The sequence below is a fragment of the Adonisia turfae CCMR0081 genome (assembly GCF_011009555.1).
In the GTDB taxonomy this organism is placed as follows: domain Bacteria; phylum Cyanobacteriota; class Cyanobacteriia; order Phormidesmidales; family Phormidesmidaceae; genus Leptothoe; species Leptothoe turfae.
Map to the genome: position 1 here is coordinate 2187656 of NZ_QXHD01000004.1, position 57671 is coordinate 2245326.

Genomic DNA, 57671 nt, shown 5'->3' on the forward strand with positions numbered 1-57671 from the left:
TGGGAAAGTTTTAACAGCGTTAGCTGGGTACGCAGTTCATCTGTTAATAACGGTATAAGAGAACGTCCGTCAGTTAGGGGCTCGTCAATTAATACAAACCGCTGCTGCACTAAAAGCAGAGCCTCTTCTACATAGCTGATAGCATTGTCAAACTGCCCATCACCTTTAACTTTCAGCCCCTGGGCAGAACTGACAAAGGTCAGACTTTTAGCCGCCTCAGCCCGTTGATAGCTGAGTAGAGCCTGTCTACCATAGGCATTGGCTAAGCTATTCAGCATCGGAATCTCATAGGCATCTGAGAGGGGTCCCTGATGAGCTAAGTGAAGACCAGCGGTGAGAATTACCACCGCACTCCCATAGTCGCCTTGAAGCTGGTAGGCATCCCCCAAACTCCCCAAGGCTGCAACCTGTCCTGCTAGATCTTGAGTGGAGAGCGCAAGCGGGTAAGCTCCATCTTCAACACAGTTTTGGAACAGGGTGACAGGGCTCGGTGGCTCATCTACATCTATAGGGTTGGTAGTTTGAGTATCAACATTTTGAGGTAAACAGATCAGTGCAATTGCTCGCCGGTATTGTCCCAAGCTGGCATAAATCTGGGCTTGTTCAGTTTGTATTCGCCCCATCCTTGCCACCATGCCTAACTGGTCATAGATGTTTCCCGCCTCAATCAGAGCCCCTAGGGCTTTATGGGGTTGTCCTAGCTGCTGATAGGCATTGGCTAGGTTAGTGTGAATCACAGCTTTCTCAGGCACCGGATCTTCAGCAGGGTAACCATTGAGGGCTTCCAGCCAATGCTCAATAGCTACAGAATAGTCGCCTGAATTGTAATCATCGACCCCCGCTTGAACGGCTTGAATAGCCATCTCTTTAGCGAAACTCGCTGCCGATGCCATCCCAGGGATAAAGGGACTATGACCAATCCAGACCGCTAGGGTTAGACCGACAGCAAATAGAGTTTTGAGCCAACGTCGGTTAACGAATAAACACCGGCCAGGAATGTGCATCAAAATATTATCAGGGGAGAAAATTGTTAATTTGCAATAGGACTATTGATATATGGGTGAGCCAGCTGTGACGTCATTACGGCATCAGATGTCTCATGAAAGGACTTAGCAGATTTATACAATGCGTACTCTACTCCCAAAATGTAACAGAATAGATGTCTGAATCGTTATTAATCAAGAGATCGTCCCATGAAATTTACTCAATCTGCTGGTTGGTTTCATGTCTGTACGTTGTTATTAACGAGTAGCTTGGTTGGGCTCTCCCATGGAACTATGATGGCTCAGATTCTACCGGATAATACGTTGCCGGGTGAGTCTTCGGTGGTAACGTCTGGCGCGGCGGTACAGGGTTTGCCTACGGAGCTGATTGAGGGAGGAACACGGCGAAATATTAATCTTTTTCATAGTTTTTGGGACTTTAATGTAGATTTTGATCAGCGGGTTTATTTTGCCAATCCTGCGGCAACTGAGCGAATTTTTAGTCGGGTAACCGGGGGAAATCCATCGTCGATTGATGGAGTCTTAGGAGTCGATGGGACAGCTAGCTTATATTTTTTGAACCCCAATGGAGTGATCTTTGGACCAGCAGCGAGTTTAGATGTGTTGGGCTCGTTCTTTGTGAGTACGGCGCAGGGGATTGGGTTTGAAGATGGTAGTGAGTTTAGTACATTGGGGCCGAGCGATAGTTCACTTTTGACAGTGAGTGTCCCACTGGGGCTACAGAAGGGACCAGCACCAAGAGAACAATCTGTGGTGCTCAACCAAGGTAGTCTTGCGACTGGACAAGACTTAACAGTGTTTGCAGATCAGGTGGATTTACAAGGACCAGTCATATCTGGTGGAAGTCTCAATCTATTCGGTACAGATACGGTTCGTATTCGAGATTCCGTAACCGTTCCTTTCATAGCCGCAGCAGCAGGAAACTTAAGGATTCAAGGAAATGAGACGGTTGATATTGTTGTGTTGAGTCATCCAGATAGTGGTCTTTATTCTGGTGGAGATTTATTGTTACAGAGTGCGAATGAGGTGGGGGGAGATGCTCATTTTTGGAGTCGAGGAGGGTTTAGGGTTGAGACATTAAATGGTGATGCTGGTAACTTATTCAGTCCAATCGATCCTATTATTCGAACGTTTGGAGATGTTGTTATTAATGAATATGAGGGGGCATCGCTCCATATTTTGGCCGGTGGTTCAGTGACCCTAGGAACAGCTACAATTACTGGCTCAGATCCAGGCATTTTGGGCATTGATGCGATCCGGGAAGTAATTGAGTTGTCGGACGGTACGCTGTTGGCAGTTGATGGCTTAGCTCAACCAACGTTGGATATTAGGGCAGGTGTTAGACCCGAGATAATCGGCGATCCTCCTTTAGAAATCTTAACTGGGTTCAATCCGTTTACGGATATTTTTTTTGCACCAGCCTTTGCTACACCTAACCCATCTACTGCTGATATCAGCGTAGGTGACGCACGTATTGAGCAGCCCGATGGATTGATTCTGTTGACAAATCAATATTTTCCACAGCCAACCGTGTTGAATAGCTCAATTTCGATTACGGGTGATGGAAGATTTAATGATGGATTAGTTGTCGGCACCTTTAATGGAGAAAGCAGTAACATAGTTATTGACGCTCGCAACAATGTGTCTGTTACTGACAGTGTTATTAGTACTACTGCTTTAGGAGACGTTGGCGATATTACGATACTGGCCAATGATGAGGTGGATTTCATCAGCACCAATGGCAGGTTAACAGGGGTTTTTAGTGATGTTGCTGCCAATGGTACAGGCAACGGTGGCAATATCGTTATTCGAGCCTCTGAGTTGATGCTTGCAGGCGGAGCTCAACTATCTGCCGCCTTGGTTGGAACGGGTAATGGTGGCAATATTTTTCTTGCGATCGCTAATCAATCTACCATTGATGGATTGAATGAAAATAATGCACTTGTCAGTGGTATTTTTGCCGAGGTGAGTGGCCCTGGGGCAGGAACTGGGGGAGATATCGAGTTAAATACCAGACGTTTAAACGTGACTAACGGTGCACAGATTAGTACGTCAACCAATGGCATTGGTGATGCAGGCCAAATCATAATTGATGTTGCTGAGACGGCCCGCTTTGATGGAGTAAATAATGCAACAGGAATCGTTAGTGGTGCTTTCAGTAACGTCAATCGTACTGGATCAGGCCAGGGTGGAGTGATTCAAATTTTAGCCAATGATCTTGCAGTTACCAATGGGGCACAACTCAGTTCATCCGTCTCCGGTACCGGTGATGCAGGCGATGTGATGATTGAGGTGGCAGAAACGGTCCACTTTGATGGATTTGATCCACAGGGAAACTTTCCGAGTGCGGCCCTTAGCAATATTAATTCTGATGGGGAAGGCACAGGCGGAGTTGTGAGCATTACGGCCAATCAGCTTGATGTCACCAATGGGGCAGCAATAGCTGCTTCCTCAAATGGTCTAGGTGATGCGGGAAGTGTGATCATTGCCATATCTGACTCCATGCAAGTCACTGGTTTTAACGCTGCGAACGGTAGAGCTAGTGACATCTCTAGTAGTATTCGGTTTGGAGGGAGAGGCAATGGCGGCTTGGTTGACATTTCAGCTAACACGCTGGAAGTCAACAATGGCTCCCAGATTGAAGGATCAACCAATGGTACAGGTGACGCTGGCACGGTCGTCATTGATATCGCTGAAACAGCTAGATTTGATGGCTTTAATCCAATTAATTTCTTGGGCAGTGGCGCTTTTAGTAATGTGAATTCAGACGGAGTTGGCAATGGCAGCCTAGTGCAAATCTCAGCTGGTAATCTTGACGTGACAAATGGTGCACAGTTGAGTGCGTTAGTGTTTGGTCAAGGGCAGGCAGGTGATGTGGTGCTCAATGTTAGAGAAACAGCACGTTTCGATGGGTTTAATCCCAATGGGAATTTCCCAAGTGCGGCGTTAACCAACATTGAACCCAATGCCGTCGGGATGGGGGGAGATATCACCATCACGGCTGCTAATCTTGACATAGTCAATGGAGCCAGGGTGGTGGCCAGCTCTGATGGCATTGGCAATGCAGGGGATGTGAGGATCAAAGTCACTGACACCATCTTTATCAGTGACTCTGATCCTGTTTCTTTGAGTGGCATTTTTAGTAATCTTAGAAAAAATGGCATCGGCACTGGTGGAGATATTGTTGTTTCAGCCAACAATTTGGAAATGAGTAATGCTGCAACAATCAGTGCATTCTCCGATGGGAATGGTGATGCAGGCAATATATTTTTAACTGTCAACAATAGTTTTCGAGCAGACGATAGCAGTATTCTCACCAACGCAGAGAATACTGCTGGAGGCAGTATAACTATCAATGCTACAAACGTCTTACTAATAGGTGATAGCGATATTGTTACGTTTGTAAATATCGGCGCATCAGGAGGAGGAGACATTACGTTTAATGGTAATACGGTTATTGCCCTTGATGACAGTGATATTTTAGCGTTTGCTGATGATGGACGCGGTGGGGACATTACCTTCAACACAGCCTTCTTTGGAGAAAATTATGTGCCGGGCAGTCCACCACCGTTTAATGGCAATGATCGAGTGGATGTAAATGCCAGTGGTGCCATCGACGGCAGTATTACTATCTCTGATATCTCTTTTATTGAAAACAGTTTGACCGAACTGCCAGATGCCTTGGTAGATCCCACCACACTTACCACTGGCAGTTGCATTGTCCGCACAGAAGAAAATCCAGATTCTTTTATCACTACGGGCTCTGATGGTCTTCCACTACGTCCTAACGACTCTGCTAGCTCCAGGTTTTCAGCGCTCCCAGTGCAACCCCTGACTAACGAAGACGCTCCGAGCCCATGGCACGTTGATCAACCTATTGTCGAACCCAATGTCCTGCATCGGCTGGCCGATGGTCGTTTGCTGCTAGGGCGAGACTGCCCATAATCAAATGTAGTTTTCTGCAATGCTCGCCTCAGAAAACGGAAAATCTACACTCCATTTATATGGCTATTTTACTCAAGTTTGGATAGTCGATTGGACACAGCGAGAATCTCTTGTGTCATAAAACTCTCCTGACTTCAAGGGGAATAACCCTTAATTTAGGAAGTGTGAATGAGCCAACAAGCAATGCATTTCATCGTTATCTCTCTATCCATTTCCTAGAACAAAGCATTGCTACTGAAAGGCTCAATCCGCTCTTGAAATACCTAACGCATTAATGGAGTTCGACCCATGACATATGGACAAATCACTCAATCTAGTGACAATACATCTACAGGGGATAACAATATCGACGCCCTACTGCTTGAACATCGATGGGCAGATACGACCGTAACGTTCAGTTTCACCAACAACTTTAAAAATGACTATGAGGAAGAAACAGATTATCCAGCCGAGTTTGAAAATGGATTTCAAACTCTAAACGCCACCCAAAGATCTGTGGCTCGCGAATGGATGGATATGTATGAAAGTGTCTCTGGCTTAACATTAACGGAGCTAACGGGGGCTCAGGATCGGAATGCCACTATCCGCATAGCAGAATCTAGTGCTGCCAATCCAGCTCGAGTCGGTGATTTCCCAGGAAGTACAGAGCATAGTGATAGTAGCTTTGCAGCTGGAGATATTTGGTTTGACAACAACCAGTTTAACAATCCTCAAATGGGTGACTATGCCTATCTCACCTTTGGCCATGAAATTGGCCATGCATTAGGTCTTAAACATGGTCACAGCACGGAAGAGGGCGTGCAAGCAGTTGCCATGGATGCCAATCGAGACTCCATAGAATTCTCGGTGATGACTTACCGTTCTTACGTAGGCAGCCCAGTTAGGAGCTATACAATCGCACAAGATAGTTATCCCCAGTCCATGATGATGTATGACATCAGGGCTATACAAGAGATGTATGGTGCCAATTTTAACCATAACTCCAACGATACAGTCTATAGGTTTTCAACAGACACGGGGGAACTGTCGATCAACGGTGTTGGTCAAGGGCAACCGGTTGGGAATAAAGTCTTCCGTACCATTTGGGATGGCAATGGTAATGACACCTACGATTTCTCTAACTATACGACCAATCTCTCCGTTGACTTACGCCCTGGCAAATGGAGCAATTTAGATAGAGATGGTAACTTTCAACAGGCAGAGCTAGGTCCCAATCAGCACGCCCAGGGTCATGTTTATAATGCTCTTCAGTACGATGGGGATAATCGCTCATTAATCGAAAATGCCAATGGTGGTTCCGGTGACGACATCATCCACGGCAATAACGCTGATAACGTGCTCCGAGGTAAGGCAGGCAATGACGTTCTTCGTGGTTATTTAGGGGCCGACGAGATTCAGGCCGGCACCGGTGATGATACCGTCTACGGTGGCTTTGGTAATGACAAGCTCTATGGCTTTTCTGGTAATGATAAACTCAATGGTCAAGCTGATGATGATCTGATTCATGGTGGGGCCGGCCATGACATCATCACCGGTGGTTTTGGCAACGATCGCCTCAATGGCGATAAAGGCAATGACCAACTCGTGGGGGGTGCTGGTAACGATATCCTTACGGGGGGTGCTGGAGCGGATAAATTCCAGTTTAAGTCCTTACAGCATGGTATCGATTCCATTACTGACTTTGTCCGTGCCCAAGGCGACAGAATTACACTGGTGGCCAGTGGCTTAGGTGGTGGCTTAACCCAAGGTTTATTAGGTGCAGAGCAATTTGTCCTGGGGTCTGCAACCGATGCCAATGACCGTGTGCTCTATAATAGTTCAACTGGAGCGTTATCTTTTGATATTGATGGCTCAGGCTCTACGAAGGCTGTCCAGATTGCCACCCTATCAGCAGGTACATCTCTGACGAGAAGTGACTTTGTTGTCGTATAGAATGCCTTATTCCATGGGACGGATGACTTCAGTAAAGATGTCATCTGTCCATTTTTTGTCTTCATTTGTCTGTCTTAATCTAGCGTTTGTTTTAATCTAGCTCTTGATGACGATTAGCCATTTTGAGCCGCTGTTTAAATTTGGTAAGCTGTATGACAATAGTCAGCGTACTGCTATTCTCGCGATTGCTGATTTAGGGTATAACCCATGGCCCACAACACTAACATTACTCTTGCCTGGCAACATTTACCCAATAGCTTAAAAAACTGGCAGCTATCAATATTACCAGGATTGACCTTAACGGGGCTAATTATCATAGTTAGACTTTTAGGTGTATTTCAAGCTATCGAGTGGAGAACGTTAGATCTATTTTTACGACTTCGATCTGCAGAAACAACAGATACAAGAGTGCTGGTTGTTGCCATTGATGAAACTGATATTCAAAACTTGGGCACCTACCCGTTACCTGGTCAAACCTTAGCAACCCTTTTAAGACAGTTGGACCAATATCAGCCCCGGGCTGTGGGCATTGATATTTTTCGTGATTTACCCGAAAAATCAGGTAATCAAGATTTTGTAGAGGCCTTAGCCGATCTACCCTATGTCTTTGGTATCGAATTTTTAGGGCAGACTGGTGAGAGTATTGGTCCACCCCCCACCTTACCTTACGAAAGAGTAGGGTTTTCAGATTATCCGTTAGATGATGATGGCGCTGTGCGGAGAAGTCTTTTAGGGAGACCTAAAGACTCTGGTGTTTATCAATTCTCCCTGGCCATGCGTCTCACGTCTGAATATTTACGGCATGAAGGCATTCCATTAGAAAATGGTTTAAAGAATCCTGATTCTATGCGCTTTGGGGCTGTAGAAATTGAACCGTTTTACCCTAATACGGGCGGTTACGTAAGAGCTGATGCGAATGCCCAACAAACACTGATTAACTTCCGCAGTGGGCCTGCGCCTTTTCGGATGGTACCGCTCAGGGATGTGTTAGCGGATAATGTCTCCCCCAGTTGGATTAAAGACAGTGTTATTCTCATTGGCATTATTTCTCCAGGTCATAAGGATAATGTGACATCCGCTGCCCTTGTCGGTAAAAATCCTGGTGCCGTGTCTGGCGTTGAAATCCATGCCCATGTAGTCAGCCAGATTCTGAGTGCTGTCTTAGATAATCGTCCCCTACTGCGCAGCCTGCCAGACATTGGAGAATACCTATGGATTTTATGGTGGGGGATTGCGGGAATTGTGCTGGTGGGTGTGGTCCCCACACCGTCGCGGCATTTGATTTTGGTGCTGATGACGGGCGTAGGTTTGGTGTTTACCAGCTATGTGGCCTTGTCCGTGGGCTGGTGGCTACCATTAGAGCCGCCATTGATTGCCTTTTTACTGAATGGCCTAGTCTTGCCGGGGATATTATTATATGACCAGATGTTGCGATCGCGCATCGAAGCTGGTCAACGGGTCATCCGCCACACATACAATGCTGTTCACAACGGTCCCCTACAAACCTTAGCTCTCATTCTAAAAGATGTTGATGATCCAGATAAAACGATAGATCGCCCCCAACTATCCGCTAAGCTTGACCAACTCAATCAAGAGATTCGGGCTGTTTACAACACCTTAGAAGAAGAACTTAAACCGCAAAATAACCAACTTCATCTGCAAAGTCAGGGGCCTACTTTAGACCTTGATATGGTTCTGCATGAGTTGCTTTATGAAGTGTTTGAGCAAACAATACAAAGAGATTTTCCACACTTTAAATCCATTAAATTTAACGTAGTTCAGTTTGAATCTATGGAGGATTCACGATTGGGCAGGGAAGAAAAGCGATATCTCTGTCGTTTCCTCGAAGAAGCCCTCTGTAATGTAGGTAGATACGCTCAGGGCGCTACAAAGTTAACAGTCAATTGCCTGGCCACAGAAAACGAAAATCTCATTTTAGTTCAGGATAATGGCAAAACTGTTCTTAAGGACGACTCTAAGTACATCAATCGGCTAGAAGGAGGTAGAGGCACCTGGCAGGCTCAGCAGCTAGCTCACCACTTAAAGGGACAATTCAAACGCTTTTCAGTATCCCCCCATGGCACATGTTGCGAATTAAGATGGCCCATTTCCAAACCTAGGTGAAATTAGCTAAGCTCAAGAAAATGCAAGATTTCAGCATACTAAAATCTCTTAATATGCCATTTCTTCCCTTAGGTAGTAGATTGACTCGGTTAACCTGCTTAGCGCTGATCAGTACCATTTTAGGGATCTCAGTGTCTGCGATCGCAGCCTACATGCCATCGGAAGATACAAAGGCCCCTGAAGGACCGACGCTTTCAGGGGGACGTCGAGGGGGATGTGACGATGCCTCAGCCCTTGATTTACTAGCCCTTGCCCCACAACACTCGGTGGGACAAACGTTGACAACACAACCAACATTGGTTTGGTATGTACCTGATGCCAAGGCCTATAACGTTCAGCTAAATTTATACCAATATACCGGTGAGGGTTGGGCCGATATTGTGGAAGGGTTAGACATTGGCCTGAGCACGCAAGGCTATATGAGTTATACGGTACCCGCCACCCTAGAGTTGGAAATAGGCAGTGTCTATGAGTGGCAAATTGTGCTAACTTGCATCCCTGATCGTCCATCCAGTGCTCAGGTCACAGGCGCACAGTTTGAGGTGGTTAGCCGTCCCATTGACCTGAGTGCGGTAGACGGTAATCGGGTGCAACAGGCTCAAGAATATGCGATCGCAGGGCTATGGTACGACGCCATGGCACTCCTATCAGATCCGTTGCTAACCCCTGAGGAAAATGACTATAGACGTGAGTTACTAACTAGTCTGGCTGAATTTGAAGATGTTGAAATTGGGGCTCAACTTCGACAGATCTCGGCAGTTGATTAAGTTTAAGCATTGACTAAGGAATTAGGGGTTAGGTCTGCTTTCTGGTCACTAGGACGAGGCTAACTGGCCTACTCCCTAACACTGACTACCTATACCTCACACTAAAGACAGATAAGATTACCAACTGGATCAGCTAAGTTAGATATTGCAGTGGCAAATACAGCTCAAATCCTGAATAAAATGCCGCATCTTTTATTGCAAGTCTAAATCATGGCCTCTGACTATCCCTGTAACAAGATACTTATTGTTGATGATCATGAAGCAATCTTAAGTGGCACTATCAGTGCCTTATTACAAGAATATCCTGACGCAGCCATTACCACAGCCAACACAGCTCAATCGGCCCAAGGGGAATTATCAATCGCATTACCCGATCTCTTGATCATGGACTTATCCATTCCTCAGGATGCTCAAACACCCTCTGAAGTGGATACAGGCATTGAGCTTCTACGAAAGGTCATGGAAACCTACCCAGAACTTAATATTGTTGTACAAAGTGCCCATATACGTTCACTGATTCGGCTCAAGCCTCAGATTGCGATTCATCAGGCAGGTTTTACCATTATCGATAAAAAATTGCCGATGAAAGAAATGCTGACTAAAGTCGCTTGGGCTTTGCAAGGCTTGATTTATACACCCCGTGATATGCGGACAAGTTTAGAAGTTAGGTCCGAATGGCTCACGGTTCTGGAATTAGCCTTCAAAGAAGGTCTCAAAGATAAAATAATTGCCGAAAGAATGAACGTTTCAGAACGCACCGTTCGTCATTATTGGTCTAAGGTCCAGGATGCCCTGGACGTTTACCCTGAAGCGAATAAAAATATACGCATTCAAACTGAGATTCGTGCCCGTGAAGAAGGCTTAATTGCCTAAATTTTAATCAACACCCAGAATTAACATCCAAGCATATGCCCTCACCGGGACATGCGACGTCTCCTAGTTGCCGATGATGAGATTCCAGATACATGGCATACGCTCAATCAGCCTGATGAGATGGTGCCATAACATCACTGGTTAATCCTTGGGCAGCTTTATCGGTTTTGGCAGCCATAATGAAATCATTTCGATGCAGCCCATTTAGAGCATGGGTCCACCAGGTGACTGTGACCTTACCCCATTCAGTCAGTAGAGCCGGATGATGTTGCTCCCCTTCAGCCAGATCACCGACTTTGTTGGTGAACCCCAGGGCGGTCTGAAAATCACTAAAATGGTAAACCCGTTGTAATTGAGGGATGCCCTCTACGGAGATAATATCCCAATCCGGAATCTGAGGCTTAAGTTCCGCTACTTCCGCCTCACTGGCGGGTGGAACCTTGCCACTACAAGGAATACAGGTTTGACGGGTTAATGAATCACTCATTTTTCTTCTCCTGAGTTCAACAGGCCAGAGCCCATACAGTTAGCCCTGGCCTAAAGCTTTCTTTAGTTTACTGAGAGTGCTTCTTTTTCAATCTTCTCTTCTTCATCTTTTGAAAGCACACGCCCTTCGTCCTCAAAACCTTTGAGTTGATCAAAGTTTAAATAGCGGTACAGTTCATCTGCAAAGGGATCGAGCTTCTTCGCAACAATCTCCAAATATTCTTCCATGTTGGGAATTCGGCCCAGCAATGCACAGGCAGCTGCCAGTTCTGCAGAACCTAGATATACCTGAGCACCTTTACCCATCCGGTTATTGAAATTGCGGGTGGACGTAGAAAAGACTGTTGCACCATCTTCCACACGGGCCTGATTCCCCATGCAAAGCGAACATCCAGGCATCTCAGTTCGGGCTCCAGCGGCGGCAAAGGTGCCGTAGTAGCCTTCCTTACGCAGCTGCTGTTCATCCATCCGAGTGGGTGGACAAATCCAAAGACGTCCCTTAACAGTACCAGCCCCTTCTAGCACTTTTGCTGATGCTCGATAGTGGCCAATATTAGTCATACAGGAGCCGATGAAGACCTCATCAACTTTGTCGTCAACAACATCTGAAAGAGTTTTGATGTTGTCAGGATCATTCGGTGCAGCCACCAGAGGTTCCTTAATCTCGTTGAGGTCAATCTCGATCACCTCTGCATAGGTTGCATCTGCATCCGCTGACATCAGGCTAGGATTGGCCAGCCAATCTTCCATCGCCGCAATTCGCCGTGCCAAAGTACGAGCATCGGCATACCCACGGGCGATCATGTTCTTCATCAGTGCCACATTGGACCGTAGATACTCAGCCACAGTCTCTTCGCTAAGCTTGATGGTACAGCCTGCTGCAGAACGCTCTGCCGTTGCATCAGTTAACTCAAAGGCTTGCTCCAGCTTCAGATCAGGCATTCCTTCCATCTCAATAATGCGACCGGAAAAAACATTTTTCTTATTCTTCTTCTCGACGGTGAGTAGACCTTTTTGGATAGCTACGTAGGGAATTGCATTAACGATGTCCCGCAGTGTAATGCCAGGCTGTAATTCACCTTTAAATTTGACTAAAACCGATTCGGGCATGTCCAGAGGCATTGCACCGATGGCAGCTGCAAAGGCGACTAAACCAGACCCAGCTGGGAAGGAAATACCTAAGGGGAAACGGGTATGGGAATCTCCGCCTGTGCCCACAGTGTCGGGCATCAGCATGCGGTTTAGCCATGAGTGAATGATGCCATCCCCAGGCTGTAGGGCAACACCACCGCGAGAGGAAAAGAAATCTGGCAATGTGGCATGGGTCTCTACATCCACTGGCTTTGGATAGGCTGCAGTATGGCAGAAGGTTTGTAGCACTAGCCCCGCACTAAAGCCAAGACAGGCCAGCTCCTTCATCTCATCGCGGGTCATCGGACCAGTGGTGTCTTGAGAACCCACCGTCGTCATCAGTGGTTCGCAGGACATACCCGGTCGCACACCGGGCAAACCACAGGCTTTACCCACCATTTTCTGGGCCAATGTGTAACCGTTGCCAGTCTCAGTAGGCGCAGCAGGACGAATAAATACATCGCTAGGTGCTAGGCCTAAAGCTGCACGAGTTTTATCTGTGAGCGCACGGCCAATCATTAGGGGAATGCGTCCACCGGCTCTGACTTCATCTAGCAGGGTGTCAGGTGTGAGGCTAAAGGTGGCAATGACAGCGCCATCCTTGGTAATTTCGCCTTTGCGCACATGGATGGTAACGACATCGCCAGTTTCCATCTGGGAGACGTCGCACTCAATGGGGAGAGCACCCGAATCTTCTGCTGTATTGAAGAAGATAGGCGCGATTTTGCCACCGAGGATGTAGCCGCTTGTCCGCTTGTTAGGAACGTGGGGGATATCTTCACCCAAATGCCAGATAACAGAGTTCATCGCCGATTTGCGAGAGGACCCGGTACCAACAACATCCCCTACGTAAGCCACCGGATTACCCTTGGTTTTTAGCTCGGCAATGGTTTCTAGGGCATTGGGCATTTTAGACTCGAGCATCACCAAACCATGCAGGGGGATGTCTGGACGGCTAGTGGCATGGGGGGCAGGGGAAAGGTCATCTGTATTAGTCTCACCAGGGACCTTGAAAACAGTGATATCGATGGTGTCGGGAACCTCGGGCTTACTGGTGAACCACTCCGCTGTAGCCCAGGCATCTACAACGTGTTGGGCGTAGTCACTGCCTTTATCCTTGCCCTTGGCTAGCGCTAGTACGTCGTTAAAGGCGTCATATACAAGCAGTGTTTTCTTGAGTGCATCGGTGGCAGCTTGGGCCAGTTCTGCATCTGGAGATTTAAGTAGATCTACCAAGGACTGGACGTTATAACCACCTAACATTGTGCCGAGTAGCTGCACGGCTCTTAGGGGCGATATCAATGGACTCGTGGTTTCGCCCTTGGCAATGGCGGTTAGAAAGGATGCTTTTACGTAGGATGCTTGGTCAACTCCGGGGGGAATGCGATCGCACAACAGATGCATCAAAAACTCAGATTCACCCTCAGGCGGCTGCTTAAGTAGATCACAGAGATCAGCTGTTTGCTCAGCAGTTAACGGTAGTGGAGGAATCCCCAATGACGCTCTTTCAGCTACATGTTTGCGATATGATTCCAGCATCACTTACCCCTACGCTATCTTAAAAAATATTAGACCGGAAAAATTGACAAAAGAGTGCCACTCTCTGGATTCTACATCCATCCTAGCGCAATTCCACCTCAGCAGTCGCCCAGGATCCTTGTAGTGTCAGGGATAAAAAGATTGTAGAACGTCTCAATGGACTCCTCTCAAACTCAAAATAGAATAGCTTTTTAGGAATTATTCCCGTTATTTCTCCCTATTAGATGAACCTCTCTCTGAGGGAATGGAATACTAATGCCAACTTCATCAAACCGTGTTTTAAGGGATTCCTGAACGCCGAAATATACATTCCAGTAGTTCTCAGTTTTAGTCCAAGGCCGCACAGCCAGATTAACGCTGCTATCAGCCAGCTCTAGGACCCCTACCGTAGGTTTAGGCTCTGCTAGCACCAAGTCTTGACCTGCCAAAACTTCCAAGGTCAATTGTTTAACCTTGGCCAAATTTTCCTGATAGGCCACACCGATTACCAGATCCACCCGCAATATTCCCTTGGCTGAATAATTAATGATGTTGTTATCGGTCAGCTTGCTGTTCGGCACAATTACGGTGCGATTGTCCAAGGTGCGTAGGATAACTGTAAACACTTGGATCTCTTCCACAATGCCATTGATATCAGCCGCTTCTATCCAGTCTCCTACTCGAAAGGGCTGAAATAAAATGATTAAGATGCCTGCGGCAAAGTTTGACAGCGATCCCTGCAAGGCCAAACCTATCGCCAGGCCTGCAGCACCCAGAACAGCAACCAGCGATGTTGTTTCAATTCCTAGCTGACCCAGGGCTGCCAAAATAAAAAAGGCTAAGGTCCCGTAATAAAGGATATTACTAGCAAAAGAGATTAACGTTGGCTCAATGCGAGCCTTTGCCATTAGCTTTTTAATCAGCTGCTTGACAAACGAGGCCATCCAACGACCCACGATTAGAATGATAATTGCAACAATAATCTGTAAGCCAATATCTACAGAGATATTTCGAACTTGGGTCAATAGCTGATTAGACTGAGCAGATGAGATTTGACCTAGCGCATTCATGGATTTATGTGCTTAGCATGACAATATGAGCTAAGTGCTTGATCATACTGCTTTGCTTACGCGCTTAACTGTCTTTCAGCTAGCTATCGGTCAAAACTTTCCATCAAAAAGAGCGATAGACGTGTCTATCGCTCTTGAGGTTGATTTTAGTCAATCGTTAGGATTAACAAAATGGTGTTGCCGAGCGTTGGTATGGTTTCACCGTTTCATCTACATGTCAGTTTCTTGAGAGACTTCGTTTCTAGGCTGCTCGCTGATGCACAGTAAAGTGCTGAGCAGGTGCTGGGAAACCAGCTTGACCAAAGCCCTCGCGAATCACTTTATTGGTATCGAAATACACCTGCCAGTAGTCGTTATTGTTGCAATAGGGGCGTACTGCCAAAACAGGACCCATGGGATTGAATTCCAGAATCTCGACATCTGGAGCAGGCTCTGTCATGACATTGGGAATGGCAGCTAGTTTTTCTTTAAGTAGTGCGATCGCTTGGCTAGGCTCCACAGCATTATCGAGCTGAGCAACTAAATCAACACGGCGATAGGGATTGGTAGAGAAGTTTTGAATTGTATCCGAGAAAATTGTGTTGTTGCCGACAATCGTCATTACATTGTCCATAGTGTTGATTTTGGTAACAAATAAACCAACTTCTTCAATAGTGCCTGTCACTCCGCCTGCTGCAACAAAATCACCGACTTTGAAGGGACGCAAAATAACTAGAAACGCTCCAGCTGCAAAGTGAGCTAATAGACCACTCCAAGCTGCGCCAATTGCAATGCCAGCAGCAGCTAATAGGGCCGCAAAAGATGTAGTTTCAATGCCAAAGAAACCTAAAATGGCAACCACTAAAACAACATTTAGTACAACACCAACGGTAGATTTAAGGTAGATAATTAGTGTTGGATCAATGGTGGTGTTTTTAAGGCTACGGGTCAACAAACCAATGGCAAACTTGATCAGCCAACGACCTACAATCCAGAAAATGAGCGCCCCAACAATTTTGAGGCCAACTGCGATCAGAATGCTGGTAGCATTGCTAGCTATATTGGTTAAAAATGCTTCGTTCATTACGATCCTTCCAGCCCAAAATGTATCTACAAAGTGAAAGTATAATATTGAATATAGATATACATTTCTTCCGCTAAAACACTTAAGCTTTCAGCGCACATTATCGATTGTTCTGTTCGTTATTCAGCCTTATTTCTCGTTTTTCGGTAGTTAGCAGTCAAGGTTATTTGTGAAACAATCATCACCTAACTATCTATTGCGGCTACGGCTCTATCTAAACCTTGTGCCAGTTTTAGGCATTCCTGCCTCTCTGTTAACTCTTTATGGTACTCCCCATGAACCTGATGCCCAGCTAAAGCAAGTAAGTCGCTTAGCCGTTGTCTTGGGAATGGGATGGTTATTAGCAACTGTGTTGCTGAGTGCGGGTGCCCATAGCGAATTTTCCCAGCTGGCGACCCTACGATTTTGGATTGCGAGTAGCTTTGTGGGGAGCGGCTATTTTCTGACAAATCTATGGCTGATGCTACGGATATTCCAAGGGAAATCGACTAAGCTCCCAGGCGTTAGCCAGCTAAGCCGCCGGCTACCGGATTAATGTTGCGTTTTGAAAAGATCCGTCTTTTCAGAAAAATACTGCTACTATTCTGCTAAAAATTGGACTGCTGTCCCTGATGTATGGCAGTTTTCCATTACCTTGGGCAAGGGTAGCTATATTAATTAGTCAATTGTGGCCAATAGTCGCTAAACTAACGGCTACATTTCCGCTTTCATAGCCCTTCTTCTCAATTATTATTCTCCAGGTTTGAGGTCATTCTGTGTCCATCCCACACCGCAAAAAACAATCAGCTAAACAGCCAATAAAGAAGGCGGTATTGCCCAAGCAGCGTAAACGTCGTGGGTGGTTGGGCATACCTAAGTGGGCATGGATCACTGTGTCATTGGCCAGTGTAGCGACGTTTTCAGCGGCTACGGGGGCATTGCTGGCGGTGTCTATGAATAGTCAGCCACTGTTACAGAGTCAGCTGTCACCTGAAGAAGCGGCTGTTTTCAGCGAGGATGAACCTATCCTTGCGACCAGTAGTTTGCGCCTCCCCCGTTTGACCAGACCGGTGAATATTCTGGTGCTTGGGGTCAAAGTTCTAACCTCTGATCTCGATCGGTCTGTTGCAGGTGCGGAGGACTTGGGATATCACGCCCTGGTTAACTCCTTTGAGGGCCTATCAGATACCATGCTGCTGCTGCGTTTCAATCCGCGCACGGGGCAGCTCGTGGTGATGTCTGTTCCCCGTGATACCAGGGCATTGGTCAATGGTATGTTGACAAAAATCAATGAAGCTAATTTGGATGGGGGGCCTGCATTAACAGCAGAGTCCATCAGCGACTTGCTAGGGGGGGTGGCGATCGACCGCTATGTTCGTATCAATGTGCAGGGTGTGGAAAAACTGCTGGATGCTCTGGGCGGCGTGACGGTTAATGTGCCACAGGATATGAAATATCAGGACGATAGCCAGCATCTGTACATCAATCTGAAAGCGGGTCGACAAACTTTAGACGGCAATCAGGCGCTGCAATTTCTACGGTTTCGCTACGACGAGAATGGCGATATTGGGCGGGTACAGCGCCAGCAGACAATGATGCGGGCTGTCATTGAGCAAACGCTTAATCCAGCAACCATCGCCCGACTCCCGAAGATTTTGTCAGTTATTCAGTCCCATGTTGATACCAACCTCTCAGTAGAAGAATTGGTGGCATTGGTAGGTTACGGGTCTCAAACTAGCCGTTCAGACGTGCAGATGTTGATGCTGCCAGGTAACTTTAGTAGTCCGACAGAATATAGTCTTAGCTACTGGCTCCCAAATTACGCAAAAATTGATGAGATGGTTGAGCAATACTTTGGGTTAGATGCCGCTCAGATGATGGAGGCTACCAGCCCTTCCTATTTAAGCGTGGTGATTCAAGACAGTACTGGTGATGAAGTTGCAATCCAGTCTTTGGTGGATACTCTCTACGATAGTGGCTATCGCAATGTGAGTGTTGGCTACGATTTGAACGAGGCACTTGCTGAAACCCGCATCGTTGCTCAACGTGGTGATCGTGCCAGTGCATCAATGCTAAAGCAGTTTTTAGGCATTGGTGAGGTGCGGGTTGAAAGTACTGGCAACCTTAACTCAGATATTACAATTCAATTGGGTGAGGATTGGTTAGCCGAACATGGAGCCGCCCTTTGATGCCCAATGAGCGAATTTATCAAATCAAACTGACTTTAACCGATAGCGAACCGCCTATATGGCGACGATTATTGGTCAATGCCACCACAAACTTAGAAGAATTGCATCGCATCGTGCAAATTGCCATGGGGTGGCAAAATTTATCGAACTATCATTACCGCATTGGTAAGCAGCGATCTGATACTGAGCCCTCTCTGTTGCAAATGCCCCTTAATGAAATCATTAGGGATGATCTGGTGCAGTTCTGTTACGTGTATGACCTACGTGACGGTTGGTTTCACACTATAGAGGTGGAAATGATTTTGCCCGCCGACCCTCAAGGCCATTATCCCCACTGCATCACCGGAGAATTACGCTGCCCTCCCGAAGGCTGTGGCGGTATTTGGGGTTACAACGAGCTAATAGAAATTCTCGATGACCCCGATGACCCGCAATATTTGACCCGATGGGATGAAGTCGGTGGGGACTTTGATCCTGACTATTTTGATTTGGGTCTTGTCAACGTACAACTACACTCAGGCTAGTGGCTATTATTTTTCTGGGTTAGACATTTGCTGAAAGCCTTGGGCCGCTTGCTGCCATCCCCGACGAATCTGTGGTCCTTGGTAGTTTATAAACCACTGGCTGCGGGTGGCGAATAAGGCTAATTCCATGGGTAGAGTGAACTGTATTAACCCTTTGCGACGTAATGTGCTGACGTAGGTATCAAACTGCTGTCTTAACTCATTGAGTTCGTCTAAATACCAATCAAGGCTTGCATGACGTAGTGATGCCGACTTTTTGATCCGCTGTAGTTCAGCTTTGAAGGTACTCAATGACGCCATAAACACCTGGTCCCGCATTTGGTCCTGCAGCATGTACTGACTAAAAAGATGCTGGGTGCTTAAGGCTTGATACTGACTGTCAGCGATTTGTTGGGGACGTTTAGAAATTGGCCGCATATCGATTATGGCGAGCGGATGTAAAAGTCTGAGCGGATATCGTTAGGTCAGACACGATGCTGGCCAAATCTTAGCAAATTCGTTGCTAAGGCAGCGACGTAGAATTTCCTGGTGCTTGAAAGCTAATTCCATTTCCAGGGCTTTCTCCAACTCAAACCAGCCAACGTCTGTGACTTCGCCCTTGCTTACCTGAGGATTTAACGGCGGTAGGTCTGCACCTTGACTGAGAAACACCATCACAGGATAGTGCATGGTGACATTTTGGGAGTGGCGGGGCTCACTAAAAACTAGACTAGGTTGATCAAGGGAACCCACTAGTCGATGGTTTGCCTGGATCTCCTTAAGATCCAGACCCAGCTCTTCCCAGACTTCACGAAGCATAGCCCCACCGATGGTTTCGTCATAGTCTAGATAGCCCCCTGCTAAACACCACTTGCCGACCTCAGACGGCAGGTCAGGACCACGTTTATTCAGGGGGACGTAGGCGTTACCGTCACAAACGACCACGACAATGGCCAGAACGGTAACGCTACGGCTGATCCAAAGCTCCTCGCCGTCAACGATGACACAGCGATTGGGAGTACTGGTGAATTTAGCCATTGATTAACCCGGAAAAGGGCCTAGTTACTTTGGTTGTTAAGATAAGTCGCGATCGCATCCTCTGCAATCTGTGCCATGCTCATGCCCTTGGTGGCGGCGGCTTCCTTCAGCTGTAGGTAAACTTCACCAGAGACACCGACACGGTGCTTACGACGACCTGATGCCTTCTTGGCAGGTACATAGGATTCAGCAAAGTTACGAATCGCGTCGAAACCGAGGCGATCGCAAAAATCACCAAAGCTTTCACCAGACTGGCGACCTTTCTTAAAGAAGGCAAACATTGGCTCTAGAGTACTCTCCAGATCATCAATGTTCATTTTCTGCATGTAAGGCTGGGCTAATCGAGTTTGATTAGGCGAACCTCCGAGCCACAGCTGATAGGAATTAGGCGCGCTACCCACAAAGCCAAGTTCAGCCATGTAGGGGCGGGCACAGCCATTGGGGCAACCGGTCATGCGAATCACAAAGTGTTCTTTCTTTAGCCCTAGCTTATTCAGCAGTGCTTGAATTCGGTCAAGCACAGTGGGCATAGCTCTTTCCGACTCAGTAACCGCCAAGCCGCAGGTAGGTAGAGCTGGGCAAGCCATGGCATAGCGGTGAAGCAGATTGATTTGATTATCTGCTTCAATGCCGTTGCTAGTTAGGATACGGTCAATTTCGTCCTTATCAGCTGGGTTGATCTCCGTTAGCAACAGACTTTGGTTGCTAGTAAGACGGATGGGCAACCGATAACGTAATTCAATTTCCTTCAGCGCTGACTTGATCTTGAATGCACCATTGTCATAAATCCGGCCATTCTCAATATGGACACCGAGGAAGAGATTGCCATCGCCCTGCTCATACCAGCCTAGATAGTCATAGAACTTCCATTCTGGCAAAGGTTTAAAAGGTTGCAGGCTCTTGCCAAAGTACTCCTCAACCTTGGCCCGGAACTTCTCAACGCCCCAATCGTTGATGAGATACTTCATCCGAGCATGGCGGCGCTGTACACGATCACCATAATCACGCTGGGTGGCCACAATTGCCTTTACCAGGTCATAGACATCTTCCTTATCTACATAACCAATTTCGTCAGCAATACGGGCAAAAGTTTCCTCTTTGTTATGGGTACGTCCCATACCGCCACCGGCCAATACGTTAAAGCCCAGTAACTCCTTATTTTCATCAACAATTACCACCAGAGTGACATCCTGGGTATAGGCGTCTACGGAGTTGTCCCCCGGTACAGTCACTGAGCACTTGAACTTACGCGGCATATAGTGGGTGCCGTAAATGGGCTCGACACTGTCCTGAAAGGTGGTGCCATTGCCATTACTCTGACGCGCAGCGACGACATCTGGGTGCTCTTCACCAGTGACGGCCTTTTCGCCATCTAGCCAAATTTCATAGTAGGCAGGAGTTTGGGGCGTGAGTAAGTCAGCAATCCGATTAGCATAGTCCCGGGCATAGACATACTCTGGTTTGTCCTTAAAGGGGGCGGGTACAGCCATCACATTGCGGTTCAAATCGCCGCAAGCTCCCAGGGTGGACCCCATGCTACGAATAATCGACGCCATGGTGGCCTTCAGATTTTTCTTTAGGATGCCGTGGAGCTGGAATGCCTGGCGAGTGGTAGCCCGAATGTTGCTGTAGCCGTATTTGTCCGACAGCTCATCTAAGGTCAGATACATTTCCGGTGAAACTAAACCTCCAGGATTGCGGGTCCGCAACATCATGCGGTAATCCTTTTCCTGACCTTTCACTCGGTTATCGCGATTATCTTGCTGGTAAGACCCATGGAATTTCAGGATCTGGATACCGTCTTCACTGAAATGAGTAGTGTCTTGGGCAAGCTCGGTTGCTACAGGTTCCCGGAGAAACTGACTACGTTCCTTAATCCCTTCCAGTCTGGATACTTTCTTTACAGGATTAATCGCCGGAACCGACGACTGAGCTACGTGGCTATTAGTAGAAATCGGGGTTTGAACCATGATGCAGCGGTCGATAGCAGAACAAGAACTGATGAATCCGAAAAACGAAACAGGCTATGGAAAAGCATCCAAGCCTAATATTTAAGTGTCTCGGTTGATTAGACTAGCGGAGCTAAATTGTAGTCAGATAGCTAGTCAATAACGGTATTACCCGGTAAATCGTTAGATTTTGATTTCCCGGTAATCCGCTCGGGATAGTGGTGTATACCCAATGGTATCATTGCCAACCATTTTGTGAGTGGTTACTCTCTGGCCAAATGTTATCTGATGCTGAAAATCAAGACTGGGCTGCAGTGATTCCACTTTATCCATGGTAAGCCCTTAGGATTGAGTTACCTATCTTGCCAAGCGGAGGCTCAATCTATGGCAGATGCCACCATGTACAGCGAAGAGATGTTTGTGTTGCTGATTCCTGGCAACGAGGAGGTCTTTTTAGAACCTGATGAGCTATTGGCTAAGCTCAAAGCCATGTTAGAGAAGTATCCTGGCCCCTTTCCCAGAGACTTACAAAAATTTGACTTAGTTGAACAGCAAGCTCTACATCTACGCGATACTGCCTGTGAGTTTGAAGTTACCCCCGGGGTGTCCTGGCAGTGGTATGCGGTGAGACTGGAGAAGTAGGCATGGGTAGTAGGCAATAGGAACGGTGCTTCCAGTAAAACGGGAGCATTCTGCATTGGCATAAAACTTCTATTAAATTATATGGTGTCCTGAATGCACCGACTCCTCTTCTCCCCCTGGTCCATCCCGTTTCTCTAGAGAACTATGTAGAATGAAGAACAAAATTATGCTGTCTCAACACAATTAGTTGACCTGTGGATGAACTCAGGACGGGGTTAGAGTTAGCAACCCACGTTGAACTGGCCGCCCTGGCCGAGGTATTATTTCGACCCAAGTTTAATCCTTTAGATTATTGGTGTACCCCTTCCCCCCAGAAGGTGCAAAGTTGCGATCGCACCCATCGTATCCAACAAATAGACGCTCGACTGCGCTATCTGGCGGCTGATGGTTTGACGGTGCTGCGACAAGACACCCAGCAGCTGAGCTATCGACAAATTTTGCTACAGCTCAACCGTCACCTTAAACTTCGGTTGTCTACGCGATTATCCACCCTCGATTTAGAAGCCGAAATATTTTTGCAGTTACTCGAAAAGACCTGGCAGCAGCTACCTCCCAGTCAGCAACGTCAGCTGCAAAAACGATTGACCAATGAATTGGCGCAGATGAAAGAGTTTCAACGGCTATCGCCTCAATTACAACAAAACCCTATGGCTTTAGTGCTTAAGGGAGGCGGTGCCGTTGCTGCTAGTTCGGTGATTCGCCCCTGGTTACTGCAGCAAATTGCAAAACAGTTTGCGCTCCAGATGGCACGTTATCAGGTGGCTCAACAAACCCTGCGCGGGGCCGCTACTTTGGGCGCTAAAGTGCAGGGGAAAGCGGCTATCCATCTGGCTTCCCGCGGCATGGCTATTAATACGGCACGATACAGTGCTGTACGGGGGGTATTTGCTTGCTTAGGGCCAGCCCTATGGACTTGGTTTATCGTCGATCTAGGCTGGCGAGCCATTGCCTCAAACTATACTCGCGTGATTCCAGTCGTATTTACTCTGGCCCAAATTCGATTGATCCGCGATTCGGATAACGAGTTATCCGATCATGCAACGTTGGAAGCGGCGGCATAATTTGACAGACATATATGACAAATAGCGTCTCTGAGGATAGTCCCAAAAATCACTATGAACTTTTGGGGGTGAAGCCGACAGCCTCCCCCCAGGAAATTCGTCGCGCTTATCGGGAGTTAAGCAAGCTCTATCATCCTGATACCACGGAGTTATCGAGTGCGATCGCAACCAAAAAGTTTCAAGCCCTCAATGAAGCCTATGGCACCCTAAGCAATCCAGAACAACGTCTTAGCTACGATAGTAAAATAGGCTATTCTCGGTTTTACGTGAGCCAAGCCCCCAAAGATATTAGGACGGGTTCTGGCAAAGATTCACCCTTTGAGTCTCGCTATACCTACCTTGATCCGACCGATCGCCCCCTATCTGCAGGGGAGATATTTGCTCTGTTTATACTGGGGCTAACGTTTGCCGTCTGCCTGGCCCTAGTATTTATTTTGGGGATCGCCGATAGTGATTTTACCCTGTCTGTCTTACAGCCTTAATTTAGCAATAGCAATACTCCATGGCCCTTCCCTCCACTGATACACCTCTGTACAACCACACGCTGCCTGACATTGAGCTATGGCTGACCCAGCAGGGTTGCAAGCAAGACAATTCTGAACTCAATCGCTGGGAAATTTCCAAGGCAACCTGGCGAGCAGATTTAATTCTAGAAACGGACTCGCTAGTTGTGCGTTATTTAGATGCAGGCGATACCGGGGAGGACATTCAACGGGGTTTCAAATATTCCCTAAGCCGTCAAGATTTAGAAGATGCCATTTTTGCGGGTCCTTAACTTTACACAGCGCATTTTAAGTATTTAGGAGTCCCGACCTTAACGTGGTGATTAAAAATATTGATCACATCGGTCTGACTTACAGACGCGGTGGATTGACTCATAGGTAGCAGCACGCCGACCAAATAACCTATATCGATTGTCACGGATAAATATGTACAGCTGATCCCCAGAACGCTTCAGGCCCGGCAAGCTACGGTAAGCAGCCACAAACAGAGCACCAACTGGTAGCAAGGCTCCAATTTCTTCAGCAGCAGCACTGCCCTGCCAACGCCTCTTAGGATTAGCCTCATCAATTAGTAGCATCCCTAACTCACAATCAGCAGCTGTAACGTTGAACTGCTCCAGGATTTCAGCATCTTGCATCGACCCATAATGAAAGCGCTGGCCTCGATCAAGCCACTCTAACCATTGGACTAAGGTTGTACAGAGATTACAGTCGCCATCGTAAATTACGCAGTGCATAGGGATCACTCTAAATAGAACAGGTACAAGCCGAACACAGACGACTTACAGGAAGAGAGCTTATATTCAATATCCAGAGCAGTCAAAAATCAGCTTAGAAATCAGGCTTTTTAGGAAATCGCTATAGATTTAAGCCCATGCATCACACCCGTTTATTCCTTAACTATAGGAATAAAACCTGTCAGCTTGACCCGGTGTTAAGGCACCTCCAATGTAGCTTGCTATACATTAAGAACGTTATTCAAGGCACAAAATCACGGAATGATGCATGTTAGCTTAAGCACATTTTCAAATTTTTCTTAACCTTGCCTTTACCTGAGCTCGGTAGTTTTCACCAAGAATGTCTTTAGACATTTTTGGTGAGGAGTTTAAGTCAAAGCAATCATGGAATTCAAAGCACGGAAAATGCGCTACGCATACTCAGCGACTCTGCTTGCTCTATTAACTAGCCTGGCTGCTTGCGGCGGTGGCACTACAACTGATACCGCCGATGCACCTGCTGACGGTGGCACTGAAGTTGCTGCTGCTGGTGGTGTCTCTGGCGATGTTTTAATTGATGGTTCTAGTACCGTATTCCCCATTGCAGAAGCAATGAGTGAGGAATTCAGCATTGCTAACCCTGATGTCAATGTCACTGTCGGTATTTCTGGTTCCGGCGGTGGCTTCAAGAAGTTCTGCGCTGGTGAAACCGATATTTCTAACGCTTCTCGTCCTATCAAGGATGAAGAAGTTGCGGCTTGTGAAGAGGCAGGCATTGAGTTTATCGAGGTGCCCGTCGCTTTTGACGGACTGACCATTGTGACTAATCAGGCTAATGATTGGGCTCAGTGCTTGACTACTGAGCAGCTGAACACCATGTGGTCTCCTGATTCTGAAGGTCAAGTTGCCAACTGGAACCAGGTAGATCCGTCATTCCCCGATCAGGAACTAGGTCTGTATGGTCCTGGTACTGACTCTGGTACGTTCGACTACTTCACCGATGAAGTTAATGGTGAAGAGGGTGCAAGCCGTGGTGACTACACTGCCAGTGAGGACGATAATGTAATCGTGCAGGGTGTAACAGGTGATGAGGGTGCCCTAGGTTACTTTGGTTACGCCTACTTTGAAGAGAACTCTGACTCTTTGAAGGCGGTTGAAATCCAGAACGACGCTGGTGAATGTGTAGCTCCTTCTACTGAGACTATCGCTGATGGCTCCTACAACCCCATGTCTCGCCCCCTGTTCTTCTACGTGAAGAAAGAAGCCTACGACACTAAGGAGCAGGTCAAGGCCTTTGTTGACTTCATGCTTGAGCCCAAGAATGGCGAGCTAATCGGTGATGCTGGTTATGTTGCATTGCCTGATGAGATCTTAGCTAATGCCAAGGCTCGTGTTGATGAGGCCAAGCTAGGCAGCGACCCTACTAACCTGTAGGGGTTAAACCCATCAGGCTCTCTACCTGATGATTGGTCATTGCAACTGGGGAGAGTTAATCTCTCCCCAGTTCTCTTTGGCTAAGTTCTGTTCTGCATCGCTGGATGCATCGTTTCTGGACAAAAATTTAGTAGTCTATTTTTGCATCTGATACTCTTATTCCCTGCAAACAAGAGTTACAGCTGACCTAAAGCATTGGCTTAAACATTGGATGCACTCGAACATTGTCCACGTCCAAAACGGTCGTTTTGACCCAGAGTAAGCAGGTGCCTGGACGTGGTGTAGCCTAAACCCAAGCTGAGGACTTTATGCATGACAGCTGAGCTTCCCTTAAATGATATTGCCCCTGGCGCTTGGCAACCGAATCGTAGTCGTTCTCAAGCTATTCAGATGATCGTTAAGATCATCTGCGGAGCATTTGCTGCAATTTCGATTGTCACCACCATTGGTATTATCGCAACGCTCATTTTTGAGGCCTTTTCTTTCTTTGGAGATCTACCAGCTGAGCTGTCAAAGGATGGCGAAAACGTCTCCTATATTCAAGGGGTTATTCATTTCCTAACGGCTGGCCGTTGGACACCTTTGTTTGCGAGTAAGCAGTTTGGAATTTTTGTGTTGATCAGTGCGACGCTGATGATCACCTTTATTTCAATCGCGGTAGCCCTCCCCTTAGGACTATTAGCTGCCATCTGCCTGAGCGAATATGCGAGTCCCAAACTACGTAAAATCCTCAAACCTGTTCTAGAAATTCTAGCGGGTGTGCCGACGGTGGTTTATGGTTACTTCGCTCTGTTGACTGTTACCCCTTTCTTGCAGGCATTTTTGGAACCTGTGGAAGGTTTCAACTCCCTAAGTGCGGGCATTGTTTTGGGAATTATGATTACGCCTATGGTGGCGTCTTTGAGTGAGGATGCCATCTATTCTGTGCCTCAGTCCTTACGTGATGGTTCCTATGCGTTGGGAGCCACTAAGCGTGAAACGGTTTGGTCTGTTGTTTTGCCTGCTGCGCTTTCAGGAATTGTTTCGTCTTTGATTTTAGCGATGTCACGGGCCATCGGTGAGACCATGATTGTGACCTTGGCGGCAGGCGCAAACCCTACCCTGGGCTTTAATCCATTCGTACCCGTTATGACCATGACAGCTTACATTGTGCAGGTGACAAAGGGGGATGCTCCCCATGGAACCATTGCCTACGAAACTCTGTACGCAGTGGGCATGACCCTATTTTTAATTACCCTTGCTCTCAATGTCTTTAGCTTTTGGTTTGTGCGTCGTTTCCGTCAGAAGTACGACTAATGAAAGCGTTTTCTGAGTTAACGCAGACCGTGTGATGAGTAGTAGAGCAAGTGAGCAAATAGGAATACAAGGACATGACGGCTCAAGGGATTGAAAATAAGGATGTACCAACTGGCAACTTTAAGCAGGATTTGTCCGGTCGCTACAACCTAGATAAAGTATTTGCAACAGCTGCATGGACTGCCACTATCATTTCTGTTGTGGTGCTGGCATGGTTGTTGTTTACGATTTTGCAAGATGGTTTAGGCACGCTAAACCCTAACTTTTTTACAGCATTCCCATCACGAAAAGCTGAGCAGGCCGGTATCAAGGCAGCTTTCTTCGGCACCATGTGGGTAATGGGGATTGTGGCAGCGGTATCATTCCCCATTGGTGTGGGTGCAGCCATCTACCTTGAGGAGTTTGCCACTGATAATTGGTTTACCCGGTTGGTGGAAATAAACATTGGGAACCTGGCTGGTGTGCCCTCAATTATTTATGGTTTGCTGGGTCTAGCTGTTTTTGTGCGTATTCTTGAGCCCTTAACAGGTGGACGCAGTGTGCTCTCCGGGGGGTTAACGCTCTCGCTACTGATTTTGCCAGTGATTATTGTGGCTACGCGAGAAGCTCTCAGAGCAGTACCCAACAGCATTCGTTTGGCGGGTTTTGCGTTAGGTGCTAATCAGTGGCAGGTTGTCTGGCATCACGTGCTACCCAGTGCAATGCCTGGTGTCTTAACTGGGGTAATTCTGGCGCTATCTCGCGCTATTGGAGAGACAGCACCTTTGCTCGCGATCGGTGCGGTTGCGTTTATTCGCTCTACACCTGAGAACTTGCAAAGTCCGTTTACGGCAATGCCCATTCAAATCTACAACTGGGTTGGCCGTCCCCAAGAAGAGTTTCACCATATTGCCGCTTCAGGAATTATCGTGCTGATGGTCATGTTGCTGTTGATGAATACGATCGCAATTTACTTGCGTAATCGTTTTCAGAAGACGCGCTAGTTTACCGCATTCATTTACCAAGATATTGGGTATTCGCAGGAATTATAAATTATGCAAGATACACGTCCTAAAACTATGACCGATACAGCTTTACAGGCTGAAAAAATCTCAGTTTACTACGGATCTAGCTTGGCGGTTAAAGACGTTTTTCTGGATATTCCTCGTAACCAAATTGTGGCCTTTATTGGTCCATCTGGATGCGGCAAAAGTACTGTGCTGCGATGTTTTAATCGGATGAACGATCTGATTCCAAGTGCTCGCGTTGACGGTAATATCCTATTTGACGGAGAAAACATTAAGCGATTTGATCCCGTAGAACTACGTCGCCGCGTGGGCATGGTTTTCCAGAAGCCCAACCCTTTCCCAAAGTCCATCTATGAAAATATTGCCTTTGGTGCTCGTATTAATGGTTACCAAGGTGATATGGATGAGCTAGTGGAGCGATCCTTAAAAGGGGCAGCCCTTTGGGATGAGGTCAAAGATAAGCTCAAAGACAGTGGCTTAGGCCTATCAGGTGGGCAGCAGCAGCGTTTGTGTATTGCTCGTGCGATCGCCATCGAACCCGAAGTCATCCTCATGGACGAGCCCTGCTCTGCCCTTGACCCCATTTCCACACTAAAAATCGAAGAGTTGATGCATGACCTGAAGACACAATACACAATCGTGATTGTGACCCACAATATGCAGCAGGCATCCCGCGTTTCAGATAAGACTGCCTTCTTCAATGCACAGGCCACTGAAGCTGGTGGCAAGATGGGGTATCTGGTGGAATATGACGATACGCAGTTGATATTTAGCAATCCTCGCGAAGAATACACCCGCGACTATGTATCTGGCCGATTCGGTTAATTCACCGGTTGGCTATCCACATCATCCAAGCGTTTCAAATTATCTCCGTAGGGGCATCTCTTGTAGGTGCCCTGTTTTTTGCATGCAATGCCCCTATTGCATGCAATCCCCCTACTGGAATAATAAAATTCCGGCTTGTATGAGGCCGATAGTAAAACCCAAAATTCCCCCCAGGTTAACAATGGCTTGTAGCTCATTGCGGACAATGCCTTGAATCGCCATTTCCAGGTTTCGTGGGGATGTGGCATTGACCCGTTCCATAATCACCTGGTCAATATCAAGAATGGGAATTGCCTTAGCAACAATGTTTTCCAAATCTTCTTCCAAATATCGTTCCAGGATAAGAGCGAGTTCTTGACTGGTAGTATCCAGAGAATCCATAACGACTGAGGATGTCTGTAATCGTTTTAGTAATCGCTGGGCTACCTTGTGCCAGTCAATGGAGTCACTTAACCCCCTGAGCAACGGCACCCCGTCTGTTTGTAAATAGCTGCGAATAGTCTGCCGCAGGGTGAGCCTGAGTTGTTGGACGGTCGATATTGGAAAATCCTGGAGCGAGAAATTTTGCAACCATTCTTGAAACCGATTTTCCACGCGTAGAGCGTTAATCAGTTCAGCAATGCGACTGTTACACTTGGCCGGTTCATCTAAACAATAGGTGCGTAGACGGGTGAGAGCATTGCGCACGCCCAAAATATTGGCGACCACCCAATACGTACCGCTAGTTTTTTCTCGTAAAGTTTCGTCAATCACCTTAATATTTCGATCGGTGAGAAAGTCAATAATTAAGCGACGTAGACGATCAGGCGGCAAAATGCCCTGGCGCACCCAGGTAGAAATTTGTTTGGCCTGATTTTCGTTTAGACGAAAATTCAGCAGGACCTGATCAAAAATATGGTCAATTTGATCAGCCAGAAAATTCTCATCCCGGGCCCATACTTTTAACATTTTGGGTAAAGATTGGCCCAGCATATCCTGAAGAATATTGCCGAGGATATAGGCTGTTTTGTCCTGGTTGCTAGTCTGCGTTTGGGTGAGGGCTAAGTTCAAGAGCCAACGAATGGCACCCTCCATACGTTCAGTTTTAAGTAGTCGCTTCGCCAGCCGCTGTAGCTCTTCGGGCGTCAAAAGTGACCCCATGATCGTATCGGCAATCCGCTTGGCCAGACGGTTTTGGTTGCTCGGAATCAACCCTGGCGTAAATGGTAGTCGTTGGCCAAACAGGTGGATAGGACGATAGGGTCGGAATAACATTTTGATGGCTAAATCGTTAGTGAAATAGCCAATAATGCCACCCACAATGGGGGGCACAACCAACACAATGGGAGAAACTGCGATCATTTTTGCGCCACCAGGACACCCATCATCCCCCCGACGAGAGGATAATGCACAGCCTCACGAAAACCAACCTCTTGGGCCAAGGCAACTTGCTCACTACCCATAGGGAAACGATCTACGCTGGGACCGATATAAGCATACTCTTCAGTCAGACCGCATCGCTGAGCGGTGGGCACCACAATGGTGTCGAGATACCATTGCTGGAACTGCTTAACGAAAGCAGAACTCGGACGATGAAAATCCAAAATAACGGCTTTGCCATTGGGCTTTAAGACCCTGTGGAGTTCACTAAGCCCCTTGGGAATATTGATGAGGTTGCGTAGACCATAGCCCATGGTCAGGGCATCAAACTGATTGGTCTCAAAGGGCAAACTGAGGGCATCAGCTTCAACCCAAGTAGTGCGTGTGGTATAGCCTCTGGTGGCAGCACGTTGGGCTGCGATCGCAAGTTGCTCAACCGCAAAATCTGCCCCAGTCACCCGACCATCAGCCCCCACTTTTCGTGCTAGCAGTAAGGCCAAATCACCACTACCGCAGCATACATCCAGAACATTCATCCTTGACTCGGCACCACTCCAATCCACAGCCATTTGCTTCCAAACCTTGTGTAGACCAAAGCTCAGAGATTGGTTTAAGTCATCATAGACCGGTGCAATCCGGTCGAATAAGTCACGAATATAGTTGGCATCGGGAGCAGCCTGAGCCATCAGTTCCTTCCTACGGACAAGTGTGATCAGCGACCCTAGCATACAATTGATGCTGACTACGGCAACTGAATCCGCCTTTTATCATACTGCCGCTTGAGCCTATTGAGAGCGGACTGCAACTAGAGCTTGAGCCATTTGATTCGTTGCAATCGTTAGAATATTGCTGACATCAGTGAGCGTGCGATAGCTGTGGGCCCAATGGAGTGACACCACTGCTAACAGACGTTCTTGAAATATGATAGGGGCCACCAAATGAGCTCGTGTACCTGTTGCCTCGTAGAGATGATCATTGACGTTGCTAGCGCTCACGTCGGGCAAGGTTTGCAGAGTACGAGTTGCAATTACCGCCTGCACTAACGGGTTACTGTCTAGGCTTTGACCACCCAAGTTGCCAAACGTAGCCGTTGCCCCATTGTCTACACACTTGATGACACATAGCTGAGCTGATAGCGTTTGTCCCCATCCATCAGCAATAAACTGTAGTGCCTCGCTTTCCTGCATCGCCATGTGGGCAATCTCAGCGACTCTGCCCATGAGCTGAGATTGCCGATCAGCAACATACAGTGCATGATGACTTTCCTTAAGCAGCTCATAGGTGTCGGCAGCCTTTTGAACTAGCTGTTTTAGAATATTTGGCTCCCAAGGCTTAGTAATATAGCGATAGACTTGGCCATTGTTAATGGCTTGAACCAAATCTGTAACGTCTGTAAATCCTGTAAGAATAATACGAACCGTGTCCGGAAAGTCAGGCACCGTCTTACTCAGGAACTCAGTGCCGCTCATATCAGGCATCCGCTGATCAGAGATAATGACCGCAACTTCGCCATCATCTTCTAATACCTCTAATGCTTTTCTGCCGCTCTCAGCTCTCAAAACCTGATACTCGCGACGGAATGTGCGGTATAGCAAGTCTAAATTGTCGGGTTCATCATCGACAACTAGAAGCCGAGGTTTTTGCCTGGTCAAAACTTGTGCTGCATTTAAAGGACTGACTGTGTTCATAAAGACTTGCAGGAGTACACAGAGAGGGCTACTCACAGGATAACGATACCCATCGAATCACACCAGACTGTGTTTGACTGATGATATTAGTAAACCCAGGTTAATTCTGGAGTAACGATTGAGAGAAGTTATCTGGCTAGTGATGCAATATACCTGAACTGTCAAGCTAGCCCCAACTACGGCTCGCTACAATAAGGAAGCTGACTAGAAAATTTAAGAGATGTTACAGTCAATTCTGCATGCCGCCATCAACGTTTCAAATCTGGCAACAGCAGAACATTTCTATGGAACAGTCCTTGGACTAACCAAAGTAGAACGAACCCTGAAATTTGCCGGAGCATGGTACCAGCTAGGCTCTTTTCAAATCCACCTAATTGTAGCGGAGCGTGATTATTCTCAGCCAGCCCCTGATGAAAAGTGGGGGCGTCAAGCACATTTAGCATTTGCAATTACAGATTTAGACGTTGCCAAACAGCGATTAAAGTTAGCTCATATACCGATGCAAGCCAGTTCGTCTGGTCGTGCAGCGATATTTGTCCAAGACCCAGATGGTCATGTTATTGAATTGAGCCAACTGTAAAATATCAGATTAAATTGCCTATAGCGCAATGCTGGCAAAATGTTTATATGGGGGCATGGTAGCGTGAAGATTAATTCTTATTCTTGATATTTTTCTTTCTAAACGGGGGCTATCCGTGAAGTTTGTTATTTTAGGATTGCTTTTTGCTTTAGTAGGATTTCTCTTAGTGGAGTTAGCCCTGAAGCTCTTGTTTGGGTTTGGCAATCCACCTCTCTATGTAGCTGATGATACTATCGGGTATCTGTTAGCCCCCAATCAGCGAGTGCGACGCTTCGGTAATTTAATTAACATCAATCAATATTCCATGCGGTCGAATAAGATTGAAAAAACTCGACCGTTGAATATTCTAAGGGTATTTCTAATTGGCGACTCTATTGTTAACGGAAATTGGTGGACCGATCAATCTTCTACATTATCGGTAAGACTAGAGAATAGCCTTCTTCAATATGATGAGATACAGTGGGCTGAAGTGCTCAATGCATCTGCCAATTCATGGGGACCTCGCAACGAACTGGCTTATCTACAAAAATTTGGAATCTTTGAGTCACAAATTGTCATACTGGTGATCAACACTGATGATCTCTTTGGTGTCCAGCCTAATTCGCTTCAGGTGGGTAAAGACCGCAGTTATCCAAATCAAAAGCCTTTGCTTGCTATCTTAGAAATCTTTAACCGCTTTAAGAAACAACAACCTATTCCAGGTTTAAAAGAGGTTCAGAACGAGAAAGGAGATCGCATTGGCAAAAATCTAACAGCCATTATTGAGATCAAGAAATATGTAGTTACCAACAACGGCATATTGTTGTTAGCCATGACCCCTCTTAAACGGGAGGTGCTCCATGGTCCAAGAGATTATGAGATTGTTGCCCGTGAGCGAGTGGATAAACTAGTCGCTCAGCAACAGATTCCCTATATAGATTTCTTACAACTGTTCCAAGATACCCCTATACCTGAACATCTTTATCGAGATCATATTCATCTCAGCCCCAGTGGGAATACCTTGGTGACTCAATCTTTAACCGCCCTTACCCTCGAAGTCTTGGCCAAGTAAAACCAGTTTTCTCTGAACAGCTACGTAACCTTTCTTTGCAGTGAACCCGATCCACTGCCTTCTGATAATTACTGTGATAATATCAATCACATAGCTAGGGGTGCCCACTCAAACGGGCTGAGATTATACCCTCGGAACCTGAGTCTGGGTCATGCCAGCGTAGGGAAGCAGCCGATTTAGTTGACTGTTACTGCTGAATGCATCCGTGGGAAAGTCAAGGGGTGATATCTGTTATCTACAGACTATGCTCATCGCTCCTAGTATTCTGCCCAACGCAATGAGGAAGCATGGTGTCCATAGGAGCGATCGCGCTACTAGTGACTCTAGTAACGGCAGCAGCATTTACCCTACTTGGTGTGCTTTATGCTGGGCGTCAACGGATTGATTTAGAAAGCTACATGGTCAATCGCAACCAGGTTGGTGGTTGGTCAGCCTTGGCAACGGTGACGGCTTCAGCTTTGGGAGCCTGGATTTTATTTAGTCCCCAGGAGGCAGGCTCCGCGTTTGGTGGAGTGTCAGCTATTTTGGGTTATTGTCTTGGTTCAGCAGGGGCCGTGGCCTTATTTTTTATCGTAGGGCCAAGACTACGCCACCTAATGCCCCAGGGTCATTCCCTAAATGAGTATGTAAAGCATCGCTTTGGCGGCCCCATGTACTGGCTGGTGGAGACGGTAATTGTTTTTTACATGTTTATTTACCTGGCAGCAGAGCTAACAGCTATTGCCAAGGCATTGCAGCTAGTGGCCGATGTTCCTCTAGGAGTCACCGCTCTGGTAGTGATTACAGCAGTGTTTATTTACACGACGGTAGGAGGTTTAGGCACCACTATCTTGACTGATGTGGTTCAGTTTGTGGTGATTGTGCCCTTGTTGTTGATCTGCTCAGGGATGATTGTTGTGGCTTTGGGGGGGACAGATGCCTTTATTGCTGTTTCTGCTCAGCAGCCCGAGCTATTATCCTTGGGCAACATTGATGGTGTTCGCTTTGGAGCCACACTGATCATTGCTATTGTTGCCGCAGAGGTTTTTAATCAGGGCAACTGGCAACGAGTTTATGCCTGTCGTGACAGCCAAACAGTGCGTCGAGCTTTTCTGGGGTCGGCAGTTATCATTTTGCCACTGATCTTTATTGCAGGCTTGTTAGGTGTGTTGGCAGTTCCCTTAGCAGCAGAACAACCGGACATTATTGGTGCAACTGCGTTCTTTGGTTTGTTGAGCCAACTCGCGATGCCTGGTTGGGTGTTAGTCAGTGTGATTGTATTGGCTCTGGTTCTAGTAATGAGCAGCCTGGACACCATGCTCAATGGTATTTCAAGTGTGTTCACGCTAGATCTTATGCGCGTGTTGCCTGACCCGTCAGCGAAGAATGTGCTGAGAGTTTCACGAATTTTAACTGTTTTGATAGGGGTGCCTGCGATCGCAATTGCCTCCCAAGGCTACAGCGTACTGTATTTATTTTTTGTTGCCGATTTGATTTGTGCAGCCGTCTTATTCCCCATGCTATATGGTTTATACAGTCGCCATCTTACAGGGTGTAATGCCTTTGTTAGCTCGCTCATAGGAATGGTGGCAGGACTATTGTTTTTTCAAAAACCAGACTTTTCACCCTTATTTCCAATGGTGCCTGGTAGCGCAGATCTACTCCATAGCTTTGCAGCAGCGCTGATTACTTCAACAGTGGTCACACTAGTTTGGACTACCTTAGCAAAACAAAATGGTACAGCTCCCGTTTTTAATTACGATCAGCTACAAGCTACACCTTATGTAGTTCAAGCTGAAGACAGCTTGCCAGCTTAATTCCTGGGCCGACCTGGCCAAGTCGTCACCATTTGTTACCCCACTTCATTTTGGTTTAAAGATGAGAACAAACTGGATTACCCCCCGTCGAGGACAAGCGAATGTTACCCAGATGCACTATGCGCGTCAGGGCATAATCACAGAGGAAATGGCGTATGTAGCTAAGAGAGAGAATCTACCTGCTGATCTGATTAAAGAAGAAGTTGCTCGGGGACGGATGATTATTCCAGCCAATATCAACCATCCCAATCTAGAGCCTATGGCTATTGGTATTGCCAGTAAGTGCAAGGTGAATGCCAATATTGGTGCTTCTCCCAATTCTTCTGATATCAGCGAAGAGTTGGACAAAATGTACCTTGCTGTGAAATACGGTGCTGATACCGTGATGGATCTCTCCACAGGTGGTGGCAACCTAGATGAGATTCGTACTGCCATTATTAATGCTGCTCCCGTTCCCATCGGTACAGTTCCTATCTATCAAGCGTTAGAAAGTGTCCATGGCAGCATTGAAAATCTCTCTGAGGATGATTTTCTTCACATCATTGAGAAGCACGCTCAGCAGGGTGTGGACTATATGACCATCCATGCAGGACTACTGATTGAATACTTACCGTTGGTGAAAAATCGCATTACCGGCATTGTGTCTCGGGGTGGTGGCATTATTGCCCAATGGATGTTGCATCACCATAAGCAAAATCCCCTTTACAGTCGATTTGATGACATCATCGAAATCTTCAAAAAGTATGATGTTTCCTTTAGTCTTGGTGACTCTTTACGTCCAGGCTGTCTCCATGATGCTTCGGATGAAGCACAGCTATCAGAACTAAAAACACTTGGTCAGCTGACCCGACGTGCTTGGGAACACGATGTCCAGGTGATGGTGGAAGGGCCTGGTCACGTTCCCATGGACCAAATTGAGTTTAACGTACGCAAACAAATGGAAGAGTGCTCAGAAGCGCCATTCTATGTGCTGGGACCCTTAGTAACTGACATTGCTCCCGGGTACGATCACATTACCTCCGCCATTGGTGCAGCTATGGCGGGCTGGTATGGAACCTCTATGCTCTGCTATGTAACCCCCAAAGAACATCTAGGTTTACCCAATGCTGAAGATGTCCGCGATGGCTTAATTGCTTATAAGATTGCAGCCCATGCAGCTGACATTGCGCGCCATCGTCCGGGAGCTCGCGATCGCGATGATGAACTTTCCCACGCTCGCTACAACTTTGACTGGAATAAACAATTTGAACTGTCCTTAGATCCTGAGCGTGCTCGTGAGTATCACGATGAAACACTACCGGCTGATATCTACAAGACAGCTGAGTTTTGCTCTATGTGTGGTCCTAAGTTCTGTCCGATGCAGACTAAAGTAGACGCAGACAAACTCACAGAACTAGAGAAGTTCTTAGCTAAAGCAGCAACAGTGTAAAGACATCTGAGACTTTCTTTATGAAGTAAGATGTTGATGGGTTAAATAATATTTGGGAAGAAAGGTAGCGGCTTGATGCTGCTCCTTTCTTTTATCTGGAGAGACATTGGTTTCTGTATGCTTCACATAGGTTTTCTATGGCAGTTACATATTTGTCAGATGTTGTTGCAGGAGTTCTTCAATTTCTTCGACTTGAAATTGTTTGGCCAGCTGTAGAATGGTTTCGGCAAAGACGAGATATCGTTGATCTGTAGCCACTAACTGTTCGACTTGCGATCGCAACACCTTTAAATTAGCTTTTCGTGCGTGAGTAAACAGCATCTCTAATGTTTGCCTTGGAGGTAAGATGAGTTCAGCATTGGCAGATGCTGCTTGTAGGGGACTATCCTGCTGAGATTGGTAGATCCACTCTAATTTCAAATGAGTTAACAGGATCTCGAATAAATGAGTCTCATCTACAGGCTTAGCTATGAAACCATCGCTGCCTTGAGCTAGGGCTTTTTGCTGGTCACTTTGGGATACTGAGGCTGACGAGACAATAACCTTGACTTGTTTGAGGTCCTCAGAATTACGAATGCGCTTTAAAAACTCAAACCCATCCATTGTGGGCATCACTAAGTCAGTAATCACTAAATCAGGAGACCCGGAGCCAAGTATGTCCAGCCCCTCTTGACCATTTTCAGCTTCAACAATATCGAAACCTAATGGCTTTAGTAGATTCCTTAAAACAACACGATTTTCCCAATGATCGTCCACTACTAATATTTGACGACGACGACCCTTGTAACCAATTATATGACGGATGTTGAAGGTTATTGGTCGTTCCTTACATTGCTGCGTTAAAGGAAGTTTAACCGTGAAGAAAAACTCACTACCCTCTCCAATTTGACTGCGTACTTGGATAGTACCTTTCATCAACTGCACAATACGTTGACTAATTGCGAGACCGAGACCTGTCCCTTCCGACTGTTTGTGACGATCACCTACTTGCTCAAATGATTGGAATAGTTTAAACAGATGAGCTTTGGCAATGCCTACCCCAGTATCAATGACTTGAAATCGTAACGATGTTTGCATCTGATCAAGCATCAGCACATCTACCTTTAGGGTGACACTCCCTTGATTGGTAAATTTGATAGCATTGCCCAATAAGTTAATTAAAATTTGCCGTAGACGCTTGTCATCAACGATGACCCCAGTTGGCAATTGAGGGTTGGGCTGATAAATCAATCTCAGGTTTTTTTCGTCAGCGCGAATTTTGCATATTTCCACAACACTTTTGAGTAGTGCTGGTAAATCTACTGCAACAGGTATTAACTCCAGTTTACGAGCTTCGATTTTAGCTAGATCTAAAATGTCATTGATCAAGGTGAGCAGGTGGGTTCCGCATTGATGGATAACACTAATTCCATTACGTTCTCGTGCAGTTAACGTTTGGCTTCTTCTCAAAATTTGAGAATAGCCAAGAATACCATTCAGAGGCGTGCGAAGTTCATGGCTCATGTTAGCCAAAAATTCACTTTTTGCCTGATTTGCAACTTCTGCCTTTTGTTTTGCGATTTTGAGTTCTTCTTCAGACCGCTTTCGGGCAGTCACATCGGTCAGCATACAGAGTGTCCCCGTATGTTGGCCAATGTCATCGAAAATTGGAGTGCCATTGGTCAACAGCCATAAAGTCTTTCCATCTGGCCGCATTAACTGTAGGTCATGGGGCACTCGCGACCCCCGTTGAAGAGCAGTCAAATACTCACGGACTTTAAGTTTATCTTCACGGGAAGCAAGAAAATCCCATAAGCTAGCTTCCTTTAGCTTTATCTCATCGAGGCCTAAGATATCTGCCATTTTGCAATTGGCAAAGGTAGTTTTTCCTTGGGGGTCTAAGAGCCAAATACCTTCTTCAGCAGTTTCAATAATACGGCGATATTGCTCCTCTTGCTCTCGAATGGTGGCGAGAATTCGCTGACGTTCTTGAATGAATTGGGCTGTATTAATAATTGCAAAGCAGATAAAAATGAGAAATAAGATAGAAATGACTGTAATAAGCTGAATTGCGCCAGATCGTAGATTTACCAACTGTACATACTGATCTCGTCTCTGATGAGAGTGTTTATTGCCCAGATCATTGATTAGGTACTCAAAGTCGACAAGCTGTTCGTAAAGCTGAGTTTGTAATGCATCATTTGTAGAATCAGTAATCCAGTGATTCAGGTTTACCTCTAATATTTGCCAGGCACGGTCAAATTCAGTGAGCTTACTAGCAAGTTCAGGAGGTAGATCGCTACTGATATGATGCTTTTGAATTACCCTCAGACGACTCTTCACAAGATCAACTTGTTGCTTAATAGCAATCACGTCAAGGTCGCCATGTCTAGCCCTAGCTAGAACGGCTAATCGTAAAACTTCCCGGTTCAATTGATTGACCCCCCGCTCAGAACGATTGAGGCCACTGGTTAGGAGTTCATCTTGGGCTTTTAAGTAATCAATCAGGTTGAGACCGCTGAAAGTAATGGCTCCAAATAATCCCACCGAGATTGTTGCCAGCATCACGATTTTGGTCTGAAAACTTTTGAAGCCTTTCCCAGGCATAAGTTTGGTTTCTACCGGAGTCAAAGGTATACGCATGACAACTATCGCATAAACCTTGAAGTATCACTACTCTTTCACGGTAATGTTCTTAATTTGCCATACCCAATAGGAATCTGTACCCAGCTCAAATTTGTAGTCATTGTAGGGAAAAACGAGCATGGCCGGGCCACGATAATCGGGAGTCATGTATTCATCATCTTGTTGTAATGCAAAAATGACTGGATAGTCACGAACTAAATGGATGGGGACATCTACTTGAAAATCATTTAAGGCAAGCACACCCAGCACGCTGGCTTCAGGAGGAACTTGCCATAATTCCAGTAGATCTTTCATCAAGACCCCTTTAAATGTGTGTTCTTCTTTTTCAAATGGATCTTGAACAGTATATTCCACCAGTCCTACTGACTCAATGGTGGGAATATCCATGATGATCTTTTGGCCATCATTCGTTGCACCAATTTTTCCTGAGACTGTTAAGATTACATCTTCCTGGGGCTTAGGAATTGCGCTACCGGCCTTGAGAATAGGTGTTTCTAAGCGAGTGTAAACCGAGTCAAACTTAGGTTGGGTTGCACATCCAACAACCGCAGCTAGCATTAGGGGATAAAGGATGGACTGAAGCGTAAATTTCATGGGTTCCCTCGCATGCTGATCAAGGCTTTGCTCAAGGAGCTTTTAACTTAACGTGCCCTCAAGCCAGAGGTTATTAACGCAGCATTATCCTAAAATTGGCTGACTTTAATGATGGCAGATATGCATGAAAGGACTTGAACTTTAAACACTAGGAAACCGGAAGTTTGGCGAGGGGCAACCTTCGAAACTTCCGGCATAGGGGTTTTATCTGTGCTGTCCTTAGGGGTTTGAAGAGAGCTGTTTATCTCTCTTGTTCTTGATTCCAAACTGCCTATAGCATTTAATTCAGTCAGACTGTCATAGGAGTCGATTTAGCAAAAGCAGGCCACTGAGAACAGTAGCTAATGCTAATAGCCACTGCCAGGGTTGATTCAAGGTTTCTAGGAGTCTGGCAAAACTCTTATAAAACTGAACGATGTCTGCGAACAAACTAGTTTTATGGGGGGGAGTGATGGGAGGATCTACATCCTTAGGAGGAAGCGTGGGAAGGTCTATCTCCTTGCAGGGTAGCTCTTGTGGAGAGCCATAGGGATGCAGGGGGCGACGTACGGATGCGACAGGAGCAAACTCTCCACGATACTGTTTCGTAGCCGCCCGCCCCCGCAAGGGGGGCTTTACCTTCGATGCATGACGGGGTAAACGGGTCATCGGCGGCCAATCCTGACAACATCACCATCAAATGTGGGCACAGAGAGCACAAACGGATCGGTAGAGTAGGTTAAGGCCTGTTCTTCAAGGATACCGAGGGCGATCTCTTCACCCATACGTAAACTATCGTAGTAGTCACTAAAGTAGTGGACTCCAGCCATATCACGACCAATAGAGATATTCGCTGCAAGCTTGTTTAGTTCACCCTCTAGGGTGAGAAACTCACTGCAAGTAGACTCCACAAGACACCCTGTAGGTGCACCTTCGCCCGTAGAAGGATGGGAGAGGTCAGGTGCACGGAAAACAACAGGTTTGTCACCGTGTTCTTCACGCTTGAAAGCGATCGCACCGCCCTTAGTTTTAGCCAAAACAGCACTGGTATCAAAGAAGGCTTTAAGAATGGTGACACAGGCCCCTGCAACAGTGGCATGACCTGCGCCATAGGCAGGGTGCATAGGTGAGCCTTCTGGAAACGCCATGGGTAAGAAATGGGTGCCACAACCAGGGCCATTTGCGATCGCGGTTAGAGTACGTCCCAAAGCATCTCTTAGGACACCAATGTCTGATGCTAATGCTGTAGGAACTTTGGCACCACAGCGTAGTAGCTCAAGTTTGCCAGCCAACGCCTCGGGACGCAGACGAATATGACTGTTGAACTTCTGGAAACGAACTGCTTTTAGACCTCGGGTCGCCATTTCTGTTACAAGATTGAGAATGTGGGGGCCACCATAAAGCGCGAACCCCCCTGCATTACGAGACGTTTTCGTGTGGCCAACAAAAGTCGCCCCCCCTGAGAGTTGATCAAATCCCGGATCAAAGGGGGTGCCCATGCCTAGCAGGATGATGCAAGCATTTAAGTAGGCTTCGTATAACGCATCATAATGGACATAAGTGGCCAAGTCACGAAGTGTAGAAATAAATCGACGGGGAGGGCGAGCTGGCGCTGAAACAGGTTGACCTTTTTTGGCACCGTAGGTTTCCCTAGGAGGCTTGATACCACGCTGTACCTTCACATACTCAGGCATGGTAATCATGTAGTTTTTGCACGGTTCAGCAATAGGAACCTTCTGGTCGATTTGCAGGACACCATAGGTAATTTTGCCTTCGGCGACGCGTCCCCCACCATTACCATCCTCATCTTGATTGACATCTGTATTACCAATCAGCAAAAACTGAGAGAGATATGGACCGACTTCAACACCGGGAGAAGAACCACGAAAGACTGTTTGAGGGTCGAATTCTTGATCACTATTGACCTTACGAGGGCGACCGGTTTGATTACTTACGTAGCTTAGAGTGTTGAGACGCGAGATCGCACTATCAATCTCTCCTGTGGATTTGCCATTTTCAAAGGCATTAAATGGCTGATCACGGAGAATAGCTAGCTCATAAACTTCAGCCATTTCCAAGGCAAGCTCTAGATTAACATTGCCATGCTCATCCAACAGTGGTGGTGCAGGCGGCATGGTGACTGCCTGGGCATCAGGACCTTGTAGCCCATAAACGACACCAGCGGTAGGTGCTTCCCACTGTCTTAACTTGCCAGTAATCTCTACATCTGTCTCAGGGACAACCTCACCTGCATAGTTCACTTGGAACTTGGCACCGTGACGGACGCGATCTGTAAAAGGATCAATAAAGCCATCGTCAATGGCCCGGCGAAACTCCACGAAATCTTGAGGATCTTGCAGTAAGCCTGTGTCAGGATTGTGGGGTAGTCCTTTGGTAAAGGACATAAAATACTGGGCTCCAGCGTAGCGCTGTTCATCCCCATTAGCTTTATGGGTGGGGTACTCGCGACTTCTAGCTAGTTCGGCTGCTTCCAGACGAACAGCATAGGACTCTTGGCGACGATCAGACATAAGAATCTTCCTACACGAAACGTTAGATCCTACGGATGCTCATGGCACCGAAAATCTAAAAACGATGTATCTGATTCAAATCTAAAAGCCGTGAAAGCAATCGCCAGTACCCTTAGGGGTAATTTCAAATACCCTTGAAATTTATTACTTTGTTCCGGAATTTGCTAAACAACCGATGCTAAGCAGATTGAAGGTTTAGGGCTTTCCAGCGTGCTTGGATTTCGCTGATTGTGAAAACTGCTTTAAAGTCAATATTTTCCTGAGCATAGTGCTCAGCTCCCCCTTGCTGTCGATCGACCAAGGAAATTACCTGTTTGACGGTGTAACCAGCTGCTCTCAGACGGACGATAGCCTTCATAGCGGACTGTCCGGTGGTAACAACATCTTCCAAAATGACAACATTGCTATTCTCAGGGAGGACGGGACCTTCAATGTAGGCTTGGGTGCCATGGCCTTTGGCTTCTTTGCGCACAATGAGAGGAGTTATAGAACGTCCTGTATAGGCTGCAACAACGCTGACTGCGGTAACAATTGGATCAGCACCCAAGGTAAGACCGCCAACACCAACAACGTTGTCATCTAAATAATCAAGCATGACTTGCCCCACCATCTGCACACCTTGAGGGTGCAAGGTAACCAATTTCCCATTGATGTAATAGGTACTCTGTTGCCCTGAGGACAGGATGAAATCGCCCTCTTTGTAAGCATCTGTGCAGATCAAATCAAGCAACTGCTGTTTAACGGTGGTGAGATCAGTGGAGACGGTGGACGAAGGAGCCATGGTGTTAGAGATCACTGGATGGGATGGGTACTTTTGAAAAAGCGTTGACTAATGTTGTGCATTATGTGTCTATGAAGCATTGCAAAAGTGATTAAAACGGATAAGATAGAGGCCAACTTTTGTTGATAACTCTGCTTTAGCTTTTGGTGGCTTCATTATTGACTGCTGAATAATGCTTAGCTAGTTTATCGATTTTTATGAACCGGGGTACTATATGCCCCAAATTGTGAGGTGGACCCATCATGAAACTTAAGGGATTAGTACTCAGTACTGCGGTTGCGATCGCAGCCTTGTCAGCCATGGCCAGCCGCGCCAACGCACAGAACGCAACGTTTACCGAGCCAACTGTGCTTGAAACAATGGATGACATTAACACTCGTCACAGCGGTAGCTATAGACGCGATCGCAGCATTGGTCGTCAGGCGGCTCATATTTTTGGCTTTGGGATTCCAGGACGGGCAGCTTTCCCTGAATTGGAGTTAGATCGCAACAGTGCTGGGCTTAATGAAGCCTATAACGAACTCATGTTTCTTCAAACCCGCAATACCCCAGCGATTCGAGTACCTGATCTGGCTAATCCTTACAACACCTCACTTCAGATGCTGCCTGGTTCCCAAGCAGGCAGCCGAGTAGTCGGCACTGAGCTAAACTTTGAGCCGTTGCCAAGACGTTAATAAAAAGCCCCGGTGTCTTTAAAGGCATCGGGGCTTTTACAATCCAGGGTGCAGGAATCGAACCTGCCTAAGGCGAATTATGAGTTCGCTGCCTAATCCGCTCGGCCAACCCTGGCTATAGAAAGTATATCTATTAGGCCTGTTATATCATAGTCAACTCCTGAAAATAGATGAGTAACAGTTTTTGATATATTTAAATTTAAGCGGCCCTTTCTAAGGGTACGCTAATCCATATTGCTATTTTGGCTAAGTTTTAATTTAACAGTGCCTGGCAGAATATCCCCTGACCTTATGAGAGTTAATCCAGCAATCGCGTTTACCTTGATATTGCTTGCCGCTATGTTTGGTTCAGGCATTGTTAGCGCATCTTGGGGATATTCCTTGGGGCGGCAAGCCCTGACCGGTATTCGCCAACCAGAAACTCGTCCTGCCAGCGCTTCAACGGGTAGCCGAGATACCACCCAAACGAGTGACTTTGTCTTGCTGAAGGAGGAGGATATCCTCAAAAACATCAAGGCTCGTATTGAAGGTGGCTTGGATACTGCTGAGTAGTCGAAAAATGGGACAAATAGATGAACCACCCCCCCCAAGGGGCTGTCAATGGTTGTGCAGGGTTTCATGATTGACGGCGGTGGGTTACCCATTGGCGCTACAGGTATCATGGCCCGTCTGCTGGCAATCGTGGCGCTGATTATTCTGAATGCTTTTTTCGTGGCAGCAGAATTTTCTATTGTTTCGGTGCGGCGCTCTCGGATTAATCAGCTGGCCTCAGTTGGTGATGTCCAGGCACAAACCGTTCAAAGTCTTCAGCAGAGCATTGACCGCCTGCTGCCTACGACCCAAATTGGTATTACCTTGGCTAGCCTAGCCCTAGGCTGGATTGGGGAAGACACCCTAGCGGTCTTGCTGCATCACTGGTTACGGCAGCTGCCTATTCCTGTCTCGTTTTTTTCCCATGGGCTAGCACTGATGTTAGCGTTTTGGAGTCTGGCCTATTTACAGATTGTTCTGGGGGAATTGATTCCCAAATCATTGGCCTTGAGCTATTCGGAACAAGCAGCGCGGCTGTTAGGGCCTGTCAGCCTTACCGTGGCTCGATTGTTTTCACCCGTTGTATGGCTTCTCAATTTTTCCACCCAAGGCTTACTTAAACTGGTGGGATTACAGGAGCGACGTCAGTCGGATACTCAGCTCACGTCAGATGAGCTGCAAATGATTATCAGGACGCCAACAGCGGTGCTTGACCTGGATCAAGAAGAACGGGATATTCTCAATAATGTCTTTGAGTCCAGGGATTTTACAGTGGAAGACATCATGGTGCCGCGAACCCAAGTTGTGGCCCTAGACGATACAGCGACCTGGCAGGATTTACTGAATATCGTGGTAGAGACAGGATATTCTCAGTTTCCTTTGGTCGGCGAGTCTTTGGATAGTATCAGCGGCATTCTTGATTTTAAGGCGATGGCTGAGCCTCTGGCGAAAGGGCAGCTGACCTATGCAACCGAGATCCGTCCGTGGATGAAAGCTGCACGGGTGGTGCCAACAGATTTACCACTGAGCGACTTACTCAGCCGGATGCAGCGATTAAATCATTCAATGATGATTGTGGTGGATAACTATGGTGGCACGGCTGGATTGGTGACTTGGGCAGATGTAACGGCTGAGCTGATTGGTGACGAAGAGGTGATGCTAGCGGGAGACATTACCTATGTAGATGACCACTCAGCTTTAGTGCCTGCTCAAATGGAAATTGATGCGGTCAATAAGCAGTTTACGTTGGCACTGCCCACCACCGATGATTATCAAACTCTGGCAGGGTTTGTCATCCATTCATTGCAGAAAATCCCTGAAGCAGGGGAGCAGTTGAACTATGGTGATGACCTTGTTTTCACGGTGAAAACGGTTAAAGGTCCGAAGTTAGAGCAGATTCAGATCACACGTCATAATGTGCCACTACGCCGTCGTATCCCTCGCAGACAGACAGGAAATTGACACAGCGGGATGGCAGATTGCTATTCCTATGGCCAAAATTCTGACAATAGAAGGACTGGTTTGACGTTATAAGTGGAGCATGCAACCAAAGAACTAAGGATTGCTGTGGTAATATCTGGTTGACTTTGAGGAAAGTAAAGTCATTCTGGGAGCAAATTGCTCTCTGGTGTGAGGGACCCTGGCGTGCAACAACGAGATTCTCAAATTGCAAGTGATAGTCACGAGGACTTGCTCCGCATTGGCGTAATTGGTGTTGGCAACATGGGTCAACACCATGCTCGTGTACTGAGTCGCATTAAAGATGTGCAGTTGGTTGGCATTGCGGATACAAATGTTGAACGTGGTTTGTCGACCGCTGGCAAGTATGGTGTGCGTTTCTTTGAAGACTATGATGAGCTGCTGAAGCATGTGGATGCCGTTTGCATTGCTGTACCCACCCGGTTTCACCATCAAGTGGGAATGGCCTGTTTGCAGGCTGGCGTGCATATGTTAATTGAAAAGCCGATTGCCGCTAATATCAGTGAAGCCGAGTCTTTAGTAAATGCTGCTGCCGAGGCAAACTGCATTTTACAAGTCGGCCATATTGAGCGTTTTAATCCGGCTTTTCAGGAATTACATAATGTCCTCAAGACCGAAAAACTACTAGCCCTTGAGGCCCGGCGCATGAGCCCTTACTCTCAACGGGCGAATGATGTCTCGGTGGTGCTCGACCTGATGATCCATGACATCGACCTGTTGCTAGAGCTGGCGGAGGCTCCGGTGGTCAAGTTGACTGCCAGCGGTAGTCGAGCTGGGGATTCGCCGTATTTAGACTATGTGACAGCCACCCTAGGGTTTGCCAATGGCATTGTCGCTACTTTGACGGCCAGTAAGGTCACTCATCGCAAGATTCGTAGCATTGCGGCCCACTGCCGTAATTCCCTAACTGAGGCTGACTTTCTCAACAATGAGATTTTGATTCACCGTCAGACAACGGCGAATACGATGACAGACTATGGCCAGGTGCTCTATCGTCAGGATGGCCTGATTGAAAAGGTCTACACCAGTAATATTGAGCCCCTCCATGCAGAACTTGAGCACTTTGTGAACTGTGCCCGAGGGGGAGGGAAGCCTTCTGTAGGGGGTGAGCAAGCACTGAAAGCGTTGCGATTGGCAAGTCTGATTGAGCAGATGGCCCTAGATGGTCAGGCTTGGAAGACGGATGATGAAATGGCAGGGGTGTTGCAGGCCGTTACGGTATAGCGGTAATAACAGCAGGTTCGATTGCGATCGCAATCATGCCACTATCTTTAGCCGACACACCAAAAATCACTTCACCCTCATGGGCGGTAAAAAAGCAGTGCAGGATGCCATCAACCACCCGACATAGAGCAACGGTGCCTGAACGGATCTGCCAAGCTTGCTCAGGGACGTTTAGTTCCAGGATTTCATCTTGTTGAATATGGCACGCCTTTTGAAGTGTGTCTCGGGGCTGTGCGCTCAAGGTAGACATAAGGGATATGCAAATAGACCGAAGCTAGTCTTCTAGGATAGTCAAGCAGGGGAGCAGAATAGCGCGTTTTCTTATTTATCTTAGGAATGTTGAAATAAACTTCATGGAAAACTAATGGATCAGGCCGTATGCAAGGGTAAGGGATTATGCATCATGGTCCTAACCAAGGTGGCCAACGCTATGTTTAGGATTTGGCCAATGCTGCGATGGCTGAAGCAGCGGCTGTAGATGAGGAATATGGGGGCTTAATGCCGAGATATCGATACCCGCTCGCTGGGTTGAGATCGCACCCACGGCTTCCAAGTAAGACCCCACATTGACCACATTTAGATTTAAAGCGGCAGCATCAACTGCAAGGGTAGTGGGATTGTCTTTAACCGCAATAATTTGGGTAGCCGTGCCACTGAGGCTCAGAGTAGCACTGCCCCCTAATGTACTGGCTGGAACAATCAGGACATCAACGTCGGGGGCGCTAATGCTGCGGGCGGTGGCCATGGTGCTGAACTGAGGCGCTTTGCTCAGTCCTGCCAGCACACAGGGTAAAAAAGTATAGCCAATTTCTTCAGCGGCAGACCGTGGAGAAATGCTCGGGTCAAGCGGCAGCGGCTGAAGGGCTGGGGCATGGGCACAGGGCACTTGAAACTCGCGTACCACCAGATGACTAATGACGGCTTCAGCGCCAGCGAGAGGATCGACACCCTGGCCCTGGCGATAGTCGGTGAGGGCATCGCTATCCATATCATCTGGAAAACGGGCAATGACAGCAATGGCGGTACAGCCCGATTGCAGCAAATGCTCGACCGCACGCAGCAGGCTATCAGGGCGTTCTAATGTGCCCCAAGTAGCTGCTGCTGCCTGTTTTAGCTGTACCCCCAAGGAAGCATCTGTAGTGACATATCCACGGATCTTGAGACCAAGGGTGGCACGAGCGGCATCGGCTGCTTGCAAATGTCGCCAACGCAGATCGTCTTCAATCTCCTGGTCTAGCACCAAGCCAATGGTATTTTGATGCACTGGCTGTAGGTGCCAGCGTCCAGCAGCAAACTGGTCGAGGCCATAGCCTTCAACATAGTAGGCATTGGGTAGGGGCCAGTAGAGCTGGGCCCCATTGAGCACATTGGGATGGGTAATCAGACGATCAGTGACGGTTGCGATCGCACGAGCAACGGGCAAGGCATCCCCTGCATAGCCACCAATCGCTGCCCCTACCCCCGTAGGAACAATCATCATAGTGGTATGGGGGCGGCCATTGTGAACAATGCTCATGCTTGATCCTTGGGCACCACTGTAACCACCGCTTCTATCTGGGCGGTTGTCTTTTCTACCGATGTGATTGCCCACCGCAGGGGTTCACCATAGGTGCGCAGTTGGCTTTCAATATGGTTACGAAGCGCGATACCCGTAGTCTGAAGCTCGACCGTCATCAAAACAAACTCTGTGGTCAGGAATGTGCTGCAATCTGATGAGTTATTGTCCAAATCCGTCATGCCCGTGTGTGGTGGACAGCACCGACTTTTATGTCCGACTTTTATATCCGATGTTGACCTGCTTTAGCGCTATAGGGTTAATTTTGAAATTGGCCAAATTGGGATTGGTAAACTGCGTCTTCCTTTTCTGTTTCTAGCTTGATATTGGACGTGGGATACGCCACACATAATAAGGCATAGCCCTTATCTTGAAGTTCTTGGCTGACCCCCATACCATCTTCTTGAGATACGCTCCCCTCAGTGATCAACGCAGCGCATGTGGTGCAGACCCCTGCACCACAGGAAGTGGGAAGATCTAGGCCAGCCGCTTGGGCCGCAGCTAAAATCGTTTCCTGTTCATCGACAGTGATGGTTTGAACAGTCCCTTGATGTTTGATTTCAACAGAATAGGTTGCCATGTGACCAGTGGATTAAATAAAAAAATTAAAAAGCGTATTGAATGATTAGCTTAAGGCAGAGGCTGCCATCAGATAAGTATGACAGCCTAACCTTGAGATTTTTCTTTGAAAACACGCTCAAATTCTTCTAGCAAATCATCCATTTCTTCTAAAGCCTGATTGACGTCGATCCGTAGTGTGCCTAGGTTAGGCTGCTCTAGTAGCTGCACCAAGGAATTTCGTTTAGCCCTGATTTGTTCAATCTGAGTTTTAAGCGTTTCTAGAGGCATAGTTATGTCTGATATCACCGTCTACCAACTCCAGAATAAGCAACTTTGGGTGCTTAATGCTATCAGGAGCTGGACCAGTCGTAGATGATGAGTATACGGACAGACAGTCACTGGTATAGTCGTGAGTTCGTTTTGTATTTGCAGGAAATTTATCCTAGAACTTCCATGTTTACAAAGACCCTGAGTATTGATTCCGTGCAGGTCGGATCTAATTTTTGAGCAGGGTTTAAAGGCAAATCCCTTTACTATGGGATCAGACAAGTTTGGGATTAGGCAAGACTAGGTTTGCTATCACAAACCTGTGTCTAATTGCACGAAGCAAACATCATCATTCACCACTGACGTTCATTTTTGAATTTAAATCCTACATATGCTACGCAAAGTTCCCCTCGGTGGTGTTCTACTATCAATTGGCTCTATCCTGACCCTGGTGGGCTTTGTAGCCTACTTCAAAGATATGGCCACCTTAAATTTGGCGGGATTTTTCTATGGAATTCCACTGCTCTTGGGGGGAGCAGCGTTGCGGGCTGCTGAGTTAGAGCCGGTACCTTATACTCAACCAGCTAGCGATACCGTTGTTACACTGCGGGATAAAACGGCAACCCAAACGCAAAATCAGGTTCGTAAGGATGTCACTCGCTATCGTTACGGACAGGAAGCTCACCTAGATATTGCTTTAGAGCGATTAGGATTGAGCCCTAACGATAAGCAACGCCCTATTCTTAGTGGTTTGCGTGAAGAGCTGCGGGATGGTGCATATGCCCTAGTGCTGGAGTTTGATTCACCCTACATGGCCTTAGAAACTTGGCAGGAAAAGCATGAAAAAATCGAGAGATTCTTCGGGCCTAATATTCGGGCTGAAATTGAATCACTGCCTGAGGATCAGGTGGAGTTAGCGCTGGTTACGACAGCGGCGGCAGCCTAAGGCTCTTCCAGTGAATATTTCATGCACGTTAATGCATAGCTCGCGTCAGAGACTTAGGTGAATTAGCCGAGCGGCCAGAAGACTGTCTTAAAATTTAACCCCTAGCACCTAATACCTTTGATTATGTCACTAACCTGGAGACTGCCTATCAGGCAGAACTAGCCATTACCACAGTGCTTACTACACACTGATAATGCCTGACCACTGTACTTGCTTAAGCTTAGTACGACGGTAGGAGAAAAAACGCTCGGGTTCTTGAAACGTGCAGTGGGGTGCAGTGGCTACCTGGTCCGATGCGAGGCCCATCTGTTCTAGCTGCATTTCGTTGATACGACGAACATCTAGACGCACATGACCGGGCTTGTTATCGGGTAATAGGGGTGGACTATCTACCGTTAATAGATGGGCAACGATGTCTGCTGGATTGGCAAATTGTTCCCCATCGACGACGCTGAGGCCCATTTGGGTGGCAACATCTTCTCCCACCTGGTAGACTTCACCTGCGATCGCAGGTCCCAGCAAAACACGCAAATCCTGGAGTTGCGAGCCTTGAGCCTGCAGCTTCGCAATGGCGGTGGGGACAATTTTCTGCGCAGTACCACGCCAGCCCGCATGGGCAGCGGCCACTTGCCCAGTACGTTCGTCCGCAATCAGTGCAGGCGTACAGTCTGCCGTGCAAACCCACGTGGCTTGACCCGCTTTACTACTAAAGCAACCATCTGCATGGGGACGCTCAATGTCCTCATCTGAGACCTGACTGCTACCACTGGCTACGAGGGTCTTAGTCCCGGTTCTGACGGCCTCTGGAGCAAGGACGACATTGCCATGGACTTGTTTTGTTCTGAGTACCTCGGCATTCTTGCTCAACGCTGACGTGAGAACTTCAGGGAGTTGGGGCGCAAATGCCGAAGTGAAGAAGCCATGGGGTTGGGCAATCAGATCGCAGGTTAAATAGGGCTGACCTTGCCAGGTCTGCCAGGTCCAATTGTGCATGGGAGAGAACGGGGTAAAAGGTGAGTAGGGTCAAGATTGACACGCTACCAGCTTAGCCTTTACTTCCGATCTCAACTTGAGCAAGCCATATTCCAAACCTTCAACGACCGCCTTATAGGACGCCTCCAAAATGTTGGGAGAAAGTCCTACGGTGGTCCAACGATGTTCGCCATCCCCAAATTCCACCAGCACGCGGGTCTTCGCAGCAGTACCTGAAGCACTGTCTAGAATGCGCACCTTGTAGTCGGTCAAGTAAAATCTCTCTAACTCTGGATAAAAGCGTTCTAATGCCTTGCGGAGAGCATGGTCTAGAGCCTCTACAGGGCCATTTCCTTCAGCTGCGTGGAGTAAGATTTTGCCATCCACAGACACCTTGACGGTGGCCAAAGAAGAGCTGCCCGCTGGGTCCTCAGGGGAACAATTCACGCCGCTGCCAGCGTAGGGCATCCGCTCGCAATGCACCTGAAATCCATACACATCAAACATTTTGGGCCGTTGCCCCAAGGCCTCTCGCATCAATAATTCAAAACTAGCCTCCGCAGCTTCAAACTGATAGCCCTCGTCTTCTAAGGACTTTAGCCGATGCAGTAGCTGCCGCGAGGTGGGACTGGTGCGATCTAGTTTGAGACCAAAGCTGCGGGCTTTAGCCATGACATTGCTTAACCCTGCCTGATCAGAAATTACAATGCGGCGCAGATTACCCACAGCAGTCGGTTCAATATGCTCGTAGGTTTTGGGATTTCGTTCTACAGCGCTGACATGAATACCGCCTTTGTGAGCAAAAGCTGACAGCCCCACATAAGGAGCATGCTCATTTGGCGCTAAATTGACTATTTCACTCACATATCGGCTGGTTTCCGCCAGAGTCGCCAACTTTTCTGCCGGTAGACAGTTGTAGCCAAGCTTCAGCTGAAGATTGGGAATTAATGAACATAGATTGGCATTACCGCATCGTTCGCCATAGCCGTTGATGGTGCCTTGAACCATGGTGACCCCTTCTAGGGCAGCTGTCAGAGAGTTAGCAACGGCCAGATCGCCATCGTTATGGGTATGGATACCTAACTGAGGAGGATTTTTCAAATTCAACGTGGCCAACCACTGACCAACTGTGCGTACAATCTCCGTGATCTGATGGGGTAACATGCCGCCGTTGGTGTCGCATAGCACCAACCACTCCGCACCAGCCCGAAGCGCAGCTTCCAAGGTTTGGACTGCATATGTAGGATTGCTTACATAACCATCAAACCAGTGCTCAGCATCGTAGATGACCCGTCGTCCTTGCCGTCTTAAATAGGCAATGGAGTCGTAGATCATGGATAGATTTTCATTCAACTCCGTCTTTAACCCCTCGGTAACGTGGAGATCCCAAGACTTACCAAACAGGGTTAACCAGTTAGTTCTTGCTGCTAAAGCTGCTGCTAAGGTGACATCCTCTGTCACTGGCATATGGGGGCGGCGAGTCGAGCAAAAAGCAACGACTTCAGCCTGACGCAATGGGTGCTGCTGGAGCTGAGAAAAAAACTGCCCATCTTTCGGATTCGCTCCTGGCCATCCCCCCTCGATAAAGGGAATCCCCAGATCGTCTAAGCGGCGAGCAATATTCAATTTATCTTCAACCGAAAGGGACAACCCCTCGCGCTGCGCACCATCCCGCAGAGTAGTGTCGTAAATCCAAAGCTGAGTGTTTTGAGACATAGCAACAGAGAACACAATGTAGTGAATGAAGCCTAGAAATAGTAGATGTAGAGGATGCTTCCTGTGATATTTGCTGAGTGTCGAATTCTGAACTTTATTTGATTTTTATTTTTTAGATACGTGGCAATTTAAAGACCCTGTGTACCGAGTTTAGACCTTTGATGAAGATATTCACAACCCAAAATGGGAAATGAACGGATGAGGATCAATCCTCTTAACCACAAGTGTTTGGCAGCATTTTATACTCTTTGTGACAGGCTATTTTTTGAGTCGTTTAAGTCATATCATCTCACTACTTTTATGAAGGCCATGGAAAAGCTGCGAAAACTTCAGGTTATGGCTTAATTCACTGATAAATATTTAGTGATATTTGCAATGTTTCTAAATCAAAACGCCTAAGTGTTTTACACATCTAAACTGTTATTTATCAAACTATCTACACAGACTTGAATTTGCCACATAAGAAACTGGAATGTAGTTTGAAATGCTTAACACAATGATTCCCATGCCAAACGTGACTGCTCAAGGACAAACCTTTGAATGTGAAACGGGTGCCAATCTCAGACGTGTGCTTTTAGATAACGACATTGCTCTATACAATGGCAGCGCTAATTTGATTAACTGCCGTGGTATCGGTAGCTGTGGAACCTGTGCTGTGATGATCGAGGGTGAGGTATCAGCGGCAAATTGGAAGGATCGGGGTCGACGGTCACTACCGCCCCATACCCCTGAGCGTCCCCTGCGCTTAGCCTGCCAAACCACTGTACTGGGGGATATTACAGTGACTAAATACGATCAGTTTTGGGGACAGGGACAAACGTTAGTGTGGTGAGGCGTTAAAGTTTAGACCCAAAGTTGTTAGAGTTAATGTCTGAATTCCTGCAAATAGTGGCTCCATTTTTCAAGAACTGGGTAATGATAAAAGGCGGTGGTAGTAAGGAGGGGATAGGCGTATGAATAAGTTTATCTTGGGTGGTATTCTGGCGGCGATTTCACTGATGGCCATCTATGGCACCAGTGCGTCTAACCAAGTAGCATCTTGGGTGGACCAAACCGATGATGACCCGTCTTCCCAAACTAATTTTGAGGCGGCTGACGATGCCACCAGTGGCACCGTAGTAGCACTGAATGGAGATGATGCGAATGGTAATTCCATTGGAATTATTAGTAGTCGAACACCGTTAGAAAAGGCAGGGGAGATTCCTCAACGTCAAGTTGTCGATGTGCAAAGTGCTCCGGCCTTTGGTATCAATGCTCAAACCAACAATGCTGGGGATGATACCGATGGCGTTGTTGTTGAGCCCAACCCCACGGCTGGAGAGACGGCTCAAACTACACCGCAAACGCCCCCTGCAAATCAGGGACAAGCGCAGCCGCAACCCACCAATCAGAACCAAAATCAGCCGCCTGTTAGGGCGCTTTGGTAGGGTAAACTGATGCACTTGTTGTGTTTCAGGATGTAACTCATCTTCGAGACAGGACAATCTGTTAAGGTCTGTTCTGCGCCTAGATATTACAGACAATGTCTTCCTAAAATTGGCACCGTCGTTAAGACTTGCTGGGCGGCTATTGCTTGCAAGCATTGTTTATTCTTGCAAACATTGTTTATTGAAGAGGTGGTTGATAAAAACCTATGGGTCAGGCAGATGTGCTGGTGATTGGTGGCGGGATTGTTGGGCTTGCGATCGCAACCGAACTTCGCCAGCAAGGGGCTACCGTTACCGTACTCAGTCGTGATTTTAATGCGGCTGCGGGACACGCGGCTGCAGGCATGTTAGCTCCGAGTGCTGAAGGCTTAACAGGGGCTCTGTTGGATCTGAGCCAGCGAAGTCTTGCCCTCTATGCCAGCTGGAGTCGTAAGTTAGAGGAACTGACGGGTCAAGATACCGGCTTTTGGCCCTGTGGGATTCTCACCCCTGTGTTCTCTTTAGAGCATGCTTCACCAGGTTTACTCAGCCAGACCGCTATTCATAGCTATCAGCCCCACCTTAACCCCAATGTTCAGGGGGGTTACTGGTACCCCGAAGAGGGGCAGGTCGATACTCGCGCCCTGCTTCAGGCCCTGCGCATTGGAGCCCAAGAACTGGGAGTGGACATCCAAGAAGGGGTGAGTGCTGAGGCGTTTTTGCAACATAATCAGCAGGTCACTGAGGTACTGACATCCAATGGTCAGCAGCAGGCGGGGCATTACGTTTTGGCGGCTGGTGCTTGGTCCAGTGAGCTATTGCCCATTCCCATAATCCCCCGTAAGGGACAAATGGCCGCTCTAGGCACACCGCCCAATTTTCCCCATCGCCTCAATCGGGTTTTGTATGGGGAGCATATCTACATAGTGCCGCGCAAAGATGGACGGATTGTGCTGGGGGCAACCAATGAGGATGTTGGATTTACCCCCCATAATACGCCTGCTGGTGTGGCACAGTTGCTCAACGAGGCGGTACGGTTATATCCGTCATTGGCTGATTGTCCCTTACAAGACTGTTGGTGGGGATATCGCCCTACAACACCTGACGAAGCACCTATTTTGGGACCTAGTCAATGCCATAATCTGACCTTGGCAACGGGGCATCACCGGAATGGTGTGCTGCTGACGCCAATTACTGCCAAGCTGATTGTTGAATCGATTCAAGGTCAGCCTGATCCGCTGTTGGCAACGTTCCATTGGGAACGGTTTATGGGGGCAGCGAAGCAGGGTGTTGCCGATGCTGCGGGGATGGTGGGCGGCGGCCATCCTACCGATTCACAAAATTCTACTGCCGCCCCTGATTCCGAGTCGTTGGGTTGCACCCGTTCAACCCAACCTACGTTTTTTTCGATTCCTACAAAAATGCAAACTCTTTCTGCTCCTCCGATTACGACTGATGATGATGCTCTTGTTATTGCCGGACGGTCTTTCTCGTCACGGTTGATGACGGGTACGGGTAAATTTGACAATTTTGATACGATGCGGGCTAGTCTGGCCGCTAGCGGTAGCCAAATTGTGACGGTGGCTGTACGTCGGGTGCAGACCAATGCTCCTGGCCATGAAGGTCTGGCTCAAGCAATTGACTGGCAGAAGGTTTGGATGTTGCCCAATACGGCTGGATGTACCAGTGCCGATGAGGCGATTCGGGTGGCTCGTTTAGGCAGAGAGATGGCAAAGCTGTTGGGGCAGGAAGACAACAACTTTGTGAAATTAGAGGTGATTCCAGATTCAAAATATTTGTTGCCTGATCCCATTGGCACACTACAGGCGGCGGAACAACTTGTAAAAGAAGGGTTTGCTGTACTGCCCTATATCAATGCCGATCCGATTTTGGCCAAGCATCTTGAGGAAGCTGGGTGTGCAACAGTGATGCCGCTGGGCTCTCCCATTGGGTCAGGTCAGGGGGTGCGCAACGCGGCTAACATTGGCATTATTGTTGAGCAAGCTACCATACCGGTGGTGGTAGACGCAGGAATTGGTAGCCCCAGTGAAGCTGCCGAATCCATGGAGATGGGGGCGGATGCGTTGTTGATTAATACTGCGATCGCAAAAGCTCAAGACCCTGTGAAGATGGGTCGAGCCATGGGATTGGCGACTGAGGCAGGACGCTTCGCCTATTTAGCCGGTCGTATTCCAGTGAAAGCCTATGCCAGTGCTAGTTCTCCTCTCACAGGGACAATCACGGGCTAATTAATCTGGCTAATTAATCTATATTCATAGAAATTGGCATTCAATCGGTAGTATCAACTATATTCGATTATTCACCGAATATAGTTGAGGTATTTACCATGGGGCTTGTGCAGTTGATGCCACGCCTAGGGATTATTGTTCCTTTTGCTTTGCTTCTGGGTCTGAGTGCAACAAGTAGGGCACAGACCGAAGAACTCAGCTTAGACGAACTGTACAGGCTTTGCAGCAGTTTTCCTTTTAATTCCCGCTGTGAGGGGTTTGAAGCACCGATACCCCTGAATGATCGAGATGGCACCCAGGTGAACTGTGGTTTAGATTTATCTCAGGTTGATGCTTCTGGTGATTGTCGACTATTGATTGAAGACAATATCCTCGTCGTGTATGCAGAAGAGGGTGATCCCATTGAACCTCTGGATAACCAAAAAGGGAGTCGAGAGATTCGCATCCCCTTTGATCAGATTTTTTCCACAGCCTTACGTATTTGGGATAGAGAAATCGATGCCACTGCATTTTTCGTAGGTGGCCAACTCTATATTCAACGCAACGAGGCTGAATATGGTGGCTTTGAGCGCGACTATGTGCCAGGGGATAGCGATGAACGAGAAGGGCGTGGCAAAGAAGAT

Annotated in this window: 53 protein-coding genes, 1 tRNA gene and 1 riboswitch (2 of these 55 running past the window's edge); of the genes, 29 read left to right on the forward strand and 25 right to left on the reverse strand. The window is 47.4% G+C overall.

The window, feature by feature from the left end:
- On the reverse strand, window positions 1–1004 hold the 5' end (the start) of the coding sequence (locus DXZ20_RS13755; RefSeq protein ID WP_163698728.1) for a CHAT domain-containing protein. Its footprint begins 1795 nt before the window's first position; the window shows 1004 of its 2799 coding nt (coding positions 1–1004); it begins with the start codon at window positions 1002–1004; the stop codon falls past the left edge of the window.
- A 189-nt stretch (window positions 1005–1193) separates the two neighbouring features.
- Here DXZ20_RS13755 and DXZ20_RS13760 point away from each other — a divergent pair, with 189 nt between their 5' ends.
- From DXZ20_RS13760 to DXZ20_RS13780, 5 genes are all read left to right on the forward strand, one after another.
- The gene (locus DXZ20_RS13760) at window positions 1194–4949 is read left to right on the forward strand and encodes a two-partner secretion domain-containing protein (RefSeq protein ID WP_163698729.1); all 3756 of its coding nucleotides are present in this window, start codon (window positions 1194–1196) and stop codon (window positions 4947–4949) included.
- Window positions 4950–5237: 288 nt separating this feature from the next.
- On the forward strand, window positions 5238–6881 hold the full coding sequence (locus tag DXZ20_RS13765; RefSeq protein WP_163698731.1) for a M10 family metallopeptidase: 1644 nt from the start codon (window positions 5238–5240) through the stop codon (window positions 6879–6881).
- A gap of 207 nt (window positions 6882–7088) precedes the next feature.
- A complete protein-coding gene (locus tag DXZ20_RS13770) occupies window positions 7089–9005 on the forward strand; it encodes a sensor histidine kinase (RefSeq protein ID WP_163698733.1) in 1917 nt (638 codons plus the stop codon).
- Window positions 9006–9058: 53 nt separating this feature from the next.
- Window positions 9059–9772, forward strand: a complete 714-nt coding sequence (locus DXZ20_RS13775) for a DUF928 domain-containing protein (protein ID WP_163698735.1) — start codon at window positions 9059–9061, stop codon at window positions 9770–9772.
- Between the two features lie 210 nt (window positions 9773–9982).
- On the forward strand, window positions 9983–10645 hold the full coding sequence (locus DXZ20_RS13780) for a response regulator transcription factor (RefSeq protein WP_163663516.1): 663 nt from the start codon (window positions 9983–9985) through the stop codon (window positions 10643–10645).
- 103 nt (window positions 10646–10748) lie between these two features.
- Here DXZ20_RS13780 and DXZ20_RS13785 read toward each other — a convergent pair whose 3' ends face one another.
- The 4 genes from DXZ20_RS13785 to DXZ20_RS13800 form a co-directional block, all read right to left on the reverse strand.
- Window positions 10749–11132 carry a 4a-hydroxytetrahydrobiopterin dehydratase gene (locus DXZ20_RS13785; protein WP_163698737.1) on the reverse strand — a complete coding sequence of 128 codons (384 nt, stop codon included), beginning with the start codon at window positions 11130–11132 and terminating at the stop codon, window positions 10749–10751.
- Between the two features lie 62 nt (window positions 11133–11194).
- Entirely contained in the window at window positions 11195–13801 is a 2607-nt protein-coding gene (acnB, locus tag DXZ20_RS13790; RefSeq protein ID WP_163698739.1) for a bifunctional aconitate hydratase 2/2-methylisocitrate dehydratase, read from the reverse strand.
- Between the two features lie 191 nt (window positions 13802–13992).
- The gene (locus DXZ20_RS13795) at window positions 13993–14850 is read right to left on the reverse strand and encodes a mechanosensitive ion channel family protein (RefSeq protein WP_250565755.1); all 858 of its coding nucleotides are present in this window, start codon (window positions 14848–14850) and stop codon (window positions 13993–13995) included.
- 241 nt (window positions 14851–15091) lie between these two features.
- Window positions 15092–15913 (reverse strand): mechanosensitive ion channel family protein, encoded by an 822-nt coding sequence (locus tag DXZ20_RS13800; RefSeq protein ID WP_163663521.1) that lies wholly within the window; start codon window positions 15911–15913, stop codon window positions 15092–15094.
- A 169-nt stretch (window positions 15914–16082) separates the two neighbouring features.
- Between DXZ20_RS13800 and DXZ20_RS13805 the strand changes: the two genes are divergently transcribed.
- From DXZ20_RS13805 to DXZ20_RS13815, 3 genes are all read left to right on the forward strand, one after another.
- A complete protein-coding gene (locus DXZ20_RS13805) occupies window positions 16083–16448 on the forward strand; it encodes a hypothetical protein (RefSeq protein WP_163663523.1) in 366 nt (121 codons plus the stop codon).
- Window positions 16449–16668: 220 nt separating this feature from the next.
- On the forward strand, window positions 16669–18081 hold the full coding sequence (locus DXZ20_RS13810; RefSeq protein WP_163663525.1) for an LCP family glycopolymer transferase: 1413 nt from the start codon (window positions 16669–16671) through the stop codon (window positions 18079–18081).
- Window positions 18081–18605 carry a plasmid pRiA4b ORF-3 family protein gene (locus DXZ20_RS13815; protein WP_163663527.1) on the forward strand — a complete coding sequence of 175 codons (525 nt, stop codon included), beginning with the start codon at window positions 18081–18083 and terminating at the stop codon, window positions 18603–18605. The genes DXZ20_RS13810 and DXZ20_RS13815 overlap by 1 nt, the downstream gene beginning before the upstream one ends.
- 6 nt (window positions 18606–18611) lie before the next feature.
- On the opposite strand, the gene DXZ20_RS13820 is transcribed toward DXZ20_RS13815, so the two are convergent.
- Genes DXZ20_RS13820 through sir form a run of 3 tightly spaced genes read right to left on the reverse strand, consistent with a single transcriptional unit; the run spans window position 18612 to window position 21592 of the window.
- Window positions 18612–19022 (reverse strand): hypothetical protein, encoded by a 411-nt coding sequence (locus DXZ20_RS13820; RefSeq protein WP_163663529.1) that lies wholly within the window; start codon window positions 19020–19022, stop codon window positions 18612–18614.
- A gap of 42 nt (window positions 19023–19064) precedes the next feature.
- Window positions 19065–19622 (reverse strand): NUDIX hydrolase, encoded by a 558-nt coding sequence (locus DXZ20_RS13825; protein WP_163698741.1) that lies wholly within the window; start codon window positions 19620–19622, stop codon window positions 19065–19067.
- A gap of 20 nt (window positions 19623–19642) precedes the next feature.
- Complete coding sequence (gene sir, locus DXZ20_RS13830) at window positions 19643–21592, reverse strand: sulfite reductase, ferredoxin dependent (protein WP_250564908.1); 1950 nt, start codon at window positions 21590–21592, stop codon at window positions 19643–19645.
- A 363-nt stretch (window positions 21593–21955) separates the two neighbouring features.
- On the opposite strand from sir, the gene DXZ20_RS13835 reads away from it, so the two are divergent.
- From DXZ20_RS13835 to DXZ20_RS13850, 4 genes are all read left to right on the forward strand, one after another.
- Window positions 21956–22213, forward strand: a complete 258-nt coding sequence (locus DXZ20_RS13835; RefSeq protein ID WP_163663532.1) for a CRR7 family NDH-1 assembly protein — start codon at window positions 21956–21958, stop codon at window positions 22211–22213.
- 194 nt (window positions 22214–22407) lie between these two features.
- Window positions 22408–23274 carry a hypothetical protein gene (locus tag DXZ20_RS13840; RefSeq protein WP_163698743.1) on the forward strand — a complete coding sequence of 289 codons (867 nt, stop codon included), beginning with the start codon at window positions 22408–22410 and terminating at the stop codon, window positions 23272–23274.
- 14 nt (window positions 23275–23288) lie between these two features.
- Window positions 23289–23756: a J domain-containing protein gene (locus DXZ20_RS13845; protein ID WP_163698745.1), complete on the forward strand. Its 468-nt coding sequence runs from the start codon at window positions 23289–23291 to the stop codon at window positions 23754–23756.
- Between the two features lie 20 nt (window positions 23757–23776).
- The gene (locus tag DXZ20_RS13850) at window positions 23777–24049 is read left to right on the forward strand and encodes a DUF3143 domain-containing protein (protein WP_163663540.1); all 273 of its coding nucleotides are present in this window, start codon (window positions 23777–23779) and stop codon (window positions 24047–24049) included.
- A 51-nt stretch (window positions 24050–24100) separates the two neighbouring features.
- On the opposite strand, the gene DXZ20_RS13855 is transcribed toward DXZ20_RS13850, so the two are convergent.
- Window positions 24101–24514: a thiol-disulfide oxidoreductase DCC family protein gene (locus DXZ20_RS13855; RefSeq protein ID WP_163698747.1), complete on the reverse strand. Its 414-nt coding sequence runs from the start codon at window positions 24512–24514 to the stop codon at window positions 24101–24103.
- 384 nt (window positions 24515–24898) lie between these two features.
- On the opposite strand from DXZ20_RS13855, the gene DXZ20_RS13860 reads away from it, so the two are divergent.
- The 4 genes from DXZ20_RS13860 (at window position 24899) to pstB (ending at window position 29055) form a co-directional block, all read left to right on the forward strand.
- Entirely contained in the window at window positions 24899–25927 is a 1029-nt protein-coding gene (locus DXZ20_RS13860) for a PstS family phosphate ABC transporter substrate-binding protein (protein WP_163698749.1), read from the forward strand.
- 312 nt (window positions 25928–26239) lie between these two features.
- Window positions 26240–27223: a phosphate ABC transporter permease subunit PstC gene (pstC, locus tag DXZ20_RS13865; RefSeq protein ID WP_163663549.1), complete on the forward strand. Its 984-nt coding sequence runs from the start codon at window positions 26240–26242 to the stop codon at window positions 27221–27223.
- Window positions 27224–27297: 74 nt separating this feature from the next.
- On the forward strand, window positions 27298–28206 hold the full coding sequence (gene pstA / locus DXZ20_RS13870; protein ID WP_163698751.1) for a phosphate ABC transporter permease PstA: 909 nt from the start codon (window positions 27298–27300) through the stop codon (window positions 28204–28206).
- Between the two features lie 51 nt (window positions 28207–28257).
- Window positions 28258–29055 carry a phosphate ABC transporter ATP-binding protein PstB gene (gene pstB, locus DXZ20_RS13875; protein ID WP_163698753.1) on the forward strand — a complete coding sequence of 266 codons (798 nt, stop codon included), beginning with the start codon at window positions 28258–28260 and terminating at the stop codon, window positions 29053–29055.
- Between the two features lie 111 nt (window positions 29056–29166).
- Here the strand turns inward: pstB and DXZ20_RS13880 are convergent, their stop codons facing one another.
- From DXZ20_RS13880 to DXZ20_RS13890, 3 genes are all read right to left on the reverse strand, one after another.
- Window positions 29167–30396 (reverse strand): DUF445 domain-containing protein, encoded by a 1230-nt coding sequence (locus tag DXZ20_RS13880; protein WP_163698755.1) that lies wholly within the window; start codon window positions 30394–30396, stop codon window positions 29167–29169.
- Window positions 30393–31100: a bifunctional demethylmenaquinone methyltransferase/2-methoxy-6-polyprenyl-1,4-benzoquinol methylase UbiE gene (gene ubiE, locus DXZ20_RS13885; protein ID WP_163698756.1), complete on the reverse strand. Its 708-nt coding sequence runs from the start codon at window positions 31098–31100 to the stop codon at window positions 30393–30395. Before ubiE ends, DXZ20_RS13880 begins: the two co-directional genes overlap by 4 nt.
- 99 nt (window positions 31101–31199) lie before the next feature.
- Window positions 31200–32102, reverse strand: a complete 903-nt coding sequence (locus DXZ20_RS13890) for a response regulator (RefSeq protein WP_163663559.1) — start codon at window positions 32100–32102, stop codon at window positions 31200–31202.
- Window positions 32103–32322: 220 nt separating this feature from the next.
- Between DXZ20_RS13890 and DXZ20_RS13895 the strand changes: the two genes are divergently transcribed.
- The 4 genes from DXZ20_RS13895 to thiC all read left to right on the forward strand — a co-directional run bounded on the left by DXZ20_RS13895 (window position 32323) and on the right by thiC (window position 36958).
- Complete coding sequence (locus tag DXZ20_RS13895) at window positions 32323–32682, forward strand: VOC family protein (protein ID WP_163663561.1); 360 nt, start codon at window positions 32323–32325, stop codon at window positions 32680–32682.
- 115 nt (window positions 32683–32797) lie between these two features.
- The gene (locus DXZ20_RS13900) at window positions 32798–33733 is read left to right on the forward strand and encodes a GDSL-type esterase/lipase family protein (protein ID WP_163698758.1); all 936 of its coding nucleotides are present in this window, start codon (window positions 32798–32800) and stop codon (window positions 33731–33733) included.
- An 86-nt stretch (window positions 33734–33819) separates the two neighbouring features.
- A riboswitch (TPP riboswitch) is annotated at window positions 33820–33916 on the forward strand.
- Window positions 33917–34020: 104 nt separating this feature from the next.
- Window positions 34021–35529, forward strand: a complete 1509-nt coding sequence (locus DXZ20_RS13905) for a sodium:solute symporter family transporter (protein ID WP_163698760.1) — start codon at window positions 34021–34023, stop codon at window positions 35527–35529.
- Between the two features lie 61 nt (window positions 35530–35590).
- The gene (gene thiC / locus DXZ20_RS13910; RefSeq protein WP_163698763.1) at window positions 35591–36958 is read left to right on the forward strand and encodes a phosphomethylpyrimidine synthase; all 1368 of its coding nucleotides are present in this window, start codon (window positions 35591–35593) and stop codon (window positions 36956–36958) included.
- Between the two features lie 144 nt (window positions 36959–37102).
- Here thiC and DXZ20_RS13915 read toward each other — a convergent pair whose 3' ends face one another.
- The 5 genes from DXZ20_RS13915 to pyrE form a co-directional block, all read right to left on the reverse strand.
- Window positions 37103–39580 (reverse strand): hybrid sensor histidine kinase/response regulator, encoded by a 2478-nt coding sequence (locus DXZ20_RS13915; RefSeq protein ID WP_163698765.1) that lies wholly within the window; start codon window positions 39578–39580, stop codon window positions 37103–37105.
- A 30-nt stretch (window positions 39581–39610) separates the two neighbouring features.
- Window positions 39611–40177: a putative pterin-binding protein gene (locus DXZ20_RS13920; RefSeq protein WP_163663571.1), complete on the reverse strand. Its 567-nt coding sequence runs from the start codon at window positions 40175–40177 to the stop codon at window positions 39611–39613.
- A gap of 297 nt (window positions 40178–40474) precedes the next feature.
- The gene (locus tag DXZ20_RS13925) at window positions 40475–40825 is read right to left on the reverse strand and encodes a hypothetical protein (protein ID WP_163663573.1); all 351 of its coding nucleotides are present in this window, start codon (window positions 40823–40825) and stop codon (window positions 40475–40477) included.
- Window positions 40822–42687: a phosphatase PAP2 family protein gene (locus DXZ20_RS13930; RefSeq protein WP_163698766.1), complete on the reverse strand. Its 1866-nt coding sequence runs from the start codon at window positions 42685–42687 to the stop codon at window positions 40822–40824. Before DXZ20_RS13930 ends, DXZ20_RS13925 begins: the two co-directional genes overlap by 4 nt.
- Before the next feature lie 178 nt (window positions 42688–42865).
- A complete protein-coding gene (gene pyrE / locus DXZ20_RS13935) occupies window positions 42866–43468 on the reverse strand; it encodes an orotate phosphoribosyltransferase (RefSeq protein ID WP_163663577.1) in 603 nt (200 codons plus the stop codon).
- Window positions 43469–43710: 242 nt separating this feature from the next.
- Between pyrE and DXZ20_RS13940 the strand changes: the two genes are divergently transcribed.
- Window positions 43711–44142, forward strand: a complete 432-nt coding sequence (locus tag DXZ20_RS13940) for a hypothetical protein (protein WP_163663579.1) — start codon at window positions 43711–43713, stop codon at window positions 44140–44142.
- Between the two features lie 42 nt (window positions 44143–44184).
- Here the strand turns inward: DXZ20_RS13940 and DXZ20_RS13945 are convergent.
- Window positions 44185–44257, reverse strand: a tRNA-Ile gene (locus tag DXZ20_RS13945).
- 176 nt (window positions 44258–44433) lie between these two features.
- Between DXZ20_RS13945 and DXZ20_RS13950 the strand changes: the two genes are divergently transcribed.
- From DXZ20_RS13950 to DXZ20_RS13960, 3 genes are all read left to right on the forward strand, one after another.
- Entirely contained in the window at window positions 44434–44694 is a 261-nt protein-coding gene (locus tag DXZ20_RS13950) for a hypothetical protein (RefSeq protein WP_006517683.1), read from the forward strand.
- 48 nt (window positions 44695–44742) lie between these two features.
- Entirely contained in the window at window positions 44743–46134 is a 1392-nt protein-coding gene (locus DXZ20_RS13955) for a hemolysin family protein (protein WP_163663581.1), read from the forward strand.
- A 183-nt stretch (window positions 46135–46317) separates the two neighbouring features.
- A complete protein-coding gene (locus tag DXZ20_RS13960) occupies window positions 46318–47376 on the forward strand; it encodes a Gfo/Idh/MocA family oxidoreductase (protein WP_163663583.1) in 1059 nt (352 codons plus the stop codon).
- Here the strand turns inward: DXZ20_RS13960 and DXZ20_RS13965 are convergent.
- The 5 genes from DXZ20_RS13965 to DXZ20_RS13985 all read right to left on the reverse strand — a co-directional run bounded on the left by DXZ20_RS13965 (window position 47366) and on the right by DXZ20_RS13985 (window position 49780).
- On the reverse strand, window positions 47366–47626 hold the full coding sequence (locus DXZ20_RS13965; protein WP_163663585.1) for a hypothetical protein: 261 nt from the start codon (window positions 47624–47626) through the stop codon (window positions 47366–47368). The two genes, DXZ20_RS13960 and DXZ20_RS13965, sit on opposite strands and share 11 nt — an antisense overlap.
- Window positions 47627–47785: 159 nt before the next feature.
- Complete coding sequence (locus DXZ20_RS13970) at window positions 47786–48892, reverse strand: DUF3326 domain-containing protein (RefSeq protein ID WP_163698768.1); 1107 nt, start codon at window positions 48890–48892, stop codon at window positions 47786–47788.
- A complete protein-coding gene (locus DXZ20_RS13975) occupies window positions 48889–49113 on the reverse strand; it encodes a DUF8621 family protein (protein WP_264315327.1) in 225 nt (74 codons plus the stop codon). Before DXZ20_RS13975 ends, DXZ20_RS13970 begins: the two co-directional genes overlap by 4 nt.
- Window positions 49114–49190: 77 nt before the next feature.
- The gene (locus tag DXZ20_RS13980) at window positions 49191–49511 is read right to left on the reverse strand and encodes a 2Fe-2S iron-sulfur cluster-binding protein (RefSeq protein WP_006517677.1); all 321 of its coding nucleotides are present in this window, start codon (window positions 49509–49511) and stop codon (window positions 49191–49193) included.
- A gap of 86 nt (window positions 49512–49597) precedes the next feature.
- On the reverse strand, window positions 49598–49780 hold the full coding sequence (locus tag DXZ20_RS13985; protein ID WP_006517676.1) for a hypothetical protein: 183 nt from the start codon (window positions 49778–49780) through the stop codon (window positions 49598–49600).
- A 370-nt stretch (window positions 49781–50150) separates the two neighbouring features.
- Between DXZ20_RS13985 and DXZ20_RS13990 the strand changes: the two genes are divergently transcribed.
- Entirely contained in the window at window positions 50151–50705 is a 555-nt protein-coding gene (locus DXZ20_RS13990) for a DUF2854 domain-containing protein (protein ID WP_163663589.1), read from the forward strand.
- Window positions 50706–50885: 180 nt separating this feature from the next.
- Here the strand turns inward: DXZ20_RS13990 and pgeF are convergent, their stop codons facing one another.
- Together pgeF and cimA are read right to left on the reverse strand one after the other, a co-directional pair.
- Window positions 50886–51698 carry a peptidoglycan editing factor PgeF gene (pgeF, locus tag DXZ20_RS13995; RefSeq protein ID WP_163698770.1) on the reverse strand — a complete coding sequence of 271 codons (813 nt, stop codon included), beginning with the start codon at window positions 51696–51698 and terminating at the stop codon, window positions 50886–50888.
- A 30-nt stretch (window positions 51699–51728) separates the two neighbouring features.
- Entirely contained in the window at window positions 51729–53393 is a 1665-nt protein-coding gene (gene cimA / locus DXZ20_RS14000) for a citramalate synthase (RefSeq protein WP_163663593.1), read from the reverse strand.
- Between the two features lie 505 nt (window positions 53394–53898).
- On the opposite strand from cimA, the gene DXZ20_RS14005 reads away from it, so the two are divergent.
- The 4 genes from DXZ20_RS14005 to DXZ20_RS14020 form a co-directional block, all read left to right on the forward strand.
- The gene (locus tag DXZ20_RS14005; protein WP_163698772.1) at window positions 53899–54225 is read left to right on the forward strand and encodes a 2Fe-2S iron-sulfur cluster-binding protein; all 327 of its coding nucleotides are present in this window, start codon (window positions 53899–53901) and stop codon (window positions 54223–54225) included.
- Between the two features lie 121 nt (window positions 54226–54346).
- Entirely contained in the window at window positions 54347–54820 is a 474-nt protein-coding gene (locus DXZ20_RS14010; protein ID WP_163663595.1) for a hypothetical protein, read from the forward strand.
- A 206-nt stretch (window positions 54821–55026) separates the two neighbouring features.
- Window positions 55027–57048, forward strand: a complete 2022-nt coding sequence (gene thiO, locus DXZ20_RS38220) for a glycine oxidase ThiO (protein ID WP_163698774.1) — start codon at window positions 55027–55029, stop codon at window positions 57046–57048.
- Between the two features lie 98 nt (window positions 57049–57146).
- A protein-coding gene (locus tag DXZ20_RS14020; RefSeq protein ID WP_163663598.1) for a pentapeptide repeat-containing protein crosses the window boundary here: on the forward strand, window positions 57147–57671 show its 5' portion. The gene runs 861 nt beyond the window's last position; the window shows 525 of its 1386 coding nt (coding positions 1–525); it begins with the start codon at window positions 57147–57149; its stop codon lies beyond the right edge, outside the window.

Bases quoted from the DNA above. Each gene is read 5' to 3' on its own strand.
- DXZ20_RS13800 (WP_163663521.1), bottom strand. From the start codon at position 15,913: ATGAACGAAGCATTTTTAACCAATATAGCTAGCAATGCTACCAGCATT.
- DXZ20_RS14005 (WP_163698772.1), top strand. From the start codon at position 53,899: ATGCCAAACGTGACTGCTCAAGGACAAACCTTTGAATGTGAAACGGGT.
- DXZ20_RS13925 (WP_163663573.1), bottom strand. From the start codon at position 40,825: ATGACCCGTTTACCCCGTCATGCATCGAAGGTAAAGCCCCCCTTGCGG.
- pstC (WP_163663549.1), top strand. From the start codon at position 26,240: ATGACAGCTGAGCTTCCCTTAAATGATATTGCCCCTGGCGCTTGGCAA.
- DXZ20_RS13930 (WP_163698766.1), bottom strand. From the start codon at position 42,687: ATGTCTGATCGTCGCCAAGAGTCCTATGCTGTTCGTCTGGAAGCAGCC.
- DXZ20_RS13970 (WP_163698768.1), bottom strand. From the start codon at position 48,892: ATGAGCATTGTTCACAATGGCCGCCCCCATACCACTATGATGATTGTT.
- pyrE (WP_163663577.1), bottom strand. From the start codon at position 43,468: ATGGCTCCTTCGTCCACCGTCTCCACTGATCTCACCACCGTTAAACAG.
- pgeF (WP_163698770.1), bottom strand. From the start codon at position 51,698: ATGCACAATTGGACCTGGCAGACCTGGCAAGGTCAGCCCTATTTAACC.
- cimA (WP_163663593.1), bottom strand. From the start codon at position 53,393: ATGTCTCAAAACACTCAGCTTTGGATTTACGACACTACTCTGCGGGAT.
- DXZ20_RS13845 (WP_163698745.1), top strand. From the start codon at position 23,289: ATGACAAATAGCGTCTCTGAGGATAGTCCCAAAAATCACTATGAACTT.
- DXZ20_RS13780 (WP_163663516.1), top strand. From the start codon at position 9,983: ATGGCCTCTGACTATCCCTGTAACAAGATACTTATTGTTGATGATCAT.
- DXZ20_RS14010 (WP_163663595.1), top strand. From the start codon at position 54,347: ATGAATAAGTTTATCTTGGGTGGTATTCTGGCGGCGATTTCACTGATG.
- sir (WP_250564908.1), bottom strand. From the start codon at position 21,592: ATGGTTCAAACCCCGATTTCTACTAATAGCCACGTAGCTCAGTCGTCG.
- DXZ20_RS13815 (WP_163663527.1), top strand. From the start codon at position 18,081: ATGCCCAATGAGCGAATTTATCAAATCAAACTGACTTTAACCGATAGC.
- DXZ20_RS13795 (WP_250565755.1), bottom strand. From the start codon at position 14,850: ATGAATGCGCTAGGTCAAATCTCATCTGCTCAGTCTAATCAGCTATTG.
- DXZ20_RS13785 (WP_163698737.1), bottom strand. From the start codon at position 11,132: ATGAGTGATTCATTAACCCGTCAAACCTGTATTCCTTGTAGTGGCAAG.
- DXZ20_RS13915 (WP_163698765.1), bottom strand. From the start codon at position 39,580: ATGCGTATACCTTTGACTCCGGTAGAAACCAAACTTATGCCTGGGAAA.
- DXZ20_RS13955 (WP_163663581.1), top strand. From the start codon at position 44,743: ATGGTTGTGCAGGGTTTCATGATTGACGGCGGTGGGTTACCCATTGGC.
- DXZ20_RS13980 (WP_006517677.1), bottom strand. From the start codon at position 49,511: ATGGCAACCTATTCTGTTGAAATCAAACATCAAGGGACTGTTCAAACC.
- DXZ20_RS13860 (WP_163698749.1), top strand. From the start codon at position 24,899: ATGGAATTCAAAGCACGGAAAATGCGCTACGCATACTCAGCGACTCTG.
- thiC (WP_163698763.1), top strand. From the start codon at position 35,591: ATGAGAACAAACTGGATTACCCCCCGTCGAGGACAAGCGAATGTTACC.
- DXZ20_RS13760 (WP_163698729.1), top strand. From the start codon at position 1,194: ATGAAATTTACTCAATCTGCTGGTTGGTTTCATGTCTGTACGTTGTTA.
- DXZ20_RS13940 (WP_163663579.1), top strand. From the start codon at position 43,711: ATGAAACTTAAGGGATTAGTACTCAGTACTGCGGTTGCGATCGCAGCC.
- DXZ20_RS13895 (WP_163663561.1), top strand. From the start codon at position 32,323: ATGTTACAGTCAATTCTGCATGCCGCCATCAACGTTTCAAATCTGGCA.
- DXZ20_RS13820 (WP_163663529.1), bottom strand. From the start codon at position 19,022: ATGCGGCCAATTTCTAAACGTCCCCAACAAATCGCTGACAGTCAGTAT.
- DXZ20_RS13920 (WP_163663571.1), bottom strand. From the start codon at position 40,177: ATGAAATTTACGCTTCAGTCCATCCTTTATCCCCTAATGCTAGCTGCG.
- acnB (WP_163698739.1), bottom strand. From the start codon at position 13,801: ATGCTGGAATCATATCGCAAACATGTAGCTGAAAGAGCGTCATTGGGG.
- ubiE (WP_163698756.1), bottom strand. From the start codon at position 31,100: ATGGCTCAGGCTGCTCCCGATGCCAACTATATTCGTGACTTATTCGAC.
- DXZ20_RS13990 (WP_163663589.1), top strand. From the start codon at position 50,151: ATGCTACGCAAAGTTCCCCTCGGTGGTGTTCTACTATCAATTGGCTCT.
- DXZ20_RS13905 (WP_163698760.1), top strand. From the start codon at position 34,021: ATGGTGTCCATAGGAGCGATCGCGCTACTAGTGACTCTAGTAACGGCA.
- DXZ20_RS13765 (WP_163698731.1), top strand. From the start codon at position 5,238: ATGACATATGGACAAATCACTCAATCTAGTGACAATACATCTACAGGG.
- DXZ20_RS13825 (WP_163698741.1), bottom strand. From the start codon at position 19,622: ATGGCTAAATTCACCAGTACTCCCAATCGCTGTGTCATCGTTGACGGC.
- DXZ20_RS13835 (WP_163663532.1), top strand. From the start codon at position 21,956: ATGGCAGATGCCACCATGTACAGCGAAGAGATGTTTGTGTTGCTGATT.
- thiO (WP_163698774.1), top strand. From the start codon at position 55,027: ATGGGTCAGGCAGATGTGCTGGTGATTGGTGGCGGGATTGTTGGGCTT.
- pstB (WP_163698753.1), top strand. From the start codon at position 28,258: ATGCAAGATACACGTCCTAAAACTATGACCGATACAGCTTTACAGGCT.
- DXZ20_RS13880 (WP_163698755.1), bottom strand. From the start codon at position 30,396: ATGATCGCAGTTTCTCCCATTGTGTTGGTTGTGCCCCCCATTGTGGGT.
- DXZ20_RS13985 (WP_006517676.1), bottom strand. From the start codon at position 49,780: ATGCCTCTAGAAACGCTTAAAACTCAGATTGAACAAATCAGGGCTAAA.
- DXZ20_RS13950 (WP_006517683.1), top strand. From the start codon at position 44,434: ATGAGAGTTAATCCAGCAATCGCGTTTACCTTGATATTGCTTGCCGCT.
- pstA (WP_163698751.1), top strand. From the start codon at position 27,298: ATGACGGCTCAAGGGATTGAAAATAAGGATGTACCAACTGGCAACTTT.
- DXZ20_RS13775 (WP_163698735.1), top strand. From the start codon at position 9,059: ATGCCATTTCTTCCCTTAGGTAGTAGATTGACTCGGTTAACCTGCTTA.
- DXZ20_RS13890 (WP_163663559.1), bottom strand. From the start codon at position 32,102: ATGAACACAGTCAGTCCTTTAAATGCAGCACAAGTTTTGACCAGGCAA.
- DXZ20_RS13975 (WP_264315327.1), bottom strand. From the start codon at position 49,113: ATGACGGATTTGGACAATAACTCATCAGATTGCAGCACATTCCTGACC.
- DXZ20_RS13965 (WP_163663585.1), bottom strand. From the start codon at position 47,626: ATGTCTACCTTGAGCGCACAGCCCCGAGACACACTTCAAAAGGCGTGC.
- DXZ20_RS13855 (WP_163698747.1), bottom strand. From the start codon at position 24,514: ATGCACTGCGTAATTTACGATGGCGACTGTAATCTCTGTACAACCTTA.
- DXZ20_RS13850 (WP_163663540.1), top strand. From the start codon at position 23,777: ATGGCCCTTCCCTCCACTGATACACCTCTGTACAACCACACGCTGCCT.
- DXZ20_RS13770 (WP_163698733.1), top strand. From the start codon at position 7,089: ATGGCCCACAACACTAACATTACTCTTGCCTGGCAACATTTACCCAAT.